Genomic DNA, 55,572 nt, shown 5'->3' with positions numbered 1-55,572 from the left:
CAGCAATTCGAGTCGCCGCTCGTTGTGTTTGAAGACCTCAAGCATATGCGAGACTCGATTGATTACGGCACTCGGATGAATCGTCGGTTGCACTCGTTGCCGTTTCACAAACTTCGCTCGTTCGTCGCGTACAAAGCGGCGTTCGAGGGGATTCCGAGCGACGACATAGACCCGGCTTACACCAGTCAGATGTGTTCTTTCTCGAAGTGTGAGCATACGGCTCAGTCGAATCGTCGGAAGAAACGGTTCAAGTGTAACGCGTGTGGTCGGCAAGACCACGCTGACCGGAACGCGGCAGTGAATATTGCGAAGAAAGGATTGGAGTCGTTGGATCGAAATGTGCCTGCTCTCAACACGTTGCCGACTGTTAGGAAACTGCGACGGCAGGCATCGGGCTGTGTGAACCAGCCGACCGTGACCCCCGCGACCGTTCGAGGCCATCAGGCCGATGGGCGTGAGGGAGTGTCCGACTAACCCACGGGAAGCCTCGGGGCTTGACCCCGAGGCGGTTCACTGATTCAGTACGTTACTATTGTATAGTAACGAGAGAGTCCGGGCCTTACCGCTCGTTTACCCGGTTGTCCGTCTGAGAGAATGCCTCGGTCGCCATGTCGGCGCGCTCGGCCGCCTCAATATGCTGGTAGGCCTCGCGGACCTGTTCCTCACTGTTGTCGAGATACCGTGCGGCCGCGGCGTAGCCGAACTGTCGAACAAGTACCTCCCCGACGCCCCGGCGCCCGCCGTGCAGTTCGAGATAGTCCCCGTCGAGTGAGAGGTCCAGTTCGTCGCGACGCTCAGCGAGCGCTTCGTGGGTCCAGAGCCGTTCCATGATCGACCGGGCGCCGTCGGTAGTCAGCGGCTTCGGCGCGTCGAGGTCGTGCTCGGCGGCGACGATCAGGTCGGGGGCCCCAGCGCGAACGCGCTCGATTGCGTCGTCGTTGAGGCCGTCGGCCGCGAGCTCCTCAGTGACATGGGAAGCGAGTGACGGCCGGTGCAGCGTCGTGAACACCGGCCACGAGTCCGGCACGTCCAGCACCTCGGCGTACCGGCGCAGGGGACCGATGACGGGCTCGGGGAGCGACGCCTCCTTCCACTCGCGACTCTTCCGGAACACGGTGACGCTGCTGTCCGCGAACGACACGTCACGCCATCGGATCCCGTTGCGGCCCTCCCGGTCCTCCTTGGGTGCCGAAAGGAACTCCGACCCGCGCAGGCCCGTATACGCAACGACATAGACGAGCGCCTGTTCGCGACACCGCTGGTACACCTCGAACCGGGCGCGCTGTTTGGCCTGCCACGTCTCGCTCTCCGGGTCGTCCCGGTCGGTATGGGAGACCTCGATCGCGCCGAGCGCGTCGAACGCTTCGGAGACGCGCCGGTCGACGAACTGCGTGATCAGGTCGCGGTGGATCGGCTCCCACGCCTGCTGGTCTCCTGGACGTCGGCCGTCGTTCTCGGGGAGTGGATCCTCGGCGTCCGACTCCCGGGCATAGTGCCGCGGGATGTACCCCTGCGCGTGCGCCCACCCGCACCACGACGCGACGTGCGCGTAGTAGGTGAGCACCGTCCCGGCGGCGTACCCGGCGGTTGAGAGATACCGCGCGTAGTCCGAGAACACCGTCGTGTCGAGGTCCGCGAACCGGATGGTGTCGCCGTCGACGACGCCCAACCACGACTCTGGCGGGGAGGCGTTCGCCGAGTCGGCGGTCCGTCCGAGACACCAGCGGCGGAATCGTTGGAGCTCGCGTTCGGCGTCGGCGCGGTACGCGCCCTGCTCGCCGGCGTCGCCTTTGCCCTTGTCAGTGAGGTACTTCGTGAACGTGTCGTCGATCGCGGTCTCGACGGAGCGGCGGCCCGTCATTGGACCTCCGGGGTGTGGGGGTTGTGCCGCCGGAACGCCGCTCCAGCAGCGGCGATCGGGCTGGAGCGACTGTGTAGGGAAGCGTCGGCCATAGTTCTGGATCTGCCTCGTTTGGGGCCACGGGTGGGGGTCACTAGGAGTTTACTCCGTCTTACCGAGATAAGACAGAGTAAGTAATTTCGTCCGAAATGTGATTCTGTGAGTGCTTATCGAGTGATATCGGCGGTCAGAGCCTATCTGACCGGTGTGGGCATACTGTTATATTGTATATCGATATATAGATTTCGCGCCCTGTAGATCCCCACAGTTTCGGAAGATAGGCCAGTTTTGGATCGAATCGCCATCAATTCGTGGTGCTTCTCACCGATCAGGCATCGGTTTTGAATCCCTACTCTCGAACTGCCGGACGGCGTACGAAATTGCGTGGATTTTGGCGCTGCTGAATACGGTTGTCACTCTTGATCGGCGGACCCAGCGAGGGCTCAGCGAGTTAGTCGTGTGGAATCAATGCTGAGGCAACGAGCTCAACACACTCACCCGCAGTAATCACAGGTGCGTAGTCCATCTCGCCGTCGGTGTCCGCTTTCAGCAGGAAGTCGGTGAGCCGCCAGATATTGTACAAGAGTACGGCAAACACGAAGTAGAACAAGCGAACGCGGTAGTCTTTCGAGGAGGTCTTGGCGAGAAAGTCGCCCTTGATCGATTTGTACTCGCTCTCGATTTGCCACCGGCGACTATACCGTTTACAGAACGCCTCGGCCTTATCGGGTCCCACTCGGAGATTCGTCGCGAAGACGGCTGTCCCCTCCCCACTCGTCGACGGCACGTACAAGAGCCGCATTGGATGTGATCCAGATTCAACATGGACAGAAGCCGACTCAACAGCCACCTCTTGGTCGTCTTCCTCCATTTGTTCAAGTACATCCCGTTCGGAGCTGGAGACTCGCTTGGGTATGAGGTAGTTCACATCGAGGTTTGAGAGTGTCTGTAACACTTGTATCGAATCGAACTCTCGATCACACAGCACTGTCTCGATTGGAACATGCTCTTTCGCTCGTCGAACGAGCCGTCGCACAGTCCGATGGATCTGATTTGACGGGTTCTCATCCCACTCAGAGCTCTCTCGAACTGGTTCCACGGCGAGAACGAGCGGGATATTCTGTCCGATGATCGAGAGCGTTGCGAATTTGAAGGCTCGACTGTCTCTATCTTTGGTCCCGCTGACCATCGGCATCTCCTCGGTATCCCCGTAGTAGGGAATGGCGGTGATATCGATCGCGGCAGTGACTGGCCGGCGGAACGATGCTTCTGAGGCGATCACGGAGAGCAAGCGGTCCGTTGTCTCATTGAAGCCGTTTATGAACTCGTCAGGTTCGAACTGCTTGACGGTGCGGAGGTGGGTGTCGCCATGCGGTCCGTACTCTTCGCCACGACGATATTGGAAGCGAGTCGCCCCCTGTGCGGTTCCGCACCGAACCATCCCCATGAACGTCTGTAGCTCGAAAAATTGTGTGTCCTCGTACGAGGCGTTCGACGCCCGACCAGAGTCGAAGTGTCCATAGGCGTGATCACGCGCGAGGCGCGTTGTCTGGACAATCTCGTCCTGTGAGAAGGATTTGTCTTCTACTGGGTTTGCGTCTTCTTGCGTGTCGTCGACGATCTCTGCCTTAGGCCGCACCTCCGGCGCTGAGATGTCGCGATCGTGGACTTCTTTGACAACGAAGTGGGCGGCAGCGCGGGCGTATTCGTGGGCTGTGTCGTCGAATCGGTTTTTCCACGCTCGCGAGAACGCTGATTCGTCGGGCACTCGACTGAAGCCGAGGATAGTCGCTACTTCCGGTTGTCGGGTGAGTCGTCGGGTAAAGTTGGCGTATGAATCACCCGTTATTTCCATGAACACGAACGAGAGCACCATCGCGCGAAACGAGAGTGGCGCAGGATGCCATGCTGGATACCCGTCTTCGATCGCGTCTATCGTGTGATCGAAATCATCGAATACGGTGACAAGATCGGTTTCTTTGAGTCTGTCCCGGATGGTGATCCCGAGCTGGTACGCTTCGCACAGAGACTGCATACGGGGGTCATCTTTGGAAGGAGGACTGCCGGAACCACTCATTTAGAAAATGGTGAGGTCGATAGCAAAGTTACCATACCGACATGACTACAAACATACTCTCTCATCGTCGAATGAATTGTAAGCGTGTGGCGGATGGGTGGTTAAGTATCAGTCATCAGCCGTGGAGCTTGAGGATCCATCTTCGGTCGTAGTCGTCTCGTCTAGTCGCCCGGTCGTGTATCCCCGCCAGTCGTACCGGTCTTGGAGATACAACGCGACCTTCACCAAGGCGAGCAGCACCGGTACCTCGATAAGCGGGCCGATGACGGTCGCGAACGCGACGCCGGAACTGACGCCGAAGACCGCGACGGCGACGGCGATCGCGAGCTCGAAGTTGTTCGACGCCGCGGTAAAGCCGATCGCGGTCGTCGTCGAGTAGTCGGCACCGATCCCGCGACCCATCCCGAAGCTCACGAGGAACATCACGACGAAGTAGATCGTGAGGGGGACCGCGAGCCACACCACGTCGAACGGCTGCGCGAGGATGTTGTCACCCTGCGTGGCGAACATCACGATGACGGTGAACAGCAGTGCGATCAGCGTGAGCGGGCTGATTTTCGGGACGAACTGCTCTTCGTACCACTCCTCGCCCTTCGAGCGGACGCCACCCAATCGGGTCACGATTCCTCCGGCGAACGGAATGCCTAGGAAGATCGCGATCGCCCAGAACACCTGTTGGACGGTGATGTCGAACGCGCCGATCCCGGCGACCATCGCGTCGAGACCGAGAATCGGCGGCAGAAACAGCGCGAAAAACCAGATGTACACGCCGTAGGTGACGATCTGAAAGACGCTGTTGAACGCGACCAAGCCCGCGGCGTACTCGCTGGAGCCGTCCGCGAGGTCGTTCCAGACCAGCACCATCGCGATACAGCGGGCCATTCCGATGAAGATCAGCCCGAGGAAGTACTCGGGACGGGCGGGAAAGACGGGAACGATGCCACTAAAGAAGATCACCGCGAGTGCGAACATCAGCGTCGGCCCGATGAGCCAGTTCTGTATCAGGCTCAGGGAGAGGATACGCCACTGGGAGAACACCCGCGGCAACTGGCGGTAGTTCACCTTGGCGAGCGGCGGGTACATCATCGCGATGAGCCCGATCTCGACGAGGTAGTAGTCTTGGATCGGATCGACGACGCTCGGGGCGACGTACCCGAGTCCGACGCCGACGGCCATCGCCCCGAAGATCCAGACGGTCAGGTACTTGTCGAGGAAGTCCATCGAGCGCGGGTCGCCACAGGCGTCGCAACCGCAGTCGGGCCCGTGCTCGTGTGGCGTCTCGCTCACGACGCCGTCACCTCCGCGGCATCGAAGGGATTGGATGGCGATCGATACTGGAGCGTCGGAAGCGTGTTAGTGTACATTACGTGGATGGCGATGTCGCCGGAAGTGGCTACTCCTCGGCCGCGATCACGTCGAGTTGTACGTCCGCACCGCCGGGGAGCGAGCAGACGCCGACGACGGTTCGCGGAGGCAGTTCGACGTCGTCGAAGCGCGACTCGTAGACGTGATCGACCGCTTCCGCGGCGCTCGGGTCCGTGAGCTGGATCTCGAGTTTCATCACGTCGTTGAGCGTCAGGTTTCGGTTGTCGGCGAGAGCCGATTCGAGTCTGTCAAGTGCGGTCGTGAATTGCTCTTCGATTGAGTGACCGCTCAATAATTCTCCCTCGACTTCGGGGAGAATACCCTCAAAAAAGCGCAAATCTGACGAGCCGGTACGCTTCCCGAACGCTCCAATGTTCCCGGTTCCGTCGCGCTGACGCTTGCTTTCTGTGCTTAGAGACGCCTCGTAGGACATCTCGTCGGTACGATGCTGATCTGGCTCTGAGCCGGTCGTCTGTTGACTCATAATAGATGAACAGTTGCTCATATATTAAAACCTTTTGAAGCACTCCGCATCCATCCGGAGTCTGCGTACTGTGGGTTACACGACGAATCCGCTCCAGTTCGATCGAGTCGGCGAGAACAGCAGTTACACCGCCGAAAAGAGTGACCGCGTAGCCACAGGTTTGGTATCCACGGGTTCGAAGAGGTAGCGACTACGTCGAGTACGTTTCGGTGACAGACACCTCATCGACCGGGAGTAACCGCATCGCGTCGCCGACGAACGTCCGAAGTCTGCGGTCGCGGTCTCGGGACGGCTCGGCCGCAGTGACGGAGACGGTAAGGCGACCGTCAGTCAACGCCGTTTCGGCGTCGAGACCGTGGAGTGCGCATAATCCTTCGACGCGGTCGTCGCCGGTCGCTCGTTCGCCGACGGACACCTCGTACTCCAACGTGACACCGGCTAGCGGATGGTTGTAATCGAGCTGAGCGGTCTCGTCATCGACGGACTCGATCGTATACCGTCGGCCGGCGACAGAAACGGTTCGCCCGGCTTCCTGCTGGTTCGGCGGTAGGAGTGAAGCGGGAACCGCCTCACGCTTACGTGGGTCGCGATCGCCGAACGCGTCGTCTGGGTTTACCGTGACGGTCGTCGACTCACCAGCTCCGACCGCTCGTATCGCCTCCTCAACTGGCTCGAACACGTGCCCTTCTCCGAGCACGATGACGATCGGGCCGTCAGCTTCAATCCCGTCCATACTAGCGTCCGCCGAAACCGTGGGATCTGTCGTGTCCACGATGTGGCCACTCTCCGTAGCGCGGGTCGTGTACGCGATCCGCACGAAGTCGCCGTCCGCGAGCGTGGCAGGGTGATCAGCTGTCGTCATTCTGGAGCCACGTTTTCGGGGTGGAAGCTCATACGGTCTTTCTGGTCGCTCTCGCCGAGGCGACGCACCCGGCCGGTGGCGTACTTGTATCCGGGATTCGGGTTCGCTGGGTCGAGATACCCAGGAACGATGTCGTTCGCGACCTGTCCCGGATACAGCCAGTAAGTGAACGCGAGCCCCTCCGGGACCGTCTGGCCCTGTACTGCGTCCTCGTCGTCGACAACGTACGCGACCGCGGTGAAACTCCCCTGCTCGTTTTCGCTGTACTGGTTGTACACGTCGTCGTTGATAACTTCGACGAGGTCGCCCGCTTCGATGTCACGCTCCGCGGCGTCGTTCGGATGAAGCTGGAGTACGTTTTGTTCGTACCGTTTGGAGATGTACTCCAGCCGCTGGTGAGTGTACATGTTCTGCCAGAGACGGTTGAGCCGACCGTTCGTCACCCACAGCTCGCCGGCCTCGCAGTCGGGCGTCAGCTGCTCGTACACGTCCGCGACTCGGTCCCAGTCGACGCGCATGAAGATCGCCTTCCCGCTATCGGTGAAGAACCGCCCGTCGCCCGGCATCTCCTCGCCGTCGGGCGTGTGAAGTCGCGGCGTCCCCTCGATCTCGCCGTCTTCCAGCCGGGCGGGAAGCCGAACGCCGTCGGCGTCGAGATCGCGCATCACTTCTGTCGGCGTCGTCCCGTCCTGTTGTGCCTTCTCATCGAGCGCCTCGATGTGATACGGGTACGAGTCGCCGTGCTCGGCGGCGAGGTGATCGAACAGGTCGTCGCTGCTCTCCCAGTCCATGTCGTTGGCACCGAGCCGCCGACCGATGTCGGCAAAGATCTCCCAGTCCGGTCTCGCGTTCGGCGGTCCCTGCATGAACGACGCGTAGTGGCGGAACCGCCGCTCGCCATTCCATCGGTGGTGGTTGCTGTCCTCGCCGGCTTCGACCGCCTTCGCCGGCAGCACGATGTCGGCGTACTCCGTCGTCGAGTTCGGGTAGATCTCTTGGTGAGTCACCACCATGCCACCGTCGTCGATGCGCTCGCGGAACGCCGCCATGATATCGCCGACGTCAGCGGTCTGCGGCTGTGAACCACTCGTTCGCTCGCGGACCCGATTCCGAAGCGACTGCGTGTCGTGTTCGTGCCGGAGCGGGTCGTTGCCGATCACGTGCCAGTGGTCGATCTCGCCGTTGCGAACACGTTCGATCGTGTTCGGCGGGATCGGTACGTCTTCAACGTGTTCGCCCGTGAAGCTCTGCGTCGAGTGCTCCGCGATAACCTCACCGCCCGGTCCACCTTCCCACCAGCCCTCCTGATGACCGCCGAGCCGCGTGATCCCGGTTCCTTCGTGGCCGACGCTGCCGGTCAACAGCGCAAGATTCGCCATCGCCGCGGTGTTCTCGTGGGACCATCCCCAGATGAGGCCCTTCTCGTAAGTGAACAGCGTCTGTGTCTGGTCGCTATCGGGCTGGGCGATCCGCTCTGCGGCGTCGCGGATGTCCGTGGCGTCAATACCAGTGATCTCCGCAGCATTCTCAGGGGCATATCGATCGTCGGACTGGAGGAGGTCGATGTACTCGTCGGGCGTCATCCCGAACTCCTCCTGATACCATCCCTCCTCGTCGATCGCGTCGCGATCGTCCATCACCCACTCGTCGACGAAGGCCTGATCGTGCCAGCCCTGATCGACGATGTGGCGCGCAATGGCGTTCAACAGGACCGGATCGGTCGCCTCGTTGATCTGGAGGAACAGCCCGTCGTTGTTTTCGGCGTAGTTCGCAGTGAACGTCCGACGGGGGTTGATCTGGATTATGTCCGCGCTTCCGGCGTCGACGTACTCGTGGAAGTAGACGTCTTGATTTTCGTACGGGTCTCCCCCCGCGATCACCATCGTCTCTGCCTTAGCGGCGTCTTCATACGATGTGGACCAGTCGTACAGCCCGGAGTGTTCCACACCGGGGCTCTCGGGGGTGTACGCCGGTCGGTTGTGGAATCCGAAGTTCGGCGAGCCGATCACGTCGAAGATCAGCTTTGACCCCGCGAAGGTGTTCTCGACGAACTGGTAGGCGTACATCTTCATCCCGTAACCGTTCGGCTCGTCGCGGGTCGCGTACTCCGTAACCCGCGCAACGACCTCCAAGGCCGTGTCCCAGTCGACGGGGGTCAGCGAACCACCGATCCGGATCTGCGGCTGTTTCAGCCGGTCGTCGTAGTCCTCATTGTGCTTGCTGTACAACGACTGCGCCTGCGTCCCGCCCCGGACCGAGTGCGATCCGTTGTTGACCTCGGCGTCCGGATTCGGCCGGAATATCACGTGGTACTCTTGTCCGTTCTCCTCGATGATCTGGTGCATGTTCGGCGAGGGCCAGTCGCCGTACCCGGCGGGATAGTCGACGTCGAGCGCGTTGTCCGCGGCGTCGGGGCCACCCTCCTCGCCGACGGGCCACTTGAACACCTCGTAGCTGCAGCCGACGATACAGTACCGACATGAGCGAGAGGATCGTTCGGCGTCGGCCGGCGGAATGGGAACCTCATTCGTGTTCGGGTTGTCCGCCATCCTCACTCACCCTCCTCCTCGACTGGCTCCCCGTCTGCCAAGTTGTTTCGGCGGCCGTGTACCAAGCCAGCCATTCCCGTCGCGAACACGTCACCGTCTTCTACATCAAGTCGTACCTGCGGAAGATCAGTCGTTGCCGGTCCCATGATCACGAGTCCTCCCTTCGCGAGGTCAAACGTCGTGTAATGGCACGGACACGGACCCGCGACGCCCCGGTCGGATTCGACGTTCCCCGACACGGCACACCCCATGTGCGTACACAGGTTGCTGAACGCAACGATGCCGTCGCCCGGACCGACGCCCCCGTTCGCCGCCTCCGATAAACGGGTCAAGAACGTGCCTGAACCGTCGAGCGGGTATTCAAACTCGACAGTGTCGCCGACGGACAGTTCGTCCACTGACGCAACGCGAATCCGCGGATAGCGCTCGATTCGACCGACGCGTTCGCTTGGTGATTCCGCTGGCCCGCTATTCTCTGCGGTTGGCGCTTGAAATCCGCACCCCGCGACTGACGTCGCTCCTGCCGTCCCGACGGCTCCGAGCAACCGTCGACGAGTGATAGAATCATCATCATTCTTCATGCTGTACCACCGATTTAGAACATGAACACTTGTATTTTTCTCTTATTGAGCCCGATATCTCTCCCAGCATATAATATATAACATAATAAAGCACAGACACTACACCATGTCCAAGCAATCGCTATGGATCCGCTGTCACCGTCTGATTATGATTTGAGCAGTTATTCAATGGTTGCAGTACTCAACCACTGTTGTGTGAGTTCACCGTGTTGTGCGCGAAAACTAGAGTATGTTTTGAGTAGGCGCTCAACACTCAATTCCGGTGTTAACCGGACGCTCAGCACACAGCTTGACTGAACAACACCTGACCGTGTGCTGAACGACACCTCACAGCAGGTGATAGAGGCCGGCCGCGAGAAGCGCCCCGAGGATCGGACCCACGATAGGCACCCAAGAATACGCCCAGTCGGACGATCCCTTGTGTGGAAACGGGAGCACCGCGTGTGCGATGCGCGGTCCAAGATCACGTGCGGGATTGATAGCGTAGCCGGTGGGGCCACCCAACGACAACCCGATACCGAGTACGACCAGCGCGATCGGGAGCGCCGACAGCGCCCCGAGACCGAATCCGACTTCTTGCCCGTCGATTGTGATCGACTGGAGTATCTCACCTGACGCGGCGTCGAAGAATCCCGCAGAGTTCAGATATAGCACCCCGAAAACCAGTACAAACGTCCCGATGATTTCGGTCAACAGGTTGGACGAATAGTTTCGGATCTCCGGAGCGGTCGAAAAGATTGCAAGCTTCGCGTCTTCGTCTTCCGTCGCGGCGAAGTGGTCTTTGTACGCCAGCCATACCACTACGCCTCCCAAGAATCCACCGACAGTCTGTGCGACAATGTAGGGTGGGACCTGCGCCCAATCGAACAATCCGGCAGCAGCGAGACCGATCGTCACGGCAGGATTGATGTGACCACCGCTGACTTGACTGATGGTGAATACGCCCATGAACACCCCAATCGCCCATCCCCACGTGATGACGATCCAGCCACCACCGTTTCCTTTCGTCTCGTCGAGAACGACGTTGGCAACCACGCCTCCCCCGAATATAATGAGGATCGCTGTTCCGATGACCTCTGCGATGTACGGATGCATTTCTATCCAATAGATTTATAAATGTTCATCTATTAAAATGGATTGGATCCCTCTGTCTCGACATACATATTTAACCGGAAACAAAGTGGAGCGGCTGCTTAAGCCGGAGCCGATCAAAGTCGTATTGGCATACCAGAGTCGGTATGTGTAGCTGATCGTGTATATGTCGACTTCAGCTACTCAGATACGGGAAACACCGCGAGGTCGCTCATTACGGAAGTCGACGTTATACGGTGGCCTCGCTCGCTTCGTCACTATTCTGCTCGACATTTATCGTTTCATTGCAGTCGAGCCCGACGTAGACTTCGTAGCTGTCCCACATCATGCACGTGCGCCACCGGCTCCTGCATTTCAATTGTTTTCAAGCGATCACCACGATCGGTCTCATGTCTGCCGACGCGTCCGGCCGGCAGACAGGGTTTCGGCGTGGCTCGACGTACCGACCGGACATGTTATCGGTCCGATTGTCTTCCCTATCGCGTGCGGTCAAGAGCGTTGACGAGGGCCTCCGCACGCTCTGTCGGCGAGTAGCTCCGCGACCTCCCGTCCTTTTCTTTTTCGACGAGTCCCGCGTCACAAAGGAGTGTCAGCGCGTGGCTGACGGCACTATCACTTATCGACACGTACGGCGTGATCGCGTCGAATCGGACCGGCCCGTCAGCCTCGACGAGGAGCCGGACGAGTCGGTAGCGCGTCTCGTATCCGAACGCCGACAGCGCCTTCACGTCGGCGGCGGTCGTCGCGTCGTCGATCAGGGCATCCAAGTCTGTTCCGCCGAGCGGGTCAGAGGAAGCGTCGGCCATAAACGACCAGTTCCGCCGCGACCGGATTAACTGTTCTGTCGGCTTGCCGCATAGCCGGAGGAGAAACGAAACAGGATCTGTTACGGAACCGAACTGACGACCGCGGTCACTCCTCGGCCGCGATCACGTCGAGTTGGACGTTCGCACCGCCGGGCAACGAACAAACGCCGACGACGGTCCGCGGCGGGAACGCGACGTCGTCGAACCGCGACTCGTACGCCCGGTCGACGGCCCCCGCCCTGTCCGTATCCGCGAGCTGAATCTCGACTTTCATCACGCTGTCGAGAGACGTGTTGCGGTTTTCGAGCATCAGTTCGAGCCGGTCGAGGCACATTTCAATTTGTTTGTCGATCGGCTCCGATCCCTTCACGTCTCCGTTGATCTCCGGGAGGATACCCTGAAAAAAGACGAGATCCGACTCGCCGGTCCGCGTTCCGAACGCGCCGATTGCGTCAGGGCCGTCGCGCTGGCGCTTGCTCTCCTCGCTTAGCGACTCATTGATGGATATCTGATTGCTACGGTCTACCTGATCGTCGGATACGGCCATCTGCTTTGACATACACTTTAGTAATTCTTCAAGCGTTAAAGAGAATTACGATCTCCAAAATGCGCAAAAACGATGATGTACTCGCCATCTATTACTAGCGGAATAAGGTACATACGCTACTATCACTATATTACCCGATGAGACGCTTAAACACGTTACACAGAACCTATCGACACGGGTATCGATTCGGATCCGTAAACAACACCGTCTGGGTGTCGTTTGAGCGCATTACCGCTCCGACTCGAATTGTATTTACGATTGTGCATCTAACCAAATATGTTAAGTCACATCGAAAAATATCGATTTGTATGTCGATACTCAGCCGACTGCTCGGTGGCGAGTCGAGTGACAACGATACCTGCTGTGACCTGCAGATCAAGGAGGTAGACGCCGACGAGACCACGGAGGATGCGTCGAATGAGGGCGGCAATCGCGCGGAAGACTAATTCGCGATGTCGGACAAACCGAACGCAGTGAGTCAAACTGGTACTGAGTCTGCCAGCGGAACGCTTCGACGGATGGAGGGAGAAGCCTGCTGTGACGGACCGTTCCCGGCGACGCGACGCGCCGACGACCCGGTCATGGAGGCGAAGCTGTCATCGTTCAAGGCATTGGCCAACGAGAAGCGGCTCGCAATCGTTCACGCGCTCAGAAAGGGCGAGCTCTGCGCCTGCGAGTTGGAGACCGTCCTCGACGCCCCGCAGTCGACGGTCGCGTCACATCTCCGGACGCTCCGTGACGCGGGAATCGTCCGCACGCGCAAGGAGGGGAAGTGGACGTACTACCGGATCGCGGACACGGCGAGCCTCCAACTGCTCGATCTGGCCGCGGCGTTGGGCGAGAACCGATGATCCCGCCGGGAACCGAGGCGGCGCTGCTCGACTCGTGGGGCTACTTCCTCCATCTCGCGACAATCCTCACGCCGTTGTTCATCGGTGCGTCGTTCCTCGTCGGCCTCGCACAGGAGTACCTCCCGCCCGAGCGCGTCGAGGAGATGCTCCGCTCGCGCGACCACGGGAGCGGGAACGTCCTCGCGGCGGGGCTCGGGGCAGTAACGCCCTTTTGCTCGTGTTCGACCGTGCCCATCTTGGCTGGCCTGCTCAGCGCCGGCGCGCCGACGGGCATGGCCTTCTCGTTCCTGCTCGCCTCGCCGATCGTCAACTGGATCGCCGTGTTCCTTCTCTTCGGCCTGTTCGGGACCGGCGTAACCGTCGCGTACGTGACGACCGCGCTGCTCGCGGCGATCGTCGCGGGCCTGATCATCGGCACGTTCGACCTCGACGGGTACGTGAAGGACGTCCGGATCACGACGGGCGGCCGCGAGATCGCGACCGACGGCGGGGCGTCCGCGACGGACGCCGCCGGCGCGGACGACGCCGCGTCCGGCTGTAGCGAGTGCGGGACGACGGCGACACGTCGGAGTCACAAAGAGCGCGTGACCGCCGCGGGAGAGGGCGCGCTCTCTTTCTTCCGCGACACGCTCCCGTACATCGCCGTCGGGATCGCGATCGGCGCGCTGATCCACGGGGCGGTGCCCGCGGAGTTCCTCCAGCGGATCGCGGGACCGGAGAATCCGCTCGCGACGCCGCTCGCGGCCCTCGCCGGCGCACCGGTGTACGTGAGCATCAGCGGTATGTTACCGATCGCGCACTCGCTCACCGAGGCGGGGATCCCGATCGGCACGGTGATCGCGTTCGTCATCGGCGGTGCCGGAATCAGCATTCCGAACCTCATCCTGTTGAACAAGCTGTTCGAGCGGCGGCTGCTCGCGATCTACGCGACGACGGTCGTGACGATCGGAATCACGGTCGGCGTACTGTTTAACACCGTTTTCGCCGGACTGATCTGAGCCGCCGCGCCGCTTTTTATAGCGAGCGAGAGCCGTCGAGCGCGACGAGGACGGCGTTCGCGCGCGGCGTGGCGCGGTACATTCGCCACTTCCCGTCTTTCCGGCGGGTGACGAGACCGGCGTCGGTGAGCTTCGAGAGGGCGTGGCTGATCGCGCTGTCGCTCACGTCTAACAGCGGCGAGAGCTCACACACACACAGTTCACCCTCGGCCGCGTGTAGCATACGGACGATTTTGTATCGCGTCTCGTTGCCAAGCGCCGACAGCAGTTCGACGTCGCTCTCTACGTCCGATCCGCCGGCGGCCTCGTTTAACGCTTCCAGCTCCGCCATCCGCTCGGACAGGTCTTCGTCGGTACAGGACCCGCACTCGTCGGTGACGTACCGTCGCAGTCGATCGGTCGATGACATACGGAACGGTTGAACTGATGTGAGATTAAGCGTTATGGACTGCCGTCTCGACGTGGGCGGCGACCAGCGAAAACGATATAGTAATCATTCATCTATACACTCGCATGCGAGACAAAGACATTTCGGCGAACACCCGTCGATCGCTGGCGACTCCAACGGTAACCGAGAGCGCCGTCGTACCCGAGTCTGCCTCCCGGCGGTCGGGGTGTTCGGCGTGACAGAGTCCTACAAGCGAGTCAACTACACCGATATCGAGCCCGTTTCGGGCGCGATGCGACCGCTCACCGACTCACTCGATAGCCAGCAGGTCGGCGTGTCGATCGCCCGCTGTGAGCCCGGGTGGCGGAGCAAACCGCACGACCACGCCGCGGACGACCACGAGGAGATATACGTGCTCTTGGAGGGGGAAGCCACGGTCGTTATCGACGACGAGTCCGTCGAACTCGAGACCGGTGACGCCGTCTGGATCTCGCCGACGGCGACGCGTCAGATACGAAACGGCGATGCGGAGAGTGCGTTCGTCCTCGTCAGCGCACCGGCGTCACAGTGTCGAACGGCGACGTGTGCCGACGAACCGGGATCGTGGGCGACGAACGGCTTTATTGGGTGACGCCGGCTGTCGAGTCCGCCGGGCTCCCGATCGCGCGGGCGACGCGGAGACAGCCGATCGACGTGGAGGGGCTTCACCCGATCGAAGGGCTTATAATCGTATGAGAATTTGTTCAATTGAATCGATCGCAAGGGGACACGTCGGCGTCACGTCCCGCTGCGAACGATAGTTCAGACGACCATAGCCGACCAACTCCACACGATGACCGAACTCACCCTGTACGAAGAAGCGATGTGTTGCTCCACCGGCGTCTGCGGTCCCGATCCCGACGACGAACTCGTCGAGGTCAGCGCGGCGCTCGACCAGCTCGAAGACGCGTTCGACGACCTCGAGGTCAGCCGGGCGAACATGCAGCACAACATCGACCAGTTCCTCGAAACGCAGCGGATCTACGACCGCGTTCAGGAGAACGGCCCCTCGATCCTCCCGATCACGGTCGTCGACGACGAGATCGTCGCCGAGGGGGAGTACCTCTCGTACGACGAACTGACCGCCGCTATCGACGGAAACCCCACCCCACAGGAGGCCTAATAGATGTCACAAATAGAGCAGTCAGCGGATCCGACAACAACGAGCGCGCGTGAGGTAGTCGAACCGAGCGGCGGCGACACCGAGTTCGTCTTCTTCAGCGGAAAGGGCGGCGTCGGCAAGAGCACCGTGAGCTGTGCGACCGCGACGTGGCTCGCCGACAACGACTACAACACGCTTCTCGTGACGACCGACCCCGCGCCGAACCTCTCCGACATCTTCGGACAGAAAATCGGCCACGAGGTCACCGCGATCGACGGTGTCGACAACCTCTCGGCGATCGAGATCGACCCCGATACGGCCGCCGAGGAGTACCGACAGGAGACGATCGAACCGATGCGGGAGCTGCTCGACGATGAGGCGATCGAGACCGTCGAAGAGCAGCTCAACAGCCCCTGCGTCGAGGAGATCGCCGCCTTCGACAACTTCGTCGACTTCATGGACAGCCCCGAGTACGACGTCGTCGTCTTCGACACGGCACCGACGGGCCACACCATCCGGCTGATGGAGCTCCCCTCCGACTGGAACGCCGAACTCGAGAAGGGCGGCTCGACGTGTATCGGCCCCGCAGCTTCCATGGAGGATAAGAAGGTCCAGTACGAGCGTGCCATCGAAACGCTTCAAGACGACGACCGCACCTCGTTCGCGTTCGTCGGCAAACCCGAGGACTCCTCGATCGACGAAATCGAACGCAGCGCGAGCGACCTCGCCGAGCTCGGGATCGAATCGCAGCTCTTGATTCTCAACGGCTACTTACCCGAGTCGGTGTGTGAAGACCCCTTCTTCGAGGGGAAACGTGCGGACGAGCAGGCAGTCATCGAGCGCGCCCGCGAGGAGTTCGACGCGGACGCGATGGCGACATACCCGCTCCAGCCCGGCGAGATCGCCGGCCTCGACCTGCTTGCCGGCGTGGGTGGCGTCCTCTACGACGGCAGGGAAGCAACCGTCGACGTCGGGACCGCGACTGATGTCGATGCTGACGGCGCAGCCGACTTCGATTCGATGGCGGACGCCGACGCGGTCGTCGACCAGCTCACGCCCGGTGAGGAGACGCGGTACCTCTTTTTCACCGGCAAGGGCGGCGTCGGCAAGAGTACGGTCGCCTCGACGGCGGCGACGAAGCTCGCTGAAGCCGGTCACGAGACGCTTGTCGTCACGACCGACCCGGCCGCGCACTTGGAGGACATCTTCGGCGAGCCCGTGGACCACGAGCCCACCTCGGTCGGTCAGGAGAACCTCGACGCGGCGCGGATCGACCAGGAAAAAGCGCTCGCGGAGTACCGCGAGCAGGTCCTCGACCACGTCACCGAGATGTACGAGGACAAAGACGACACGCAGATCGACGTCGACGCTGCGATCGCGAACGTCGAAGAGGAGTTGGAGTCGCCGTGTGCCGAAGAGATGGCCGCCTTAGAGAAGTTCGTGAGCTACTTCGACGAGGACGGCTACGACGTCGTCGTCTTTGACACGGCCCCCACGGGTCATACTCTCCGTCTGCTCGAACTCCCCTCCGACTGGAAGGGTTTCATGGATCTTGGTTCGCTGACGAAGGGCGCCGCGCCCGCCAAGGGTGACCAGTACGACGAAGTCATCGAGACGATGAAAGATCCCGGACTGAGCACATTCGCGTTCGTGATGTACCCCGAGTACACCCCGATGATGGAGGCGTACCGGGCTGCCGCCGACCTCAAAGATCAGGTCGGCATCGAGACCTCGCTGGTCGTCGCCAACTACCTCCTCCCCGAGGAGTACGGCGACAACGCCTTCTTCGCGAACCGGCGCGCCCAGCAGGCCCAGTATCTCGAAGAGATTCGAGACCGGTTCGACGCGCCGTTGATGTTGGCGCCGCTCCGGCAGGATGAACCAATCGGGCTCGAAGAACTCAGCGCCTTCGGTGAGGAGATTACTGGACTCGCAGACGTGGTCGAAGCGGACGCACCGGAGGTGACGCCCTCGTGAGCGACGCACAGGACGTGGAAGGTGCGGGCGAGGACAGCGTGGGCGTGTCCGATGAGGAAGACGTAGAAGCCGACGTCGAGGAGGTGCTCCACGAGTTCCTCGACACACTCGGCGAGTCTGAGACGTATCAGCAGTTCGTCGCGGCCGACGAGGCGTTACAGAACGATGACGACGCGATGGCGCTGCTTCGCGAGTACCAGCGAAAGCAACAACAGATGCAGCGTGGTGGCTTCGACGAGTCGGTGATGGCCGAGCTGAAGCAACTCCAGACCGAGATGTCGAACAACGAGACGATCCAGCGTCAGCAGGCCGCACAGGCCGATCTGATAGAACTGCTTCAGCGGACGAACGACACCATCAGCGACGAGATCGGCGAGGAGTTCGCGCGATCCACCGGAGGTGGATGCTGTTGAGCGCTTCCGGTCAGGACGCCAGCGAGTCCGAAGTGACGGACGAAGAGGTCGTCACGGCCGCCGAGGCGATCGGCGAGGAGCTCGCGGCGGCGAAAGAGTCCTCCTCGGAGTTCGCGTTCACCACCATGGTGATGCAGTGTAACGAGGCGATCGGCGACGAGATCGGTGTCGACTACGGGAGCGTCTGCGGTGTCGACGACGGCTGCTGTTAGCGGGGGTCGATAGGGGTCGCCTCGGCTGACGACTCTGCCAATCGCGTCACTCCGCGGACGGCGTCTCCGACAGGAGTTCGTCGAACAGCGCGATGACGCGTTCTTCGATCTCGTCACGGATCTCACGAACCTGCTCGATCGGACGCTCGTGGGGATCGTCGAGCCCCCAATCGCGATTCTCGCCGTTCCACGTCGCCGGGCACACGTCCGATGCCGAACACCCCATCGTGACGACGAGATCGACCGCCTGTAGCTCGTCTGGTGTTACCTCTCGCGGCGTTCGGTCGCTGAGATCGATGTCTCGTTCTCTCATTGCTTCGACGACAATCTCGTGAACGTGGTCCGCGGGCTGTGTGCCACCGGTAACGATCGTAATCTGATCGCCCACACCGCGACGGTCGCGCTCGCACTCAGCGAACGCCGCCGCCATTTGGCTCCGTCCTGCGTTTTGGACACACACGAACGCGATCTGGTGGTCCGCCCGCTCATCGGATTCAGTCACACCTCCACAAGCGAGTGGGACCGGTATAGCTGTTACTTCAGGTACAACGGCTCTTGATCGACTGTCTGAGAAGTACTCTCAGACCCGTGTCGACCTATTGAGACGTATATACATCACATATAGGGTCTCAAGTCGACAGCATCGATTCTGCTGTTTATGAGCGATAATTTGCCGGTTACTCTAGGATTCGTTTGTGTACAGAATGCTGGTCGCAGTCAGATGGCGACAGCGTTTGCCGAACGCGAGCGTGACCGTCGTGGACTCGAAGACAGTGTTGAGATCATTACCGGTGGTACTCACCCCGCCGACAGCGTCCACGACGAAGTCGTGACGGTCATGCAAGACCACGAGATCGATCTCTCGGATCGAGTCCCCCCGAGAAGTCTCAACGACTGAGCTCGAATCATGTGACGTCGTCGCCACAATGGGCTGTTCGACACTCGAACTCGATGCTGAAGAGATAGATGTTCGCGACTGGGCGCTAACAGATCCTGATGGCCAAGATCTCGATCAGGTCCGTGTGATTCGAAACAATATCGAACAACGGGTTACAGACTTGTTCGACGAAGTTCACGCCAACAGTTCACGGTGAAACAAGCCTGCTGGAGCGGTACTCGAATGACGGACCGTTGTTGATTTAGCGAGGTTTTAATCAAATTTTTTGTGGGAAAACAAAGGCACGCATGAGATCCATCCTCCGAAGTTATGTAGTTGCACAGTTTCGGAGGATAAGCCAGTCTTGGGTTGAATAACTATCTATTCGTGGTCATCATCACCACTTAAGCACCGATTTTGAATCCTACTGGTCGAACTACCGAGAAATCGTAAGAAATTGTATGGATTTTAGCGCTCCTGAATAGGGTTGCCACTCCCGAACGGCAGACTCAGCGAGGGCTCAGCCGGTTAGTCGTGTGGAATCAACGCCGAAGCAACGAGCTCAACACACTCGCCCGCAGTCAACACTGGTGTGTAGTCCATCTCATCGTCGACGCCAGCTTTCAGCAAGAAGTCAGTGAGTCGGCAGATGTTGTAGAGCAACAATTCTTCACAGTAAGCGCCAATACACAGACGATGACGGACAAAATTGACATCCCAACCGAGCCGCGGGCTGCGGTCGACGCACTGGCGGCCTATCTAACTGCGACCGCAGATCGCCCAGTTCCGCCAGCGACCAACCGATGGCTCGGAGAGGCTGAAGCCGTCGCCCGCGATGCTACTAGTGACAATCTTGACACGCAAACCAGACAAAAACGGGTTCAGCAAGTTGCTACACTGCTTGAGTCGGCTGACGAAACGGACGACGTGGTCGCCGACCGCCACATCGAAGCAGCGATCGAGTGCTGTCGAGTCGTTCTCGCTAACGAGTGACGGCGGTCCTGTTTGTACGGAATAGCCCTCTCGTCACATATTAAATTCTACTAACTAGAGAAACCAAATTAAACCACACAAAGTTATTCATTTTCGTTAAAGAAACCATTATGAGTTACTAAAGAGTGTTCTAGCACACCACACTTATATTTGTAGTCTCTGAAGAATACTTTGATGAGTTCAAAACAAGACGATCTCAAAGAGACGAACACCGAGGCTCGTTTCGAGTTCAAGAAGGAGGAGAAATCCGCCTTCAAAAGCGAAAAGGGCCTCACCGAGGAGACGGTCCGCGTCATCTCGGAGGACAAAGACGAACCGGAGTGGATGTTAGAGCGGCGCCTGCGCGCGCTCAAGCAGTTCCAAGAGATGCCGATGCCAACTGACTGGCCCGGCCAGCCGGATTTGAGCGAGGTCGATGTCGACGAGATCGTTCCCTACATCCGCCCAGACGTCGACGTTCGTGCCGGCGTCGACGACTGGACAGAGCTCCCGGACGACATCAAGGACACGTTCGACAAGCTGGGCATCCCGGAGGCCGAGAAGAACGCGCTCTCGGGCGTCGGCGCGCAGTACGAATCAGAGGTCGTCTACCAGAATATGCAGGAGCGGTGGGAGGAGAAGGGCGTCATCTTCTGTAACATGGACGAGGCCGTCCAAGAGCACGAGGAGCTCGTCCGCAAGCACTTCATGACGGAGTGCGTCCCCCCGAGCGACAACAAGTTCGCGGCGCTCCACGGCGCCATCTGGTCGGGCGGCTCGTTCGTCTACGTCCCCGAAAACACCACTGTCGACATGCCCATACAGGCGTACTTCCGGATGAACTCCGAGGGGATGGGCCAGTTCGAGCACACGCTTATCATCGCCGAGGAGGGCTCGGAGGTTCACTACATCGAGGGCTGCTCGGCGCCGAAGTACTCGAAGTTCAATCTTCACTGTGGCGGCGTCGAGGTGTTCGTCGACGAGGACGCCCACGTCCAGTACTCGACCGTCCAGAACTGGTCGAAGAACACCTACAACCTGAACACGAAGCGCGCCATCGCCGAGAAGGGTGGGCGCATGGAGTGGATCTCCGGCTCGATGGGCTCGAAGGCGACGATGCTGTACCCCTCGACGATCCTGAAGGGCCGCGGCGCCTCCGACAACCACATCACCATCGCATTCGCGGGCGAGGGGCAGAACATCGACACCGGCGCAAAGGTGTACCACAACGCGCCGGACACCAAGTCGACCGTCGAGTCGAAGTCGATCGCGAAGGACGGCGGTCGCACGAACTACCGCGGCCTCGTCCACATCGCGGACGGCGCCGAGAACTCCTCGACGGCCGTTGAGTGTGACGCGCTGATGTTCGACAACGAGTCGACCTCCGACACCATGCCGTACATGGAGATCAACGAGTCGAAGGTCGACGTCGCCCACGAGGCGACCGTTGGGAAGATCGGCGACGAGGACATCTTCTACCTGCAGTCGCGCGGCCTCGACGACGACGACGCCAAGCAGATGATCGTCTCGGGGTTCATCGAGCCGATCACCGAAGAGCTGCCCATCGAGTACGCCGTCGAGCTCAACCGGCTCGTCGAGCTCGAGATGGAGGGCTCGCTCGGATAGTAGTTCGTCTGGACTACGCCACCCTTATCAAGAAATTCTCATGGCTATCGATCCACACTTCGAAGCGAACCGCGATGTCGCTGAGCAACACGAGGGGCACCGAGTCTGGGGGCCGGTCGACGAACCGGAACAGCAGGGAATCCACGGCACACACGTGGCTGTCGACTTCGATATCTGTATGGCCGACGGTGCCTGCCTCGAGGACTGTCCCGTCGACGTGTTCGAGTGGACGGATACACCGGGCCACCCCGAGAGCGACATCAAAGCCGATCCGATTAACGAGACACAGTGTATCGACTGCATGCTTTGTGTCGACGTGTGTCCCGTCGACGCCATCGATGTCGATCCCGGACGAGCGGGGCGCCTGTGAGGGGTGATTGAGGAACCACTTATGACCCTCCCACTCCAGTGCTACCGGTGCGGGGCAGAGTATACCTATATCGGTAAAAGTCCACATTCCGCACAGTGCCCAGCATGCGGCTCCTCTTGCGTTCCGCCGGCTGGCAGTCTCACCGTCGTCAACAGCGTTCACTGGGAGAGTGCAAACGGGCTCGCGAAAGTCTGGGTCCACAGTATGGATGAACGTGACCGACCGTTCGAATTCGAAGTCGCTGCACACGGTCGCCGTGGCAAGCTGGTTGCGATCAAAGTTGACGGCGTACCGATTAACCCACAAGTTGACGAGACACTGGAAACGCTCCCACCGGCAGTGAAGGCCAAAATCGAAGCACAGGGAATAACAGACGTCGATATCGCGACAGTCACGAACTCAAAAGCATGATACCAAGCCAGATTACGCAACGACCGACACCCGCGAGCATCGGCTCGAAAGATGTCCTCTTACATACGGTCGAAGGGGGACGGTAAGGTGATGAGTACCGACATCAGATTCACTGACTTCAAATCCGACAAGCAGCCAACGTGGTGTCCCGGTTGTGGGGATTTCGGCACCATGAACGGGATGATGAAAGCGCTCGCGAACACCGGGAACGACCCGGACAACACGTTCGTCGTCGCAGGGATCGGCTGTTCCGGGAAGATCGGGACCTATATGCACAGCTACGCACTCCACGGCGTTCACGGTCGCGCCCTTCCCGTGGGAATCGGGGCGAAGCTAGCGAATCCGAACCTCGAAGTGATGGTCGCCGGCGGCGACGGAGATGGCTACTCGATTGGCGCTGGCCATTTCATCCACGCGGTCCGCCGCAACGTTGATATGACATATGTCGTCATGGACAACCGCATCTACGGCCTCACGAAGGGGCAAGCCTCGCCAACATCGCGTGAGGACTTCGAAACCTCGACGACGCCCGAGGGGCCGAAACAGCCGCCGGTCAACCCGCTTGCGCTCGCGCTGGCTGCCGGCGGGACGTTCATTGCCCAGTCGTTCAGTTCGGACAGCCAGCGCCACACCGAGATCGTTCAGAAAGCCGTCGAACACGACGGGTTCGGCTTCGTCAACGTCTACAGCCCTTGTGTGACGTTTAACGACGTCGATACCTACGACTACTTCCGAGACACGATTGTCGATCTCGCCGAGACAGACCACGATCCAACGGCTTACGATGACGCTACAGACATGATTATGGATGGAAATAAAGAGTACCAGGGTGTACTCTATCAGGACGAGCACTCGGTTGCCTACGAAGAGCGTGAAGGGCTCTCAGACAATATGGCGGTCATACCCGACGGAGCTCCGGACAATGCAACGAATCTCGTTCGGGAGTTCTACTGATACACATGCCTGATTGTGCTACCTGTGGCGAGCATATTTCTGCTCAGTTTGCACATGTGTTCGGCGACAAGGACGGCGTCGTTCTTGCATGCCCGTCCTGCTCGGCCAATGCTGGTATTGGAAAGGAAATACGACAGCGAACGGACGATATATGAAGATTCTCTCTCTATCGGGCCCTATTCGCTCGTATTGTCACGCCCATGGGCGGGATGAGCCGTACAAATTATCAAAGCAAGCGAAAGAACACTATATGACCTGAATGACCTTTTCATTTGACACGACTTACAAAGAGTTAGACTCGGTGCTGTATTCGAGAGTGACACCGAAGAGTATCGCTCATCCCGAAATTGTGGTTCGTAACGACGAGCTATGCGCTGACCTTGGGTTGGATACAGCGAAGCTTGATGCGAAGCTGCTGGCAGGTCAGGATCGCTTGGAAGAACCGATCGCCCAAGCATATGCGGGTCACCAGTATGGGAGTTTTACCGTCTTGGGCGACGGGAGGGCGATGATACTCGGCGAGCACGTGCACGATGGGAGTAGATACGATATTCAACTGAAAGGGTCTGGTCGAACGCCCTACTCCGGAAGAGGCGATGGAAACGCAACTGTCAGCTCGATGCTCAGAGAGTATCTGTACTCGTATGCGATGCGGAATCTACACGTCAAAACATCGAGGAGTCTTGCGGTTGTCGAGACTGACGACGTGGTCAACCGACGCCGGACAGAACCCGGAGCCGTCCTAGTCCGAGTAATGAACAGCCACATTCGGTACGGAACCTTCCAGTACGTCGCAGCCCGAGCATCTGACGAACTACAGCAGTTCACTGACTATGTAATTGACAGGCACTACCCGCAGCTACACAAAAAAGATCGTACATATGTGGAGTTCTTCGATGCAGTCATGCAGTCAGCGATCGAAATGGTTGTTGACTGGTTGCGTGTCGGATTCGTCCATGGTGTGATGAATACGGACAACATGAGTATCGATGGAGAAACGTTCGATTACGGGCCCTGTGCGTTCATGAATTACTACGATGAGGAGGCGGTCTTCAGCTCAATCGACAAGCACGGGCGATATGCGTTCGGCAACCAGCGACCCATTTTGCGGTGGAATCTCGAACGCCTCGTAGAGGCGCTCCAACCGCTGTGTGCACGGACGGCGCTCACGTATGATGAACTTGAACGTAAACTGGACGAATTTGACGATCGATTCGATGCTCAATACTACACGATGATGCGAAAGAAGCTGGGGATCACCTCGGATGACGAGGACGCACTCGTCGATGAATTTCTGGAGTGGCTCCGCAAGTCGAACGCGGACTATACCAATACGTTCCTCGAATTAGAAGTCCCCGGTACGTTTGATTATCCAGCGTTTGCGACTACAGAATTCGAACAGCTCAGGGATGATCTGGCTGCTGTCGGCCTAAATGAAGCGTTGATGCAGCAAGCCAATCCGCGGTACATTCCCCGCAACTATCTGGTTGAAGAGGCACTGGACGAGTATCTCGAAACTGGGGCTCTATCCAAATTCGAACGGTTGTTGACCGTGCTGGAAAACCCTTATACACCGAAGGATATCGACTCACAATTCCAGCAACCACCGCCACGAGAATTCGATACGGAGTATACAACGTACTGTAATACGTGAGCCAGTAGTACCAAAGTAGGTATACCCACCAACTCGGCATCATTGGGAAACGGTGGTTACTGTTGATGAACTGCTGGGAATCGCCGATCGAGAGAGCAGTATTCACAAATGCAAGATACGCGCCCTGTATGCAGCACGGCATCAATAACCAACTCGACAGCTGTCAGTAACGGGCCGACCGATACAGAGGATGAGTACAGCACAGAAGGTTCGTTGCTCCCGACCGATCTGTACAGAATCAGCCCTCGCTGAAGGGTGGATTCCGATTGATTTGGAGGTGCTCTCCCTAAGACAGTGGGAAACAAACATTGACGACGATGAATTAGCCGGTACACCTTTTCACTGGTCGTTCATATATTGGTCGCGTCGCAAAGTCGTTTAGAATTCAAAGAGGCGTAGACTAGCCTTCACTCTCTCGCACTTTCTAATTAGCGTGCACCGGGTGCACGGCCCTCTCACAGCAGAACAAGGACTCAGTGAGTCGAGTTTCCGACGGTGGTGAGCAAAGTCTAAACGGTTTTGCGACGCGACCAAAATCTTCGGAAACGGTGGAGGGGCAGACCCGATCTATACCAATTATTGAACTCACACACCACTGTTTCAAGTGAAACAACAGACTCCCATTGGCGATGGGACTTTTCGGCATTTCTACATAAGGGCGAGCGATCTTAACCAACATACTGGACGTTTCTGCCATCTATATTGGTTAAGGATCGAGAGTCTTACCTCACAGGAATTGTACTGGGGAAGTTCTCGCTCTACCCCACCTGATTTCCCGATATGCTACATCTCGCGCTTCACTGACTCCTTAACGACGGTTGGATCTTTCAGGAGTCGGTGTTGCTTGTACGTTCCGCCAGCCCGTCCGCCGCTTTCCAGTGTGGATTCAAGGGTGTCATTGAACGCGTGTTCACGAAGCAAGTCGCGAACACGGTCGATCTTGAGGTGGTCGGCAGCCTCCTGCTCGCACACCTCAACGTAGGCATCGTAGACACGGGTGGTTCGGAACTCCGTCTCGTCGGTATTCTGTGTCAGCTCCGCGAGTGCTAAGAGTACGTACCGAGCGTGGGGTGTGTCGGTCGCAAGGAGTTCACGAAGTCGGTCAACCTCAGCTTTCTGTTGCGCTTCGTTGACGTGGTGTTCCTGTACCTGTTCGGTTCCTTCCTGTTCGGCAAGCTTCCCGGCGTTCTTCAAGATGCGGACGGCTTTGCGGGCGTCACCGTGTTCACGCGCGGCGAGGGCTGCTGTCCGAGGGATGATCTCCGGAGAGAGGACACCGTCGTGAAACGCGTCTTTCCGGGCAGAGAGAATATTCTGAAGTTGGTTTGCGTCGTATGGTGGGAAAACCGTTTCCTCGTTGCCAAGCGACGAGAGGACGCGGGAATTTAATTCGTCACCCCACTCGACCTTGTTCGAGATGCCGATGACACCAATGTATGACTCCGTCTTTTCGCTTTCTCCAGCCCGAGATAACTGCATCAGGAGCGTGTTGGCGTCCTCGGTTGGTTGGAGTTGGTCGATCTCGTCAAGAATGACGATCCCGCCGTCGTAGTGGTCTTCCAATAACGACCAGATGTATGAGTAGTAGTGGGACGGCCCGAGCCCGGTGATCGGGATGGACTCGGGTTCGCCAGCAAGTTCGTTCAACTCGCGGGCGATCTTAGAACTCGCCTGTGCTTCCGTGTTGTGCTGTGCGCAGTCGACATACACCATTTCGACATCCGTACCACGAGATTCTGCCTCACGGACGACGCGGCGGGAGGTGTGTTTGCTCACGAGGGATTTTCCCGTGCCGGTCTTCCCGTAGATCATCACCGAAGTGGGCTCCGAGTTTGTTACCAGCGGCCCGATATTGCTGGCGACATACTGGATCTGCTCGGTACGACCAGCAATCCGATCACTCCCCGGAACGGTGGAGATTTCGAGAAGTTCGGGCCGGCGGATCAGCTCGGTCCGGTTCAGCACGCCCGCTTCGGCGAACAGCGGGTCGCCGCCACCCGACGAATCCCGCTCGCTGTCCGCGGGATCGTCACGCTCATCATCAACCATAGGCGTGCGTTCCAAGGCCATCCACATATATCTACCCCTGTTCCGACTGTAACCTATCGAAATACGCGTTTTCGATGGTCGTATAGCAGGGGAACATACAGTCGGAACGTGGTTGTATCCCCCCTCGTTCCGACTGTATCGAGTGAAGCAGTCGGTGCCCCCACACCCCTCAGTCCGAGTGTATCTCGGTGGATTCGACGCCGGTTGTTGCTCCACACCCACCCCTCGTTCCGACTGTATCTCGATCGTGGTGGTATCTTTTCGATCTCGAATCCCCGATCAATCCACAATGTTTATATTGATCCATGTTGTTTGCTATCGTACCGCACTTTCCATTTAGTGGTAAGCCGAATCGTCTTTCGGCGACTGATTCGCCAATAAACGCCGATTTCTCGACCGCTAACAGCAGAAAGCGACAGCAACCATTGTCTATGCCGGATCTGCGACAACCCTATGAGGCGAACAGTTTACAGTCGGAACGAGGGGTGGGTGAGGCCGAGAAGACCGGGACGCCCATCGATGAGTGATATCTCGGCTAGAAGTGAGAGATCGCTATCCCACACCAGTACTCGTCGGGACCCAATAAACCGACAACGACTGGTGGCCAAATACTGTATACAGTGGGTTCCCGAGACGGGTCTTTATCCGTGCGATAGACCAAACCCAGGTATGAGCGACTCGGCGTCTCCAAGCGCCTCTGTCTCGCTATCTGCGCCCACAGACATTCCAGCAGTCCTGGATCGGGCTGGTATCGATTATGTCGATGTTCATGACCAGCGACTACTTGCTATCTATCACACCGGTATCTTCAATGTAGTAACCGATCCGGAGCCGGTATCGAATGCGCACACACTCCAAATCGAATGCTGGGAAGTACCACTTCCATCTCGCGATGATGAGAGGTCACCACAGGAGCTTCTCGAGGACTTTGCCGCCGTATTTGACGCAGGCAACCAGAGCTAGAGTTGTCTGTCTGTATCTACGACCTAGCGATCTCGATGAGCACGTCAGACAGTACTCTTCATGGGGTCCATCCGGCTCGGGCTATCGTGATTAGTATAGAGCGAGCACCACACCGTTGACTGGGTTTCTGAATGTTTCCGGAAACAGTGTGTTTCCACAATCAGAATCGGAAGACAGCGACACTATACAAGAAGAGATTCACTGGCGATGAGGAGCTTTCCGGAATCTACCCAGTCACACTTTTACCACTTACCCAGAGAATAGCTACCTACTCACAGATGATCCGTGATGCTCGCGTCCTCCGTGCCGGGTTCGTCCCTCGAGAAGTCGAGCATCGCGACGCCGAAGTCAACCACCTCTCGAGCGTTCTCGAACCGATCACGAACGGCGAGCCAGCTGACACGGCCATCGTCACCGGCCCGAGCGGTGTCGGTAAAACCTGTGTCTCGAAATTCGTTACCGAACGGCTCCGCGAGGAAGTGCTCGATGTCGAGGCTACCTACGTCAACTGCTGGCGAAACTACAGCCGCTTCCGGACACTGTACCAAATTCTCGACGACATCGGCGCGACGATCGACATCCACCGGCAATCGACCCCTCACGACGAACTCATCGACCGTCTCCAGCAGCACGACGGCCCGCGAACCGTCATCATCCTCGACGAGGTCGACCAACTGGAAGATCCGAGGCTCATTTACGACCTCCACAGTATGGAGCAGTTCTCGGTGATCTGTATCGCAAACAAAGAAGAAGAGCTGTTCAGCCGCGTCGACGACCGGCTGGTGAGTCGGCTTCGCTCCAGCGAACACGTCCGGATGGACAAGTACCACAACAAGCAACTCTACGACATTCTGAGTGCTCGAACGAAGTGGGGGCTTGAGAGCAGCGTGATCACCGACGAGCAGCTCTATCAGATCGCTGATGCCGCCGCTGGCGATGCCTGTCTGGCCATCGGGATGCTTCGCAGCGCAGCCAGCACGGCTGACCGCGAGAATCGGGAGGCAATCACTAACGACATCCTCCTCGATGCAGCCGAAGACGCGCGGGCACAGATTAAGCAGAAAAGCCTCGATTCACTCACCCCACACCAGCGGGTCGTCTACGATATCGTTCGCGACCACGGCCCGCTCGGACCGAGCGAGATCCACGACCACTATACGCAGGCGGTCGACGATCCGCGGACGAAGCGCACCGTTCGGACCTACCTTTCAAAGATGGCCCAGTACAACCTCCTTGAAGCAAAAGGCACGAGTCGCGACCGCGAGTACTCACTCGTCGATTCGACAGCTGCGTCGCCGATCTCATAAATCAATAGTGAGGCTCGGAAGACGTCCATTCTGCGGTCAGGCGTTGTTCGACGGCGTTTTACACCATTGCCCGTGTTGGTACACGTGGATCTCCATTCCGTCCGAAACACGTGGACAGACCGGGCGGGCGAATACTCACCAGCGTACTACGCACATTACGGTCCCGACGACACGAGTGCCGTGATTCGCGATATTCTCAGCGGACATCTCCCTCGTAACGCAACTGTTCTCGAACTTGGGTGTGGGTCTGGCCGTCATCTCAAACACCTCGCCAACGGCGGCTTCGAAAATCTCTCGGGCGTCGACATCAACCCCGAGGCATTCGACACGATGCGGGAGACCTATCCCACACTCGCAGCCGACGGAACGTTTCACTGCGGGGCGATAGAGGATATCATCGGAGACTTCGACGATGAACAGTTTGATGCAGTGTATTCGGTCGAAACGCTCCAACACCTCCATCCTGATGTCGAGTGGGTCTTCGAGGAGGTAGCTCGAGTCACGAACAACATCTTGGTCACAGCGGAGATAGAGGGTCCAATACGCGATTCATCGTCGTCTGATCCAGACGTGAACTATGTCGACAAGGACACACCTCTGTACTACCGAGATTGGAGCCGTATCTTCACCGCGTTAGATCTCGTGGAGGTCGATGTCGTCCATGGCGACAGGGACACCACGCGAACCTTTCGCACGTTGAACTGACTACTGCTCTCCGTAAGACGGAGTACTGTACCGTGGTGGTGACCGATCTTAACCAACAAGTTATCAGAATACGCCGAATTGTTGGTTAATCAGACGACGAAAGGTGACGGCCACCTCGGAAAGAATCTTGGAAACAGCCACCCACTACTGAAGATCCGGTGACGGAGTTCGAATTAACGGTCGGTACACTTCTTTCTGGAAACACGGAAGCGCCGCGCCATCGCTTATTGAAAAGGTAATTCGTTATCGAGTATGGAAAAACACGCAACGTCGAACCGATTGGCGGTGGACCAGCCGACCCGGGGCGCTGACCGCAATCGGACCCTCGCTGACCAAGGCGATCCGGCTACGGACGAGATGTTGTTGCCGCAGCTCGACGACGGCATCACGCTACTCGACGTCGAGGGAGGCCGCGGCGTCCCGATCCTGCAGTCGCTCGTGCTCGACCATCTCCTCCTGCACGACGGGCCCGCCTTCTGGGTCGACGCAAACGGACACGCGACGACGACGACACTCGCTCAAATCGCGCCCAGTCAACGGTTGCTCAACCGAATCCACGTGGCACGCGGATTCACCGCCTACCAGCACTACGGCGCCGTCTGTGATCTCCCGACGGCAGTGAACAAGTCGATCCAGACGTCCACCGCCGACGCCCGGGCGGCCGGTGGAGAGGCGCCAGGTCGTGACGAGGACACGTCGCCCCACACGCCCGCCCTCATCGTCGCGCCGGCCGTCGACGCCCAGTACCGCGCCGACGATACCCTCGGCGAAACCCACGCGAAAACCCTCCAAGCCCGCACTCTCGCCCGGTTGTCCACCTACGCCGAGGGGTACGACATCCCGGTACTCGTTACGCGAAACGAACGAAACGAATTCACCGAGTCAGTCGCGACGGTCGCCGACCACCACCTGGAGTGCGAGCAGACCCGAATGGGGCCACGGGTCGTCGGCGAGGACTTCGAGACGCTCGTCTATCCCGTCGACGACGGCGCGTACTACCAGACGACGTTCGCGTACTGGCGGCAGCTGCTCGCGGCACGCGCCACGCAGGTCGGAATGGAACCGACGACGCCGGCGCCGTCGACACCGACCCCGGAGGGTGTCGGGACGGGGATCACAGTTGACGGTGAGACGGTGTCGGCCACTGCGGACCCCCTGCTCGATGCGTGGACGGCAACCGGCGGAGGGCGATAGCGATGGGGCGCACGAATCCGACGTACCGGGATGCGTTGCGGGCCATCGAGGAGCGCTGGGCGGAGTTCCGCCGAGCATTGCGGCGTCGCGACCAGCCGCGATTCGACCGGCTGTTCGAGTACGCCCGCGAGCACGCCGACGCGAGCGGGCTGTTGAACCACCAGAACCCGCTGCTGCCGGCGCTGTTCAGCATCGATCTCGAACAGGAGAACCGCCTTGATGACCACGAAGAACGCCTATCAGAGCTTGAGCGACGGCTTTCGGAAACTGGGGACGAACAGCAGCAATCGTCTGCCGAAGGTACCACTGGAGGGTCAGAATGACTCAGTTGACGACAATCGCCTTCGACATCGAAACAACGGGATTTCAGGCCGGTGATAAACTCACAGTAGTTGGATTCGATTCGGCGGTCTCGTCGCAAGTATTTCTCAATACAGACGGAACGACATCACAAGCAGGCCTCGCAGATCAGCTGAACAACACTCTCGAGACACCGGTTCAGCTCTCACTTCACGACAGCGAACAGGAACTCCTGAACGAACTGGCGACGTTTGTCACGTCGACACTCACCCAACGTGATGCAAAGCTCGTTGCGTACAACGGTGAGTGGTGGAACGGAGGATTCGACCTCCCGTTCCTTCGCACACGGCTCTGTACACACGGAATTGAGTGGCCCTTTGGAACGCTGCCATACGTCGACGTGATGGATGTCTTCGAGACACGCTTCAATACGAGTGAGGATACACTGAGCGGCGTCTACGAGGAACTGATCGACGCCGGAATGAACGAGCTTGACCCATTCATCGACAGTAGTGAGGCAGTCACCGCATGGAAGGAGGGTGCCTACGAGCCACTCATCATCCACAACATCGCTGATATCCGACGGACTCGAGCGTTGATGGAACTTGCAGAACAGTACTGCTCGAAGTCGGATTTCTCAATGAAATCGCTTGACCCAATCGCCTGAAGCGCTCGCTTCTCAGAGAGGGGTCGTGGAGGAAAGCATTCGGGTTGGTTCCTACGGCGGGTTGCGACCTGCATTAAGTGGCTCATACGAGTCCGTGTGGTAAGCGACCCGCCAGAGTTTGAGGACGGCGCGAGTGACTAACTCTTCGGGAGACTGTGTGATACAAGACTCTTCGACCTCGTCTGGGTCAGAACTCGCATTCGGCGATGGGTGATAGTGTTCTAATCCGGAGACGTGGATGTAGTCTCCTGCGTGTGGGTGCTTCCCCCAGCGTAGATTCACTCCCTCAGTGTCCGTGTAGTGGAATTTGTAATCATCTCGTGTCGTCCACTGGATGTCGATTCGGGCCTCGTCGGCCCCACACAGCCCGTCGTCAAGCATAACTTCGAGGACTGATGGGTGGAGGTAGTCGTCGAGTTTAGCTGTCGCAAGTGGTTCCATTTGCTCGACGACGTCACGAATCGTCAGCAGTGCTGGACGATCCGTAGCCCCCCGAAGAGTATGGGTTTCTGCTTGGTCAGGAGAATCCCGCATTACTCAGGCAGGGACGGTGTCGTCAGTCGAGCGACGGTCACTGTCGACGAATTGCTCGGCATTGCCGATCGAGAGGGCAGCGTTCGCGAACGCGAGATTCCGTCGGAGCGTCTTCCACTCACGAATCGCCTCTGGGTCGATCTCGTCCTGTGGGGACCCGGTCTCGCTGAGGGCCTGGTTCGTCTGGTTGACCGCCAATTCTTCGGGGGAATCAACACCGAATTCGGACCGATACTCGGTGAGCTGCTTGCGCATCTCCTGAATTCGCGCCACGAGTTCGTCGGTCGAGACATGCTCAAGGATATCGGCTGCCTGTTCGACGACGAGTGATTCAGGTGAGCGCCGATAGAGCGTGCCACCCTGTTCGCCGGGTGTCGTCTCGACAAACCCCTCGTCTGCGAGTGTGTTCAGGTGCTTTCGAGCGGTCTTTGGAGCAGTCCGTGCATCGTCAGCTACCGAATCAGCTGAGACGGGGCTGTACGTATGCGCAACGACGTGTCGAATGCGCTCATAGGGTGTTGTTTCTGCTTCCCACTCCTCGCCAACCGTTTCGTTGACGTCTGCAAACTCATCTGGTGGGTTTCGGTCGTTCATATAGAAACTCACGGTTCAGAGGAACATAGTTCTTTGGCAAATCCCTATATTACCCAGAGGGTAAGCACACCGGCTGAATCCACCCAGGTGAATTCCGGAAATTGTTCCAGAAGTAGCGGAACACAGACAAACGGTCAGAAAACACCAGTAGAGGCGTTCTCGGGGCCATACGTTGAAACCCGGAAACGACACGCCACACCTTATCGGCGACTCGAACATCAGAGAGACCTAGATGGCGTTTAGCATCGACTTTCTGGACGACGGCCGCGTCCTGGAGTGGGAGACAACCGTCGACGGCGCCGTCGCAACCGAGCACGAAGACTACTCGCCGCGCTTCTACGTCGCCGCTCGCGACCCAGCGTCCGACCTCGACCTCACGATGCTCCAGTCAGTGTACGACCAGCACCCGGATGTCGTCGCGACCGAGCTGGTTGCGCGACGCCCGGGCTTTCGACGAGACGAGGAGGCTGTTCTCGCGGTTGACGTCGCCCACATCGACCGCGTCACCCCACTCGCCCGGCAGGCACGCCAGTTGTCGGACTATCCAGTCGGGGATCTCGCCTGTTTCAATGTCGACTTCTCGCGAGAGTTCCGATACTGTCTGGAGACCGGCGCCGATCCGACGCCGGCGAGCGAGCTGTCGACGCTCCGGCTCAGCGTCCCGGTGACCGAAACGAGCAACGACGTCTATGGGGAACTGTCTGTCGCCGGCGACACCGTCACCGGCTCGCCGACGGATATCCTGACCGTCGTCCAGGGGGCGCTCGAAGCGCACGATCCGGACGTTCTAGTCTGCTCGACGAGCGAGATCGTCCCGACGCTGTACGAGATGGCGATGGATGCCGGCGTCGACGACTTCTCGCTGAGTCGGTGGCCGGACGTCGACTACCTGCAGCTCGCGACCCAGTCGACGTACTCGAGCTACGGTCGCGTCGGTCACTCCCCGGCGCGGTACAACGTGCCCGGCCGGGCGATCATCGACGAGTCGAACACGTTCTTCTACGGGGAGACGAACCTCAACGGCGTCCTCGATCTCGTCTCTCGCTCGAAAAAGCCTATCCAGGAGCTTGCGTGGGCGTCAATTGGGAATGTGCTTACCGCGATTCAGATCTGTGAGGCCCACGATCGTGGCGTCCTCGTCCCGTGGAACTCCTGGCGCCATGAGTTCTTCAAGCCGATGGGGACGCTTCATGACGCCGACCGTGGCGGGTTCATCTTCGCACCCGAGGTCGGCCTCCACGAGAACGTCCACGAACTCGACTTCTCCTCGTTGTACCCGAACATCATCTGTACTCGGAACGTCTCGCCGGACGTTATCCGGTGTAACTGCCACAGCGACCGCGACGACGTCCCCGGCCTCGGGTACTCGATCTGCGACGACCGGGGCTACCTCGTCGACGTGCTACAGCCGATCATCGACGCACGCGACGAGATCAAGGCGGCCATCCGTCGCGAAAACGATCGAGACGACCCCGACGAGGATCGACTGGCGGAACTCGAGGGACGGTCGGGAGCACTGAAGTGGATCCTCGTCGCCTGCTTCGGCTATCAGGGGTTCAGCAACGCGAAGTTCGGCCGCATCGAGTGTCACGAGGCAATCAACGCGTTCGCTCGCGAGATCCTACTGACGGCGAAGCAGCGACTGGAAGCCGGCGGCTGGCGGGTCGTCCACGGCATCGTCGACTCCATCTGGGTGACCCCGGACCCTGACGTCGACGACGAGGGCCGCGAGGACCTCAAAGCACTCGCGACGGCAATCACGGAAGAGGTCGAAATCCGGCTCGAACACGAAGCCCACTACGACTGGGTGGCGTTCGTGCCGCAGCGCGAGAGCGACGCCGGCGCGTTGACGAAATACTTCGGGAAGGTCGCTGGTGACGACGATTTCAAGATCAGGGGCATCGAAGCCCGGCAGCGCTCGACCCCGCCGTTCATCGAGGATGTCCAGCGAGACTGTCTCGACCGGCTCGATGCCACGCGGTCACCGGACGCCGTACTCGACTGTCTTCGGGACGCGATCAAGCGCCTCCACGCTGGAACGGTGCCGGTCGAGAAGCTCGTCGAACGGAATCGTGTCTCCAAGCCGCTGGAGGGATATACGCAGAACACACAGAACGTGGCGGCGCTGAAGCGGGCTCGAGAGCAGGACCTCGCTGTCCACCCAGGACAGGACATCGAGTACGTAGTCGTCGACGACGAGAATATCTCGCGAGAGCGGGTCGCGTTAGCCCACGAAGAGATAGAGTCGTACGATGCGTCGTACTACGAGACGCAACTCGTCAGAGCTGTCGAGAGTGTTCTGTCACCGCTTGGCTGGGATCGGACGGAGATTCGTCGAGAACTCACGGAGACGCGGGTACCGAAGTTGACGGCGTACGCGAACACAGAGAATAGTTAACCAACATAGGGGTTATCCGGAGTGGTTTGTTGGTTAATCACGGTCCCTACGAGGTCGAACCCCCACACCCCGTGTGCGATATGAAATCGAGAAGATGGCGAGAGGGGGTAGTCGAAGAAAGACTATGAAACATCGGAAATTCACGATTTTACGGAGAAGAGGTCTCAAAGACAGAGATACCAAGATAGGCTATATTTTGAAAACTTTTATATAGCTACTCTGTCAACCATAGCCGCAATGGGGCTAAGGTCGGTTGAAACGAAACATACTGTTTCGTGACATAACCGAACTTGTCCGTGGCTTTATTTCTTCGTGAGCTGGACGTCTCTGTTGGTTTAACGTCTTCTCGTGGGCTCTCTCACTGAATCCCGACATCTTCGGATGGTTCGTCCGTGCCCACCTTCTCGTCAAATTCATATCGCACACGGGGTGTGGGGGTGGCTCATCGACGAGATCAGCCTCCACTCGGGATATTCAAGAAGTATTTTCGGTACATCTGGTCGAGAATACGTCCAGTGTTTCATCTTCCACACGGGGAGTACCTCCGCAAGCCCTTCTGTCTCGCCTCGACATCGACAGTTGTTCGATGGCCTGATCGACATTTCATATCGCACACGGGGGGTCACTACGATTAATTAATTTCGCCCGTGGTTACGGCCTTACTTCATCTACCCCTCTCAAAACCGTCTGTATCGGTAGAATTCAGCAAATTTAATCTCGCACACGGTACCCATATTTATTTATGGTTTCGACCTAACTGCGCAAATATGGCTGACGGCGACGATCAACAGTCCCTCTCACAATCTATCAAAGGTCGTCTCCAGGAGGGCGTTCAGAACTCGGTTTTTCGAGATAAGGGTCTTCTTGACCCGGATGCCGTCATCGACGAGGACCGAATCGTCGGTCGTGATGACCAGCTGGACGACATCATCACCTATCTCCGACCGGCATTACAAGGGAACCGCCCGCCCAATATGCTTCTCTACGGGCCATCGGGGACGGGGAAGTCACTCATCATCAATGCGGTCTGTCAGCAGGTTCTTGAACTCGCGAACGCCCAAGACGACCGTTTTGGCGTGATTAAGATCAACTGTCAGACAATCAAATCACACGATAGGGCCGTCTATCGTCTTGTAGAAAACGCCGCTGATGAAGCCGACGTCGAAGTCGGTGTTCCGCAGAGTGGCGTCTCGACAGACCAGAAACTCAGCCGGTTCTATGAGATCCTGAGTAACAACTTCGACTCGGTCATTATCATCTTGGATGAGGTCGACCTTCTGGTGGGACGACAGCGGGACCCGAACGATGAACCAGCATACTCAAAGCTGCTTTATCAGCTCTCTCGGGCATCACAACTCGGTCAAATCGAGGGACACGTGTCTGTTGCTGCGCTCACAAACGATCCCCGGTTCATGGAGAACCTTGACGGCCGGGCTGAGAGCTCGTTCAATCCGCAAGACGTCGTCTTCTCGGATTACGATGCGGATCAACTACAGTCCATTCTAAGACGACGTCGTGATGCGTATCGGGACGATGTCCTTGAAGACGGTATCATTCCACTTAGCTCAGCGTTTGCGGCACAGGACCATGGTGACGCGCGGAAAGCGATCGATCTATTCCGGAAAGCAGGCGAGATTGCGGACCGGGAGGGCGAAGATACGGTTCATGAAGGACACGTTCGCGATGCCCAGAAAGAAGCGGAACGGGATCGGACGTTAACTCAGATGCAGGGACTGTCGACCCAAAAGAAGCTCTCGCTTTACGCTACTGCGATTGTCCCCGTCTACTCACAACGCAACCTGAACGCTGTTCCCAGCACAGTTGCATACCGTGTGTATCAGTATCTCACTGACTTACTTGACGCCGATACAAAATCGCGCGACTCCTATCTCCGGTACATGAGTGAAGCAGAGACATACAACTTTGTCACCTCAGAAAAGCGGGGACGCGGCTACGGGAGCGGCGTTCACAAGGAGTACACGTTCGTTGACGATCCGGGAGTGGTTGCTGAAACCCTTCGAGCTGATATACGGATCGAAGAGGCAGACAATGAAGGTGATCTTATCAAGTCTGTTGTCAACGCACAGATAGATGATTTCTTTGAAGGAAAGTAACACAGGGCGACACCGTTGCCGCTATTAGATTCATCTCGCACACGGGGTGTGATTCCGCCGGAAGAAATGTTATATGTACCAAGTATGTCTGACAACAGTATTCACGATTTCATTTCGCACACGGGGTGTCTCCGCTCGACTCATCAACTGATTCATCTCTCACACGGGGTCCGCCTTGATCGAGAGTGGAATCATTTCGCACACGGGGGGTTCTAACCAGATTTCTCTGAGGATTTCATTTCGCACACGGGGTGTGTTGACCTCAATATCGGGCTAGCTATCCGTTCTACTCGTCAGGATTGACTGGAGACTTATACTTGGATTTGACTTGGTCTCCATCCCGCCACTGCCAGTAGTAGTAGCGATTGTCGTTGATCTCCTTGATCGTGACTGTCGCTTTGGCAGGGACGTCGTCTGGGAGATCGTCTGGTCGCTCTTCGACCTCCTCTTGATTTGCCGACTTCTTGAGACGAGCCTCTCGTTCCTTGTGCTTGGCTAGCGCTTCAGCGTACGTGGCAACGTCTCGAAGATGCTCTGGGGTCGACTCATTAAGCGCGTTGACGACCTCCGTTGCGAGGTCTGCCGGTGGGGTCGGAGGTTCGTAGGACATTGGCTACTTTCGTATTAACCAACACAGACTGCCAATGTATAATCCTGTTGGTTAATTGTGTTCGGCTCTGTCAGCTCCTAAAGCGCGTGAATAGCAAACTATTCACAAATAGAGTGGGCAGTTACGCGTCGTCGGGCCGAGGTGCGTTCTCGTACTTGACCATCTTCTCGGACTTGTTGGAGATCGTCTTGTAGATCTCTTGCAGCGTCTCTTCGGCTGCGAGGAGGTTGCGATCGTCGAGGAATTCACGACCCTCATCGGTGAGGCCATAGAACTTCCACGGGTACCCCTGGCGGCGTTCGTCGTCATCGAGAGCGACCTCTTTGACAATCCCAGTGTCGATCAGCTTCTGAATGTGTTTGTAGACGGTGGCTTCGCTCACGCTGGGGTTGAGTTCCTCGAGTTCGTGCATCGACGGAAGCTGGTCGGGATGCTGGAGGATGTTGTTGATAAGGGCGAATCGCGTCTGCTGGGTGGCGAAGTGGACGACCTCGCGAGGTTCCATCTCTCCAGCGGTCCCTAGTTCGGTGCTCATACCGTACGGTACGGGGTGTGGCGACAAGTAATTTACCCTTGAGTAAATCACTCTCTGGTAAACATTCTTTACTTGACCGAGTAACTTACTCCATAAATCATATCTCTCCACCATGAGAGGCTTGCATAATGATAGACGAGAAGTCGCCTGTGCCTGCTGACGTTCTTAAGAGTGCCAAAGACCAACTTGACGAGGAGGAGATAACGCTGGCCGACAATGAGGAAATCCTTCACGCCTTAAGCGAGTTGACGCCGGTCTACGAGCACGACCGGTCGTACTTCGTGCTCGGAAACTACGATCGTGAGCCGATCCGACGGCTGAATTTGGTAGTTGACCAGCTTAACCGTCGCACCGACGCGTACGCGTTTCGGATGGTCGACATCCGCGGCGAGTGGGATAACAGCATCCAGAAATTCTGTCTGATCGCCGATATCGTGACGTACCTCGTCGGCGTCGCCGAGAAAGAGCCAAGTGACTTCCTCGTTGAACAAGGGCTGCTCGTTGGTACGACGGATTACTTCGCGAAAAGCCACGTCCTCAAGCGGAAGTATGCGGATGAGGATCATCCGTTTGGCTGGATGCAAGACGGCGTCTTCGAACTGTTCGAGCAGGAAGGCCGGCTGTATCGCTGGCGAACCGAGGAGGATCTCGTCGACGTGACTGGCGAGCTGCCGTGAGGCAGATCCCGCACGCGGCAGCACTGCCAGTTCAAACCCGCCAGGCGTCGAGCGCGGCCGTTACGTCGACGATCGCCCCTGGAACCGTCTGGTGGTTATCCGGGAAGAACGTCCGGAAACGGGTACTCGTCTCGCGTCGCTGCTCGCGAAACTGTTGCCGTTCGTAGCCCGACGGACTCGACTGATCCGGTGTGGATCTATCACCATAGGCATCACAGCTTTGCGAGTTCCCGTCGAGGATCCAGTAGGGTTTAGAGAAACGATGACAACGACGTACGACGAATGGAAATCGGAGCAGGACAGCGTAACAGTCACCGTCGACGGCCACGACGTCGAGATGGCGTACCGGGACGAGGGTGACGGCGACCCGGTCGTCTTCCTCCACGGAATCCCGACGAACTCGTATCTCTTCCGTGAGCAGTTCGAGGCCGTCGCGAAGAACCGGCGCGCGATCGCGGCGGACATGATCGGTTACGGCAACTCGTCGATGTACGACGGGTTCGATCGGTCGATCCGCGCCCAGGAGCTCGCTGTCCGAGAGCTCGTCGACGAGTTCGGGTTCGACACAATCGATTTCGTCGGGCACGACTTGGGTGGCGGTGTCGGGCTGCGCTACGCGGCCCGGACGCCCGATGCGGTCGACCGGCTGGTGCTGTCGAACTCCGTCGCCTACGACTCGTGGCCGATCCAGACGATCACCAACCTCGGACTCCCCGAGACGGCGCGCGAGACGAGTGTCGAGGAGCTTCAGGAGATGCTCGACGGGCTGTTCCGCGACACGCTCTACGGCGACGACCACGACGAGGCGTTCCTCGAGGGAATGAAAGCGCCGTGGGGCAGCGAGGAGGGGGTTACCTCCGTCGTCCGCAACGCGAGCGCGACGAACACGTGCCACACGACGGAAGTCGACCCGGCTACCGTGACGGCTGACACGCTCCTTCTATGGGGAACCGAAGACGAGTTCCAGCCGATCGAGTGGGCCGAACGGCTCGAATCCGACATCGACTCGTGTGAGCTCGTCGGCCTCGAAGCCAACCACTGGGTTCCGGAAGACCGGACGGCCGAGTTCACCGAATACCTGACCGAATTCCTGTCGTAGAGGACCGGTTCCGGGAGTCGACGGAGAAGGGAAGTCTTGTAATGACGTTGGACTTCTCGGCGTTTCACAGGTAAGCAAGGCGGAGTTCCACGACTTCGGTCGTGGGTCACCGACGGCCTGATGACTGCCCGGCGGGCGTGTTTGGATGCAGTGAGACGAATCGGGATGGATGAGAGGGTGTTAGTCGGCGTTGCTTGCTACTTCTGTGCTGTTCTCTAACCGTGAGACAACGTCGTCGGTTTCGGCGGTTTCGTGCGCGATGAAGCCGAAGTTGGTCAGTGCCGCCTTGAGCGCCTCCCGACCGTCGGGCCGTGGGCGTCCAACTGACCACGGAGCCACGTCACGAATTCCTTGAAAGAGGGGTTCGCGTGCAACGCTACCCAGTCGGTGAAGTAGAACGGAAGCCCGGCAGTCGAGTCGTGCGCTGAAGCTTCGCGCGTCGCCCACTCGGCGTAGATCCACTCCGCTGGAACGATGGCTGCGAGTGTTTCGGCGTAGCCACCCTCGCGGGCAGTGCGACCGAGCAAGTCGGCGAAGGCGGCCGTGGTCGTGGACAGTTCTGGCTCCTTCCAACGAGCGTCGTCGACGCCAAGCGCGCTGAAGGAACGCTCGAAGTAGTCGTTTTCCTCGTCAGTCAGGGTGCCGAGAAATTCGACGTGCGCGCGCTTCGTTGATACGTCGGGTGCCTTGGGCCACTGCGAAGCCGAACGTGCTCACGAGATCGTCCACGAACGCGTAGTCCTGGGCGAGGTATTCGGCGAAGACCGCCTCGGATAGCGCGCCACTACCGAGCTCGCGGGTGAACCGATGATCGACGGCGTTCGTCCAGTTGGGTTCGGCACGCTCCCGCAGCCAGTCGGTGAAACGAGGGTCGCTGACGGTGGCCCGGTAGTCGTCTACTTATCGGGGACACCCGTCACAGGTCCCACCCTTCCTGCGTGTAGGCCATCTCCCAGAACCGATACTCGAGCTTCGCGCTGGTTAGGAACGCCGCTCTCATCGCGTCGTGTTCGCCGGGGAACCGTTCGCCACACCGGTCGACGAAGTCGCGACACCAGTCCGTCGCCTCACGGAACTCGTCGCTGGTGTACATCTCGATGAAGGGCGTGTACCGGTGTTCGTCGGTGGCAAGCGACGCCATGTGCTCTCCGACGTCGAGGTAGCCCTGCATGCACGGGTACATCGCGGCCGCGATCTCCGCGATCGACCCCTCGTAAGCCGTCCGGATCAGAAAATTCGTGTAGGCCACGCATGTGGGCGCCTTCTCGACTGCTTCGAGCTCGGCGTCGGAAATCCCGTAGCCGGCCGCAAAGTCGCGGTGGAGACCCATTTCGTGGTCGAGCACCTGGTGGGCCACGCCGAGTAAGTGCGTCATCGTCTCCTCGTCAGTGGCCTTGGCACCCGCGAGTGCGAACAGCCGAGCGTAGTCCAAGAGGTACCGGTAGTCCTGTTTCACCCAGTACTCAAACGCCGTCTCGTCGAGAGTCCCGCTCGCGAGTTCGCGGACGAAGGGGTGATCCTTCTGGGCCGCCCATACATCCTGTCCCGCCTCAAGGAGGGTATCGCTGAATGGCACTACCGAGCCGTACCGTCCGAGTGAAAATATAACTTACTTATATCATTGGATTATATTTTGGGCGTCGTCGACGTCTTCGAACCTGTGGCTGACTGCGTTTTCACTGTCGGATCGATGCGACAATTCCTCGTTCTCTCCCGACAGTCAGTCCAGTTCGACCGTCCGATCCGCCCAGGAACGGAGTTCCGTCAGTGCTGCCCGTTCCCGACGTGACACCGGGTCGTCCGTTCCGAGCTCATCGGAATCGAACGCGTTGAGAACAGCGCGTGTCGCACGGTCGCAGTATCCTGTGAGCTTGTCCGCCTCGACGGCGGCGTGCTGGAGCGGGATGGTCGCATCGTTGACGAAGACAGCGTTTGGATCCGGGGCGGCGTCCAGAATCTCTATACCGCGTTCGGCGTTGTCCTTCGCAAGCGCAATCGCCTCCGACTCGTCGGCCCCTTCCGCCCGGGGGGCATGCGCGTCGAGGACGCCGTGCCAGACACCGTCGGGAATGGTAGTGAAACGGTCCAATCGACCGCCCAGGATCCGGCCGTCGCGTTCTAGTTCGGGCGCGAACTCCAGAACCACGAGATCATCAGTGCCGTGCCGGTCGACCCACGCCTCGAGGGCGCGGGCCGTGAGACGGGTTTTTCCGGCCTGGGACGGCCCGACGATCAGCGTCGAGCCGGTCAGCGGGAACAGAAACCCAGTCACGCCAGAGTCACCTCCTCGCGAACGTACTGTCCGAGGAGGACGAGCGTCGCGGCGGCGAGGACGAGCGCGAATGCAAACACGAGTCCGGAAAGCAGATCGAAGCCGGTCGCGATCTGCTCCCTGACGAAGTTGGCCGCGAGACCGCCCGAAACGGCGAGCAAGGCGAGCCCGCCCAAGTTCGCGAGCGTCGAGTTCGAGGCTCCGACGCTCTCGGCGTTCAATAGGTAGAGGACGATGGCGATGGCGAAGGGCGTTCCGACCGTACCAAGCGCGAGAACGAGGACGAGCTGTCCGATGACCTCGCCGCCGATGAACGCACCGGGCACCGACAGTACGGCAAAGGCTGCGAGGAGCATGCGATACCGCGTATCCTCGACGGTCGTGCCCCAGCCGAGTTTGTCGGCAACGAGGAACGGCGGGACGATGGTGTTGCCGCCGAGCGTCGAGACGGCTGCACCGCCAAGGCCGAGCAGGAACAGCCACTTGGCGGCCGGACCGACTAGGGGCCCGAGGGCCTGGGCCGCACCGACGGTCGTCAGATCCGGATCGGTCAGAGTACTCGCTGAGACGAGGAAGATGGCGACGCTGTAAATGCCGAACGCGATCAGCATTGACGCCAGAACGTCCGCCGTCGCGAGGTCGTAGTCACGTTCCGTCCAGCCCCGGGCTCGCATCGTGTAGGAGTGCATCGTGATCAGTGTGATGTGGACGGCGCCCCCCAGGATGCCCGCAGCGACCAGTGCGCCACCGCCGGGCAGCGTCGGCGTCAGCCCCTGGCCGGCCTGGCCAAGGTCGATCGAGACGACGAACAGCGAGGCGACGAAGGCCAAGACGACCGCGGTCACCAGCAGCTTCGCGAAGAGTTCGACGAATCGGTACCCCCGACCGGCCAGTCCCAAAACGAGGATGGCGCCCCAGGCGACGCCCCAGAGGCGTGCGTCGATCCCCGTGATCGTCGCCGAAACGGAAGCGACGGTGTTCATGATGACGAGCTGGGCGACACCGGCCGCGATGACGACGTCCGCGACCAGGATCCACGCCCAGGTCTCCCCGAGGTGTTCCTCGACGACGCCGACAATCCCCCGCTCGGTGAGCAGACCCAGCCGCATCGCGAGGTACTGTGCCAGGGCACCGGCGAACGCGGAAAGCACGACAACCCAGAGGAGTTGATAGTCGAAGATCGCCCCCGCAGTGATCAGACTCGCCATCGTCGCCGGACCGGCGGCGATCGCCCCCGCGATCCAGGAGGGCCCCATGGCGCCGAGGTACTTGCGGACTGTCCCGGCGGCGCGCGAATATTCTATAGTCATACAACCCGAGAATACTATGTCTAATAAAAAAGTATCCGTATGTAGCCACCGTGGAGTCGACCTGCCCCGGTGAGTCCTGTGCACGCTATGCGTACAGATCCGATGAGATACGGACTTCGTCAATGAGATACGGACTCTGTGCACCAGTGGCCCCACCGCTTTAGCAGATGGATTTCATTCAGTTCTCCAGTGTCGGTACGGTCCTCTTGGAGAGGTCTTTCTGGGCAGGACCATCGATGACCGTTCCTTCCGGGGTGTACCGGGATCCGTCACAAGGACAGTCCCAGCTTTCCCCGGCGCCGTTCCACCGGAGCACGCAGCCGCTGTACGTACAGGTTCCGGAAACGGCGTGCCACTCATCGTTGTTGTCTCGGTAGACGCCAAGCGGCTCGTCGTCTCCGGCCATGACCGTCCCCTCGCCACGGTCGAGAGCCGGCAGATCTTCCGCCTTACGAGGATTGCGGCGACCGTTGATGAACTGCTTCATCATTTTGCCACCCGCCTTGGGCAACCGTTTCAGGGATTTCAACGGCGGGATCCGGTTGGGATCGTACAGCTCCGCCCACTCGTTGTCCCGCCCGGCGATCAGGTCGCTCAGCAGCAGTCCAGCTACCGTTCCGTGCGTCATTCCCCATCCGTTGAAGCCGGCTGCGACGTAGACGTTGTCGGAGAACGGCGAGATGGGCCCGATGTAGGGCACCTGATCCATCGTCATGTAGTCCTGTGCGGACCATCGATAGGACTCGTAATGAGCGTACTAACCGATTGACCGACGTTGATGTAGTGGACCTCAACACTCCCGTTGTTGTGACGGTACATCGTTTCATTGCTTCGGCGTTACAACTAGAATGGGAAAATAGACGGGAAAGCTAATATCGGCATCATACCTTTCGAAAATCATTCGAGATATGCGTATAGCATCTACTACCCAGTGTCTGTTCAGTTAGTACTCTTCAGCGACCGGCTGTTTTAAACGATAATATGTCTGAAGAAGATGATTTCAACAGAGCCAACAAGGACAATTCGTCCCGGAGTAATCCCCTCATCGGTCAATTTCTTCCAGAGCTTCCGTAGCGACATCGCCCAATTCCCCGGCCTCGATATGTGAGTAGCGCTCTCGGACCATTTCTTCGGAGTTGTCGAGATAGCGAGCCGCGACCGTATACCCGAACGCGCGGACTAGCACCTCGCCCATCCCACGACGGCCACCGTGCGGAGCGAGATAGTCGTGTTTCGGATGGTCAATATCGATCTCCGCGGCCTCCGAGAGTCGCTGCAGAATCGACCGTGCGCCGTCTGTCGTGATCGATGGCGGTCGGATATCTTCATTGAGCGCCAGTAAAAAGTCGCGAACGTACTTGCCACGTTGCTCCTCGATCGCATCCGGATGTTCCCCTCGGTCGGCTAGCTCCTCTTGTACGAGTGTCGCGAGCGTCCGTTGGTCGAACGTCGGAAAGACGGGCCACCGCTCCGTCGGTGGATCCATCAGCTTGCGGTAGCTTCGCAGCGGTGAGATCACCGGACGGGAAGACTGGCGGCGTCCCACTGCTGTTTCTTCCGGTAGACATCCATACTCCCGTCCTCAAGCGAGATGTCCTCCCAGCGGACGCCACGCCGTCGCGGGTCGTTCGGATCCCGGAGCAGTTCCCCGACACGAACGGCCGTGTACGCGAGGACGAACACCAGGGCTCGGTCACGAGCCGCCTTCAGCGCTGCGTAGCGCGCTCGCTGCTTGTCGAGGGGATCAGTATCTTCCGGGAGTGTCGTGTACGCTTCGACGGCATCACGAACCCGTTCGTCGACGTACTGGGTAAGGGTGTGGCGCTGTTCGGATGTCCAGGCCTGCTGATCACCGGGCTTGCGGCCGTCGTCCTCCGGCAGCGGCGCCATCGCACTCGCCCGTTGCGCGTAATGCGCTTCGAGATAGCCCTCGTTGACGCACCAGCCACACCACGCAGAGATATAGCGGTAATAGGTTTGTACCGTGTTCTGCTTGAGTCCTCGATCCCCACCGAGATGTCGGGCGTACTCCCGAAACACGCGTTCATCGAGATCGTCGAAGGTCGGCTCGCGGTCGACGTCGTCGGGGACGATCCCGGTCCAGTCGTCGTCGCCGCGGTCGCCGGCAACCCATTCGGCGAACCGCTCGAGCTCGCGGGCAGCGTTGCGTCGGTAGTTCCCACCATCGCCACCGCGGCCTTTCCCCTTATCCTGGAGGTAGCGCTCGAAGGAATTCGTGAGTGACTGATCGGCGCGTTCTCGGGGTGTCATGGTTCCTCGTTCGCGTACTGGTAGGTCGGACGGACGTCCTCGAGGAGCTCTTCGACGATTTCCCAGAGAACCAGGGAAGGGGTCTCGTGTTCGAATGTAATCCCCCAGCGGTCCTCCGTATCGGCGACTGAGTACTGGAAATGCGCCCGTCCGAGATCGGGATGGTCCTCATCCTGGTGCCAACCGGCGTGAAAGCCCGTGTTCGGGTCGGTGTAGTTGATACGGAACCAATCGCGAGGGTCCTGCCGATACCACTTGACGGTCAATTCCGGCGAATCAGGGCCTGTCGGGGGATCCAGACGGGCCGGATCGAAAATCGCCCGCAGCTGCTTGGCCTCGATATCGTCAGGAACGTACTCGACGGCCGTGATCTGGGGAACACGGTCGAGGACGTCTCGCTTCAGCTGGGCGTAGAGGTTCGCGTTCGGATCACCACCTGGATGCGGGACCGACATTCGTTAGCTACTGGCCTCAGCGGGCTCTGTCGTCGGAGCGAGGAAGTCCCATTCGCGGATGGCGAAGCCAACGATCTGGATACGCCGCTGAAGGTGCTCCCACTCGCCGGCAATCTTACGGCGATGGTCTTCCTCCTCAGCGTCAAGAGACTCGTCAGCGAGCGTCCCGCGAAGCTGGTTCGGTGACTCGACCTCGAATTCATTCTCCCAGTCGCGAATCTGCGTCTTCATATCGGCGAGACGGTCCGTGAGCTCCTCGACAGTATGCCCGCTGTCTCGAAGCCGCATCGCCTCCTGCATCGCTTGGCGGCGGTAATCAGGGTAATACGTCGTGTGAGTACCGCTTTCGTCACGGTGGAGGATGCCGTCGTCGACGAGTCGATCGAGGACGCGCTTAGTAGGTTTGTGTGACCAGCCCGCTTCAGAAGCGATCCAGTTGGCCGTCTGTGGCTCCGACAGCTGTCGAGCAACCATCCGTACGCGGTCTTCACCCGTGGTCTGGCGTTCCATCAGGCTCTCGGAGTTCGATTCGTCTTCGGACATACAACACCGTTCGCGCTTTGTCTTAATATAGGTTGAGGTAGGTAATCACATATCGAACATAGAGAATAGTTCACTGAAATTCGCCGGCTGTGATCGTTTCGAGATATTCGACGCTGACGTAGCGAAACTCGATACGGTCGCTGAAGCCATGTTGCGGAAGAAGCGTCTCGGCGGCTCCTCCTGCGGGTTTGTCGGTCGTTAAGAGCACAACGTGATCGGCCCGTCCAGTGTCGAGTAGTTGGGCAGCAAGCCCGACGAGTGCCGTATCCGCTTTCTCGATGCTGTCCTCGTCGCGGTCGGTCTCGCTGGCGATGAACCGACGCGTTTTGTCCATTACCGTCGAGACGAGTGGATTGGCGTAGTTGAGCTCGTCGGCAACAACGATCCAACCTTCTTCGAATCCATCGGGATAGGGTATGTTTCCGGAGGGATATTCGTCCGCAACAGGATCGCCCCCAAGCTCCTCGTAAACGCGCTGTGGGATCCGCAGCGAGACATCGGCCTGTCGGAGAGCTCGACGAAGCCGTTGAAATTTGTTGTTGTCCGGTTCACCACACCGAACGAAGACACCAGTATCGGCGATATAGACCGTTGTCATGCAGCCGCGTCGGCGTACTCGGTGGCAACTGGCTCCAGCGCTTGGAGGATAATCTCGGCTTCAAGCGGAGAGAGGTCAAGTTCTCGGGCTGTAATTCGATGGTTGACCGTCCCGTCGACGTACTCGTAGGCATATTCGAGTGCGACAGCAAGGCCGTCGAGGCCATGGCGCTCAATGTAGACGTCGATGTCTGTGTCCTTCTCGCGGCGGGCAACAGCGGCGATAAGTGCTGGCGTGATCGTTTGGGTCTCGCCGTCGGCCGAAAGCATGAGAGCGATTGACTCAGCATCGTATCCGTACGGGCGCTGCTCGCGAGTTTTCTGTACTAATCCCGCTGTTTCGAGGTTCTGGACGTAGTCGTAGGTCGTTCCCTGCGGGATATCGAGCTCGTCGACAATCTCGGAAACTGTGGTGGGGCCCTGCTGCAAGATGTAGGCGTATATTCGGGCGAGTCCGGGATTTTCGAGAAGATTGGCCACCGTCTGGAGCTGCTGAATTGGTGGCTGGCCCGATTGGGGTGGTGATTGCGCCATCTCAATTATGAGTTATGGATAATTCATAATAAGGCTTCCGGCGACAGATTGGAGTTCGCAACAGATCCGAGACAGGCTGGGGAACAGCCGCTAGTAGCGTCTCTACCCCGAGGGAAGCGTCTTTCTGAGCCGATTGTACCATTCGTGCTTCACCGACGGCGGCTGGGTACTCCAAAGTGGTCGTGATTACGGGGATAATCAGGACCACTTACTGTATTCGGCCATCGGGAGAATTCGAGGATCTGGAGTCTCTTAGCGCCGGAATTCCGCACTAAAGGAGAATGTATATCGCATATCGCTATACAAACTTCCGAGCCTTTGGAAGTTGAGACTATGGCGGGTTTAGCGGGCCTGTGATGCGTGGTTTCGGCCGGTTCAATTAGTGGAGACTGACTCAGATTGCTCACCAAACGGCCTGTCTTGTTGAACTTACAACCATATACGCGAATTTCGGAGACGTCCGACAGCATTGCCACTCAGATGCTACGCTACCACGGGGAGAGCCCCATTACTATCCGATTCCGGTTTCCTTCTTCACCAGCGTCAGCGTGTTATCAGCCGTTACGATCGGCGAGTGTTCATACTCACCGTTCAACTCGACCTGCACGAGTAGATCGACCGCTCGCCAGATCGAGTACAGCAAACAGGCGAACGCGAAGTAGAAGAATCGCAGTCCAAAATTCTTCGAGGTCGTCGCCGCCATGAATCGTTTAATCGACTTGTAGCCGCTCTCGATCTCCCACCGATAGCCATACTCAGTGAGAAGGCCACTTCCTCGGTTCGTCATGAACACCGAATATTGCCGATGGTCGTCGTGTTCGGAGTTCTCTTTCCGACGGTAGATCAGCGTCGTCGAGTGCCACTCGTTGTCGCCCAAGTGCAGTTTTCGATCAGTCTCGTAGCGATCTTTCCCTCGCTTGAGAAGGCGCTTGGCTTGGGCTTTCTCGCTGGTCTGCATCCGCTTTGGGACGACGTAGGAGAGCCCGCGCTGGCTGATCATCTCCAGGACGTGCTGACTGTCGAACTCCCTGTCCATCAGGACGTTATCGACGTGAACGAGTTCCTCTGCAGAGTCAAGCAGATCTTCAACAATTTCCTTACGTGACTCGCCTCGTCGAACTGGTCGCGCATCGAGCACGAGTGGGACAGCGTTGCCGACCAGCTGGACTGTCGCCCACTGGTAGGCGTACTCGTCGTTCTTCTCCTTCGTTCCGATAATCTCGTCCTCGTGGTCCGTCCTATCGCCCGTGAAGGGATCGTCCTCGGTGATGTCGATGGCAACGATACCTGCGCGGAAGAACTCCTCCGTCTCCGCGAGTTCGTTAATGAGTTGCCGGATTGCCTGTCGGTACATCTCGCGAATCTGCTCGATAGGGAGATCGCGAATCTGGTCGCGATGACCATGCCCGAGTGGTGTTCGCTCACGCGTCGACTCGTGGATGAAGCTTCGAGCGCCCTCGTTGGCGGCCAAGTTCTCACGGAGTCCTAAGTAGGTCTGTAAGCCCCAGTAGGCGTTTTCGGGAATCTCACAGCCCTCGCCGCGGTTGAGCGAGAACGCAGGGAACACAACGCGACTGACGTGCTTGGTAATCGTCCCTGCCTTGTCGAGAATGGCCTGGTCGTCAGGGTTCGATTCAGCGGCATCGTGGCCTCGATGCGGGAGGTTTCGTTCTGGTTCGCGTGGTACGGCGACATCCGCGTTTTGCGCTTTGATGAGGATCGTTCGAGCCGCTTTCTGGACCGTCTCGCGGAGATCTCGCGTGAAGCGCTCGTTCCAGCTGCGCCACAGTGTCGATTGATCAGGCACCGTCCCCAACTCTAGGCGTCCGCAGAGTGCGGGGTGGCTATCGAGGTACTCGACGAGAGATGTTTCGTGCTTCCATCCGTGGAGTTCTTTCAGCACGAAGACGCGAAAGAGGGTATCCATCTCGTAGTGTGTCGAACTTCCGTAGCAGTCGTGGGCCTCGAAGCGGAAGTAGGCCAGAGGAATCGAGCAGACAAACTGTTCGAGTGAGTCATGGTCAGGGTGCGTAAACCAGACACTTGAGACGACTCGAACGTCCGATTCTACCCCGGCGAGCGAGGTTCGATCGTACAGCGGTGTCGAGTCATATGTGGGCCACTCGACGTGCTGCTGGTGTGCGATCCGACGAAAGACGCTGCGCCGAGACTCACAGGTTGGTGCCACTACGGGACGCTGGACATTTCACAGCCAAGAACTCGTTCTCTTCGACGGACAGTCAAGAGAGCAGACTACAGGTGGCCGTATCCCTTCCGTTCGAGTTCTGCTTCCAATTCGACGTGCATCGCTTCAACCGTCTCTTCACCGAAATGCTGTCCCGTCATGGCACCTGATATCTCTGCGATTTCAGCGTGCCACTCACGTACTGCGTCCGCAAGGGCCGCGAGGAGTTCTTCCTCCGTCTTGTCTACCCCATCGACTTCCTCAACGACCTGCCACCCCAGCTGGAAGTTTTCGAGGACGTACCCCGTATCCTCGAACTGAATCGCAAACCGCTCGCAAACCGCCCCGAACCCGGTTTCGAGACTGAGTAGTGGAATGACGTGGACGATATCATCGCGCTTCTCCAACTCACGAAGATCCGCAACGGGGACCGCAGTTTCAGGGAGCACTGAATAGAGTGGATCAGGGAGCGGCGGATCGCTTTCAGTGGTTCCCGGAGAGGCGTACTGGTCGTCGATAGGATCGCCTTTCTCTTTCACGATCTCCGGTTCTTTGTCGCTCGACTCATCACTGAGAACCTCCTTCAAGATGGCGTAGAACCGCCATTCATCACCGTAGTCGTAGAGATAGCAGATGCGATCGTACTGTTCGAGACCGAGCTGGCGGGTCATCTCGCCGATCGTCACCTCACCGGCATTCTCAATCCGTTCCGTACGCAATACCGGATCGCCACCAAGCGACTCCTCGTACTCTTGCGGGCACTGGTATTTGACGGCGCTGTCCCAGTAGTCTTCACCCTCTCCGACGAACCAGAGGTGGCCCTGGTCAAGCCCGACTGCAGGGTTGATCGCCGACTGAAACTCGGTGATAGTTCTATCCGCGCCGACAACGAGATCCCGCCACAGTGACGTCGGATCGGGGTCGAACTTGACGCGAAAGCGGTAGGCAGTCATCCTTGCATCTCCGTACCTGTGCGGAAACTGGTGAGATCGTCGATACGCTGTTCGAGCTCTTCGATCTCCGCTCGGAGCTGGTTCGCCTCATCGTCCTCGCTAGCAGCGAGTCGGTCCTTCAGCCCCTGGAGCCGGGATTCTTTCACATCTTCATCGACCTCCGCTTTGCGAACGTATTCGCTTTCTCCGACCTCGTACACATCGGAGTCGGAGAGCGTAGTGACTTCAAGTGCTTCATCGACTTTCGAGCGGTCGACGCTCAGTACACGCTCACGGTCGATGCCAGCGTTCTCGAGCCGTTCCAGCACCTGCTCGTCGTCTTTGAGCGAGCGGTTGCGGCGACTCGTCCGTTGGACAGAGCCGTACTGCCCGGACACTGGACGGTCGTGATGGAGTCGAGCGAGGAGGACATCCGCGACCTCTTGGCGGAAATCATTGGCATCTCGCTGCACATCCGAAAGCAGTGTGTAAAGATTCACCAACGCGTTCGTCTCTAGTTCAGGGAGATCTGTCACATCGTGACGTTCGAGTGCGTCGATGAGGAGGAGCGCGTCCGAGTAGACATCCAGTCCGTCGGGTTCTGTTCGTTCTTGGTCTGTGGGTTCCTGTTCCGCGCCCACCACCTGCGTCGCCGTCGCGACCTCTGATTGTGTGATGATGCCAGCGTCCTCATCAACCTCGAATCGTGGATGGACACTCAACACCGCAGGGTATGGATCGGCATCCGCCGGGAGACGGTCAAGATCAAACCCGTCCGGAGCGTCCTCGATTCGGCGATAGAGCGTTTCGAACTGGTCGCGCTGGAGCGGCCGCGTCTCGTCTCTGTCTTCGAACTGAATGATGACGCGAGCGTCCTGTACGTCAGTAATACGAAATCGCCGATGGGAGAGTGGCGTAATGAGCGTCGCACTCTCGGGGAGGTCGTCAACCTCCTCGAGAAGCGTGTGCCAGCTGGCGGTGAAAGACATATACAGTGGTTGCGAGCCATTCCGACTAAATCTTGTTCACGACGCGGCCACTGGCAGGCAGTCTCTGTAACAGACAGTCTGATACGTGGCTCTTCGGAATTACCGATATGGCTGAGACGTACGCACTCCGTGTTCAGATCGAGTCACACGAGTACGATGGCGAGTTCTATCTCGTCGGCGACGGATACGGAACCCCAGCAGACGTGTTGGATAACGTCGCTGCCGACCATCTCCTGCAAATCGCGAATGCGCCACGTATCGAAGAATACCTGCTCGATGTGCTGAAGCACGGAGAGAATACAGATGAAGCCGAGTATGAGGCGACAGACAGCAATGTCGAATGCTGGATTCACGTCGATGTCTCCTACCAGAGGTACGCCTTCGGTGTCGGGGACAGCGTGTTTGAGTTCTCAAGCGAACCGACCAAGAGTGAAATCGCGTCGACTGTCACGCAACTCCAGTCGTAGGCTGTGGACTCTCGTTTAGGGATCGAAGTGGTAGATGTAGGGGTGGTCAGCCTTCCCAGCGGGCATAATCTCTTCGAGTAGCTTGCGAACCTCGGATTCGGAGGGGGCACTAGTGATAATCCGATCATCGTAAATGGCTACATAGGCTTCATTGAGTCCCAACTCGCGCAGTTCGCGACCCAAGCTTCGGGCTCGTGCCTTCCCCATCTCCTGGTGGTAAATCCGCTCCAATTCGTCGGATTTCTCTCGTAAATGCTCGATCTCCGACGCGTATCGCTCTCGGTTACGCTTGTTCTTCATGTAGAAGCGCAACTCCTCGGCGTCCGTCTTTTCGTCTTCCTCGGGTGCTGGAAGCGAGTCGATTATGCCGAAGCGATGTTTGGCCTCTTCGTACTCGTCGTCAATGTCAGTACTGAGCGAGCCCCCGAAAATGATATTCTTAATTCCGATCCACCCGTCGTAGACGATCTGATCCTCGAATGGTAACAGAGCGACACTCGAAACCGGGACTGGAAGTGCGGATTCATCCCACAGGTCGGCGAACGGTAGCCGAGCTGGGCGGACTGCGTATGTTTTCGGCGGTTCTGTCCAATCCAGGAAGATCGCGTCGTCTTCACGATAGCGGACGACGACGAACTCCCCAGTGATGAAGTCCGTCCATGCTGCGACCTGCTCGAGATCAGCTTCCGACAGGTCAGCAGGGTTCTGTTCAACGAAGTCCCCTATCAGGTCCGTCGTTGACTCGTTGTACAGCGTGTTTCGGAGCGGCAGAAGCTCGTCAGTATAGTGCTGTTCGAGGTCAGCGACTGTTTCGATCTCTTCGATAACATCGAATCGATCGTTGACATACACCAATAGGTGGGCGTACAGGTCAAGAAACCGTTGTTCACTCTCTTCGGACAGCCGTCTGTCGGCTTCACTCATTGGTAATAGACGTGTTCACGGTCACACTAATCAGGCGTTTCGAACTTCGATCAAGCCCGTCATCGATACTCCGAGATCGTACGATACGGGATGTAGTACCCAATTTCATCGATCCAGGTCGACAGCCACACGTCAGCAGTCGCTTCATCAATCTTTCCAGCATCGATTGCAGCCAACAGAACTCCGACCGACCCGACAACGGTCACGCCCTGGTCTTTCGCAAACAACCGGGCATCTCCGTCGTCTGTGAGCAGTCGACCGTCGTGTGCGTCGGCGAGGGTGAACGCCTGTGCTTCCCCGGGATCAAGATGCCCACCAACAACGGCTTCTCTGTTTGCGACAGTATCCGAAATCGTCGCGACTGGGATTTCGTTATCAAGCGTATCGAGTGCTTCCTGGAGATATGGGTGGTTATCAACGCCGTGTTCGAGCTCCTCACGAACGACTGGTACCGTACAGATTCCAGAGAGGTCAGCAACTACCCACAGCTGATCGATGTACGCAAAATTCGAGAGGACAGTCGTGTTCAGGACGCTCGGGTTCGCTGGAATATCATCACCGGTCATTTCGCACGTGACTCCTCGTCGTCCGAATCCTCATCACCGAATTCGAGTTCGCTTGCTGCCTCTACCTCATAGGCTGCGTCGTCTTCGTCAACGAGTCCGAGACGGAGTTCGACGCCGTGCTCACGGAGGATATCACGCATTGTCCAGCGGTCGACATCAGCGAGTCTCGCAGCATCACCGAGCGTGATCCGCTCTCGTTCGTAGAGAGCCACCGCAGCTGCAATACGTTCGTTCTCGTGGTCCTCGAAGTATTCACGCACGAACTCTCGCAATGCATCGCTCTTGCCACCAAACACACCAGCCTCAACAGCACCCTCGATGAGGAGGTCGAGGTCGTCTGGATATGACCCGGTGATTCGTGCCATCGTTCTATCCCAGAGTACGTCTTCATACTATTTATGAACTACGCCAGAATACCATATGCATTGAGAAGGCCGGTCTCAACTACTGACCCCATTGGGAAGTTGAGACTACAGCGGGTATAGCGGGGCTGTAATGCGTAGATTTGACCGATTCGGTAAACGGGAACTACCTCAGATCGTTCTCCAAGCGGCCATTCTTGTTGAACTGATAACACCATAGCCGAATTTCGGCGACTTCCGACAGTGTTGCCACTCAGATGCTGCGCTAACCTAGGCTGAGGGCTTTATTACCCGATTCCTGTTTCCTTCTTC

The 55,572-nt window shown here is 58.5% G+C and carries 58 protein-coding genes and 4 pseudogenes (2 of these 62 cut by a window edge); 28 read left to right on the top strand and 34 right to left on the bottom strand.

Translation table 11 applies throughout. The features are described from left to right. A protein-coding gene (locus tag ACZ5TV_RS13585) for an RNA-guided endonuclease InsQ/TnpB family protein (protein WP_379778947.1) crosses the window boundary here: on the top strand, positions 1-474 show its 3' portion. The gene continues 792 nt to the left of window position 1, outside the view; 474 of the gene's 1,266 nt are visible here — the last part of the coding sequence; its start codon lies off the left edge, out of view; it ends in the stop codon at positions 472-474. A gap of 85 nt (positions 475-559) precedes the next feature. Here the strand turns inward: ACZ5TV_RS13585 and ACZ5TV_RS13580 are convergent, their stop codons facing one another. The 10 genes from ACZ5TV_RS13580 to ACZ5TV_RS13535 all read right to left on the bottom strand — a co-directional run bounded on the left by ACZ5TV_RS13580 (position 560) and on the right by ACZ5TV_RS13535 (position 12,275). Further along, a complete protein-coding gene (locus tag ACZ5TV_RS13580; RefSeq protein WP_379778950.1) occupies positions 560-1,861 on the bottom strand; it encodes a site-specific recombinase in 1,302 nt (433 codons plus the stop codon). Between the two features lie 490 nt (positions 1,862-2,351). After that, positions 2,352-3,935, bottom strand: coding sequence for a transposase (locus ACZ5TV_RS13575; RefSeq protein WP_379778977.1), 1,584 nt, complete (start codon positions 3,933-3,935; stop codon positions 2,352-2,354). 150 nt (positions 3,936-4,085) lie between these two features. Continuing rightward, a complete protein-coding gene (gene arsB / locus ACZ5TV_RS13570) occupies positions 4,086-5,264 on the bottom strand; it encodes an ACR3 family arsenite efflux transporter (protein WP_321168750.1) in 1,179 nt (392 codons plus the stop codon). A gap of 106 nt (positions 5,265-5,370) precedes the next feature. Further along, positions 5,371-5,826 carry a RidA family protein gene (locus tag ACZ5TV_RS13565; RefSeq protein ID WP_209486834.1) on the bottom strand — a complete coding sequence of 152 codons (456 nt, stop codon included), beginning with the start codon at positions 5,824-5,826 and terminating at the stop codon, positions 5,371-5,373. 190 nt (positions 5,827-6,016) lie between these two features. Then, a complete protein-coding gene (locus ACZ5TV_RS13560) occupies positions 6,017-6,688 on the bottom strand; it encodes an FKBP-type peptidyl-prolyl cis-trans isomerase (RefSeq protein WP_209486833.1) in 672 nt (223 codons plus the stop codon). Next, positions 6,685-9,237 carry an arsenate reductase (azurin) large subunit gene (locus tag ACZ5TV_RS13555; RefSeq protein WP_209486831.1) on the bottom strand — a complete coding sequence of 851 codons (2,553 nt, stop codon included), beginning with the start codon at positions 9,235-9,237 and terminating at the stop codon, positions 6,685-6,687. The genes ACZ5TV_RS13560 and ACZ5TV_RS13555 overlap by 4 nt, the downstream gene beginning before the upstream one ends. 2 nt (positions 9,238-9,239) lie before the next feature. Next, positions 9,240-9,635: an arsenate reductase (azurin) small subunit gene (locus tag ACZ5TV_RS13550; protein ID WP_464383911.1), complete on the bottom strand. Its 396-nt coding sequence runs from the start codon at positions 9,633-9,635 to the stop codon at positions 9,240-9,242. A gap of 510 nt (positions 9,636-10,145) precedes the next feature. Then, on the bottom strand, positions 10,146-10,913 hold the full coding sequence (locus ACZ5TV_RS13545; protein ID WP_379778959.1) for an MIP/aquaporin family protein: 768 nt from the start codon (positions 10,911-10,913) through the stop codon (positions 10,146-10,148). Positions 10,914-11,386: 473 nt separating this feature from the next. Continuing rightward, positions 11,387-11,716, bottom strand: coding sequence for an ArsR/SmtB family transcription factor (locus ACZ5TV_RS13540; RefSeq protein ID WP_379778962.1), 330 nt, complete (start codon positions 11,714-11,716; stop codon positions 11,387-11,389). Between the two features lie 106 nt (positions 11,717-11,822). Next, positions 11,823-12,275, bottom strand: coding sequence for a RidA family protein (locus ACZ5TV_RS13535; protein ID WP_379778965.1), 453 nt, complete (start codon positions 12,273-12,275; stop codon positions 11,823-11,825). Between the two features lie 296 nt (positions 12,276-12,571). On the opposite strand from ACZ5TV_RS13535, the gene ACZ5TV_RS13530 reads away from it, so the two are divergent. From ACZ5TV_RS13530 to ACZ5TV_RS13520, 3 genes are read left to right on the top strand one after another with little or no spacing between them, the layout of a single operon-like run. Next, positions 12,572-12,709 (top strand): hypothetical protein, encoded by a 138-nt coding sequence (locus ACZ5TV_RS13530; RefSeq protein WP_379778968.1) that lies wholly within the window; start codon positions 12,572-12,574, stop codon positions 12,707-12,709. A 6-nt stretch (positions 12,710-12,715) separates the two neighbouring features. Next, the gene (locus tag ACZ5TV_RS13525; protein WP_379778971.1) at positions 12,716-13,114 is read left to right on the top strand and encodes an ArsR/SmtB family transcription factor; all 399 of its coding nucleotides are present in this window, start codon (positions 12,716-12,718) and stop codon (positions 13,112-13,114) included. After that, on the top strand, positions 13,111-14,112 hold the full coding sequence (locus ACZ5TV_RS13520; protein ID WP_464383910.1) for a permease: 1,002 nt from the start codon (positions 13,111-13,113) through the stop codon (positions 14,110-14,112). The genes ACZ5TV_RS13525 and ACZ5TV_RS13520 overlap by 4 nt, the downstream gene beginning before the upstream one ends. Before the next feature lie 16 nt (positions 14,113-14,128). On the opposite strand, the gene ACZ5TV_RS13515 is transcribed toward ACZ5TV_RS13520, so the two are convergent. Then, positions 14,129-14,521: an ArsR/SmtB family transcription factor gene (locus ACZ5TV_RS13515; protein WP_379778043.1), complete on the bottom strand. Its 393-nt coding sequence runs from the start codon at positions 14,519-14,521 to the stop codon at positions 14,129-14,131. A 271-nt stretch (positions 14,522-14,792) separates the two neighbouring features. Between ACZ5TV_RS13515 and ACZ5TV_RS13510 the strand changes: the two genes are divergently transcribed. The 5 genes from ACZ5TV_RS13510 (at position 14,793) to hcsS (ending at position 18,243) form a co-directional block, all read left to right on the top strand. Further along, positions 14,793-15,131: a cupin domain-containing protein gene (locus ACZ5TV_RS13510; RefSeq protein ID WP_379778118.1), complete on the top strand. Its 339-nt coding sequence runs from the start codon at positions 14,793-14,795 to the stop codon at positions 15,129-15,131. A gap of 201 nt (positions 15,132-15,332) precedes the next feature. After that, positions 15,333-15,662, top strand: coding sequence for an arsenite efflux transporter metallochaperone ArsD (arsD, locus tag ACZ5TV_RS13505; RefSeq protein ID WP_209486799.1), 330 nt, complete (start codon positions 15,333-15,335; stop codon positions 15,660-15,662). A 3-nt stretch (positions 15,663-15,665) separates the two neighbouring features. After that, positions 15,666-17,618 carry an arsenical pump-driving ATPase gene (gene arsA / locus ACZ5TV_RS13500; protein ID WP_379778046.1) on the top strand — a complete coding sequence of 651 codons (1,953 nt, stop codon included), beginning with the start codon at positions 15,666-15,668 and terminating at the stop codon, positions 17,616-17,618. Beyond that, positions 17,615-18,031, top strand: a complete 417-nt coding sequence (gene hcsL / locus ACZ5TV_RS13495) for a halo-CC-star protein HcsL (RefSeq protein WP_209486795.1) — start codon at positions 17,615-17,617, stop codon at positions 18,029-18,031. Before arsA ends, hcsL begins: the two co-directional genes overlap by 4 nt. Further along, the gene (hcsS, locus tag ACZ5TV_RS13490) at positions 18,022-18,243 is read left to right on the top strand and encodes a halo-CC-star protein HcsS (RefSeq protein ID WP_209486793.1); all 222 of its coding nucleotides are present in this window, start codon (positions 18,022-18,024) and stop codon (positions 18,241-18,243) included. The genes hcsL and hcsS overlap by 10 nt, the downstream gene beginning before the upstream one ends. Before the next feature lie 46 nt (positions 18,244-18,289). Here hcsS and ACZ5TV_RS13485 read toward each other — a convergent pair whose 3' ends face one another. Then, a complete protein-coding gene (locus tag ACZ5TV_RS13485) occupies positions 18,290-18,673 on the bottom strand; it encodes an arsenate-mycothiol transferase ArsC (protein ID WP_245202818.1) in 384 nt (127 codons plus the stop codon). A gap of 228 nt (positions 18,674-18,901) precedes the next feature. On the opposite strand from ACZ5TV_RS13485, the pseudogene ACZ5TV_RS13480 reads away from it, so the two are divergent. The 8 genes and pseudogenes from ACZ5TV_RS13480 (at position 18,902) to ACZ5TV_RS13445 (ending at position 25,107) form a co-directional block, all read left to right on the top strand. Further along, positions 18,902-19,337: pseudogene (locus ACZ5TV_RS13480) on the top strand (low molecular weight phosphatase family protein). 479 nt (positions 19,338-19,816) lie between these two features. Next, positions 19,817-20,113 carry a hypothetical protein gene (locus ACZ5TV_RS13475; RefSeq protein ID WP_379778049.1) on the top strand — a complete coding sequence of 99 codons (297 nt, stop codon included), beginning with the start codon at positions 19,817-19,819 and terminating at the stop codon, positions 20,111-20,113. Between the two features lie 174 nt (positions 20,114-20,287). Continuing rightward, positions 20,288-21,718: a Fe-S cluster assembly protein SufB gene (sufB, locus tag ACZ5TV_RS13470; RefSeq protein WP_379778051.1), complete on the top strand. Its 1,431-nt coding sequence runs from the start codon at positions 20,288-20,290 to the stop codon at positions 21,716-21,718. Between the two features lie 40 nt (positions 21,719-21,758). After that, positions 21,759-22,088, top strand: coding sequence for a 4Fe-4S dicluster domain-containing protein (locus ACZ5TV_RS13465; protein ID WP_008847006.1), 330 nt, complete (start codon positions 21,759-21,761; stop codon positions 22,086-22,088). A gap of 204 nt (positions 22,089-22,292) precedes the next feature. Further along, positions 22,293-22,499 carry a hypothetical protein gene (locus ACZ5TV_RS13460; protein ID WP_239638879.1) on the top strand — a complete coding sequence of 69 codons (207 nt, stop codon included), beginning with the start codon at positions 22,293-22,295 and terminating at the stop codon, positions 22,497-22,499. Between the two features lie 90 nt (positions 22,500-22,589). Beyond that, positions 22,590-23,453: a 2-oxoacid:ferredoxin oxidoreductase subunit beta gene (locus tag ACZ5TV_RS13455; protein WP_008847004.1), complete on the top strand. Its 864-nt coding sequence runs from the start codon at positions 22,590-22,592 to the stop codon at positions 23,451-23,453. A 5-nt stretch (positions 23,454-23,458) separates the two neighbouring features. Next, positions 23,459-23,608: a DUF7563 family protein gene (locus tag ACZ5TV_RS13450; protein WP_464383909.1), complete on the top strand. Its 150-nt coding sequence runs from the start codon at positions 23,459-23,461 to the stop codon at positions 23,606-23,608. Positions 23,609-23,712: 104 nt separating this feature from the next. Then, positions 23,713-25,107, top strand: coding sequence for a protein adenylyltransferase SelO (locus tag ACZ5TV_RS13445; protein ID WP_379778054.1), 1,395 nt, complete (start codon positions 23,713-23,715; stop codon positions 25,105-25,107). 783 nt (positions 25,108-25,890) lie between these two features. Here the strand turns inward: ACZ5TV_RS13445 and ACZ5TV_RS13440 are convergent. Further along, the gene (locus tag ACZ5TV_RS13440) at positions 25,891-27,156 is read right to left on the bottom strand and encodes an orc1/cdc6 family replication initiation protein (RefSeq protein WP_379778056.1); all 1,266 of its coding nucleotides are present in this window, start codon (positions 27,154-27,156) and stop codon (positions 25,891-25,893) included. 669 nt (positions 27,157-27,825) lie between these two features. Between ACZ5TV_RS13440 and ACZ5TV_RS13435 the strand changes: the two genes are divergently transcribed. The 6 genes from ACZ5TV_RS13435 to ACZ5TV_RS13410 all read left to right on the top strand — a co-directional run bounded on the left by ACZ5TV_RS13435 (position 27,826) and on the right by ACZ5TV_RS13410 (position 32,292). After that, the gene (locus ACZ5TV_RS13435; RefSeq protein WP_379778058.1) at positions 27,826-28,119 is read left to right on the top strand and encodes a hypothetical protein; all 294 of its coding nucleotides are present in this window, start codon (positions 27,826-27,828) and stop codon (positions 28,117-28,119) included. Between the two features lie 278 nt (positions 28,120-28,397). Then, on the top strand, positions 28,398-29,426 hold the full coding sequence (locus ACZ5TV_RS13430; protein ID WP_379778060.1) for a Cdc6/Cdc18 family protein: 1,029 nt from the start codon (positions 28,398-28,400) through the stop codon (positions 29,424-29,426). 84 nt (positions 29,427-29,510) lie between these two features. After that, positions 29,511-30,131, top strand: coding sequence for a class I SAM-dependent methyltransferase (locus ACZ5TV_RS13425; RefSeq protein ID WP_379778062.1), 621 nt, complete (start codon positions 29,511-29,513; stop codon positions 30,129-30,131). Positions 30,132-30,383: 252 nt separating this feature from the next. Then, positions 30,384-31,325 (top strand): hypothetical protein, encoded by a 942-nt coding sequence (locus ACZ5TV_RS13420; RefSeq protein WP_379778064.1) that lies wholly within the window; start codon positions 30,384-30,386, stop codon positions 31,323-31,325. Positions 31,326-31,327: 2 nt separating this feature from the next. Next, a complete protein-coding gene (locus ACZ5TV_RS13415; protein ID WP_379778066.1) occupies positions 31,328-31,648 on the top strand; it encodes a DUF8156 family protein in 321 nt (106 codons plus the stop codon). Beyond that, positions 31,645-32,292 carry a ribonuclease H-like domain-containing protein gene (locus ACZ5TV_RS13410; protein WP_379778068.1) on the top strand — a complete coding sequence of 216 codons (648 nt, stop codon included), beginning with the start codon at positions 31,645-31,647 and terminating at the stop codon, positions 32,290-32,292. Before ACZ5TV_RS13415 ends, ACZ5TV_RS13410 begins: the two co-directional genes overlap by 4 nt. A 51-nt stretch (positions 32,293-32,343) precedes the next feature. Here ACZ5TV_RS13410 and ACZ5TV_RS13405 read toward each other — a convergent pair whose 3' ends face one another. Together ACZ5TV_RS13405 and ACZ5TV_RS13400 are read right to left on the bottom strand one after the other, a co-directional pair. After that, a complete protein-coding gene (locus ACZ5TV_RS13405; RefSeq protein WP_379778069.1) occupies positions 32,344-32,826 on the bottom strand; it encodes a toxin-antitoxin system TumE family protein in 483 nt (160 codons plus the stop codon). 3 nt (positions 32,827-32,829) lie between these two features. Beyond that, positions 32,830-33,420, bottom strand: coding sequence for a DUF7342 family protein (locus ACZ5TV_RS13400; RefSeq protein WP_379778071.1), 591 nt, complete (start codon positions 33,418-33,420; stop codon positions 32,830-32,832). Positions 33,421-33,652: 232 nt separating this feature from the next. Between ACZ5TV_RS13400 and ACZ5TV_RS13395 the strand changes: the two genes are divergently transcribed. Both ACZ5TV_RS13395 and ACZ5TV_RS13390 read left to right on the top strand, forming a co-directional pair. Continuing rightward, positions 33,653-35,818, top strand: a complete 2,166-nt coding sequence (locus ACZ5TV_RS13395) for a type B DNA-directed DNA polymerase (RefSeq protein WP_379778073.1) — start codon at positions 33,653-33,655, stop codon at positions 35,816-35,818. Between the two features lie 767 nt (positions 35,819-36,585). Further along, the gene (locus ACZ5TV_RS13390; RefSeq protein ID WP_379778075.1) at positions 36,586-37,932 is read left to right on the top strand and encodes an orc1/cdc6 family replication initiation protein; all 1,347 of its coding nucleotides are present in this window, start codon (positions 36,586-36,588) and stop codon (positions 37,930-37,932) included. A 286-nt stretch (positions 37,933-38,218) separates the two neighbouring features. On the opposite strand, the gene ACZ5TV_RS13385 is transcribed toward ACZ5TV_RS13390, so the two are convergent. Together ACZ5TV_RS13385 and ACZ5TV_RS13380 are read right to left on the bottom strand one after the other, a co-directional pair. Continuing rightward, on the bottom strand, positions 38,219-38,542 hold the full coding sequence (locus tag ACZ5TV_RS13385) for a DUF6788 family protein (protein ID WP_379778077.1): 324 nt from the start codon (positions 38,540-38,542) through the stop codon (positions 38,219-38,221). 121 nt (positions 38,543-38,663) lie between these two features. Beyond that, a complete protein-coding gene (locus ACZ5TV_RS13380; protein ID WP_379778079.1) occupies positions 38,664-39,077 on the bottom strand; it encodes a transcriptional repressor in 414 nt (137 codons plus the stop codon). 128 nt (positions 39,078-39,205) lie between these two features. Between ACZ5TV_RS13380 and ACZ5TV_RS13375 the strand changes: the two genes are divergently transcribed. Both ACZ5TV_RS13375 and ACZ5TV_RS13370 read left to right on the top strand, forming a co-directional pair. Next, complete coding sequence (locus ACZ5TV_RS13375; protein WP_209486842.1) at positions 39,206-39,754, top strand: DUF8170 family protein; 549 nt, start codon at positions 39,206-39,208, stop codon at positions 39,752-39,754. Positions 39,755-40,016: 262 nt separating this feature from the next. Further along, a complete protein-coding gene (locus ACZ5TV_RS13370) occupies positions 40,017-40,853 on the top strand; it encodes an alpha/beta fold hydrolase (protein WP_209486843.1) in 837 nt (278 codons plus the stop codon). Between the two features lie 290 nt (positions 40,854-41,143). Here ACZ5TV_RS13370 and ACZ5TV_RS13365 read toward each other — a convergent pair. The 13 genes and pseudogenes from ACZ5TV_RS13365 to ACZ5TV_RS13305 all read right to left on the bottom strand — a co-directional run. Further along, positions 41,144-41,744, bottom strand: a pseudogene (locus ACZ5TV_RS13365) (TenA family protein); the annotation flags it as partial. Between the two features lie 25 nt (positions 41,745-41,769). Further along, positions 41,770-42,429: a thiaminase II gene (tenA, locus tag ACZ5TV_RS13360; protein WP_209486844.1), complete on the bottom strand. Its 660-nt coding sequence runs from the start codon at positions 42,427-42,429 to the stop codon at positions 41,770-41,772. A gap of 144 nt (positions 42,430-42,573) precedes the next feature. Next, a complete protein-coding gene (locus tag ACZ5TV_RS13355) occupies positions 42,574-43,125 on the bottom strand; it encodes a hypothetical protein (RefSeq protein WP_379778082.1) in 552 nt (183 codons plus the stop codon). Next, complete coding sequence (locus ACZ5TV_RS13350) at positions 43,122-44,435, bottom strand: divalent metal cation transporter (RefSeq protein WP_379778084.1); 1,314 nt, start codon at positions 44,433-44,435, stop codon at positions 43,122-43,124. Before ACZ5TV_RS13350 ends, ACZ5TV_RS13355 begins: the two co-directional genes overlap by 4 nt. Positions 44,436-44,613: 178 nt before the next feature. After that, positions 44,614-45,144, bottom strand: a complete 531-nt coding sequence (locus ACZ5TV_RS13345; RefSeq protein ID WP_209486848.1) for a Rieske 2Fe-2S domain-containing protein — start codon at positions 45,142-45,144, stop codon at positions 44,614-44,616. Positions 45,145-45,477: 333 nt separating this feature from the next. Continuing rightward, positions 45,478-46,706 (bottom strand): annotated as a pseudogene (locus tag ACZ5TV_RS13340) (phage integrase SAM-like domain-containing protein). Continuing rightward, positions 46,703-47,161, bottom strand: coding sequence for a hypothetical protein (locus ACZ5TV_RS13335; protein ID WP_209486854.1), 459 nt, complete (start codon positions 47,159-47,161; stop codon positions 46,703-46,705). Before ACZ5TV_RS13335 ends, ACZ5TV_RS13340 begins: the two are co-directional and overlap by 4 nt. A 3-nt stretch (positions 47,162-47,164) precedes the next feature. Then, positions 47,165-47,704: a DUF7342 family protein gene (locus ACZ5TV_RS13330; protein WP_209486856.1), complete on the bottom strand. Its 540-nt coding sequence runs from the start codon at positions 47,702-47,704 to the stop codon at positions 47,165-47,167. 70 nt (positions 47,705-47,774) lie between these two features. After that, positions 47,775-48,302 (bottom strand): hypothetical protein, encoded by a 528-nt coding sequence (locus ACZ5TV_RS13325; protein WP_209486858.1) that lies wholly within the window; start codon positions 48,300-48,302, stop codon positions 47,775-47,777. After that, complete coding sequence (locus ACZ5TV_RS13320; RefSeq protein ID WP_379778087.1) at positions 48,299-48,835, bottom strand: DUF7437 domain-containing protein; 537 nt, start codon at positions 48,833-48,835, stop codon at positions 48,299-48,301. The genes ACZ5TV_RS13325 and ACZ5TV_RS13320 overlap by 4 nt, the downstream gene beginning before the upstream one ends. Before the next feature lie 511 nt (positions 48,836-49,346). After that, entirely contained in the window at positions 49,347-51,023 is a 1,677-nt protein-coding gene (locus ACZ5TV_RS13315) for a transposase (RefSeq protein WP_379778089.1), read from the bottom strand. Positions 51,024-51,088: 65 nt separating this feature from the next. Continuing rightward, positions 51,089-51,973: a DUF7964 domain-containing protein gene (locus tag ACZ5TV_RS13310; protein ID WP_209486864.1), complete on the bottom strand. Its 885-nt coding sequence runs from the start codon at positions 51,971-51,973 to the stop codon at positions 51,089-51,091. Beyond that, entirely contained in the window at positions 51,970-52,941 is a 972-nt protein-coding gene (locus ACZ5TV_RS13305; protein ID WP_379778091.1) for a DUF7983 family protein, read from the bottom strand. The genes ACZ5TV_RS13310 and ACZ5TV_RS13305 overlap by 4 nt, the downstream gene beginning before the upstream one ends. Positions 52,942-53,048: 107 nt before the next feature. On the opposite strand from ACZ5TV_RS13305, the gene ACZ5TV_RS13300 reads away from it, so the two are divergent. Then, the gene (locus tag ACZ5TV_RS13300) at positions 53,049-53,408 is read left to right on the top strand and encodes a hypothetical protein (RefSeq protein WP_209486868.1); all 360 of its coding nucleotides are present in this window, start codon (positions 53,049-53,051) and stop codon (positions 53,406-53,408) included. Between the two features lie 15 nt (positions 53,409-53,423). On the opposite strand, the gene ACZ5TV_RS13295 is transcribed toward ACZ5TV_RS13300, so the two are convergent. From ACZ5TV_RS13295 to ACZ5TV_RS13280, 4 genes and pseudogenes are all read right to left on the bottom strand, one after another. After that, positions 53,424-54,332, bottom strand: a complete 909-nt coding sequence (locus ACZ5TV_RS13295; RefSeq protein ID WP_209486870.1) for a hypothetical protein — start codon at positions 54,330-54,332, stop codon at positions 53,424-53,426. A gap of 59 nt (positions 54,333-54,391) precedes the next feature. Continuing rightward, positions 54,392-54,898 (bottom strand): PIN domain-containing protein, encoded by a 507-nt coding sequence (locus tag ACZ5TV_RS13290; protein WP_379778094.1) that lies wholly within the window; start codon positions 54,896-54,898, stop codon positions 54,392-54,394. Beyond that, on the bottom strand, positions 54,895-55,263 hold the full coding sequence (locus ACZ5TV_RS13285; protein ID WP_007992717.1) for a UPF0175 family protein: 369 nt from the start codon (positions 55,261-55,263) through the stop codon (positions 54,895-54,897). Before ACZ5TV_RS13285 ends, ACZ5TV_RS13290 begins: the two co-directional genes overlap by 4 nt. A gap of 284 nt (positions 55,264-55,547) precedes the next feature. Further along, positions 55,548-55,572: pseudogene (locus tag ACZ5TV_RS13280) on the bottom strand (transposase) (it continues 1,652 nt past the right edge of the window).

The organism is Halorubrum tibetense, from assembly GCF_055396225.1.
This window is presented reverse-complemented; position numbering and strand designations above follow the sequence as displayed.

What these genes read in the sequence shown, in the direction of transcription:
- ACZ5TV_RS13530 (WP_379778968.1), top strand. Translation starts at nt 12,572, where the DNA reads ATGTCGATACTCAGCCGACTGCTCGGTGGCGAGTCGAGTGACAACGAT.
- ACZ5TV_RS13430 (WP_379778060.1), top strand. Translation starts at nt 28,398, where the DNA reads ATGATCCGTGATGCTCGCGTCCTCCGTGCCGGGTTCGTCCCTCGAGAA.
- ACZ5TV_RS13450 (WP_464383909.1), top strand. Translation starts at nt 23,459, where the DNA reads ATGCCTGATTGTGCTACCTGTGGCGAGCATATTTCTGCTCAGTTTGCA.
- ACZ5TV_RS13560 (WP_209486833.1), bottom strand. Translation starts at nt 6,688, where the DNA reads ATGACGACAGCTGATCACCCTGCCACGCTCGCGGACGGCGACTTCGTG.
- ACZ5TV_RS13575 (WP_379778977.1), bottom strand. Translation starts at nt 3,935, where the DNA reads ATGCAGTCTCTGTGCGAAGCGTACCAGCTCGGGATCACCATCCGGGAC.
- ACZ5TV_RS13565 (WP_209486834.1), bottom strand. Translation starts at nt 5,826, where the DNA reads ATGAGTCAACAGACGACCGGCTCAGAGCCAGATCAGCATCGTACCGAC.
- ACZ5TV_RS13465 (WP_008847006.1), top strand. Translation starts at nt 21,759, where the DNA reads ATGGCTATCGATCCACACTTCGAAGCGAACCGCGATGTCGCTGAGCAA.
- ACZ5TV_RS13295 (WP_209486870.1), bottom strand. Translation starts at nt 54,332, where the DNA reads ATGAGTGAAGCCGACAGACGGCTGTCCGAAGAGAGTGAACAACGGTTT.
- ACZ5TV_RS13390 (WP_379778075.1), top strand. Translation starts at nt 36,586, where the DNA reads ATGGCTGACGGCGACGATCAACAGTCCCTCTCACAATCTATCAAAGGT.
- ACZ5TV_RS13540 (WP_379778962.1), bottom strand. Translation starts at nt 11,716, where the DNA reads ATGGCCGACGCTTCCTCTGACCCGCTCGGCGGAACAGACTTGGATGCC.
- ACZ5TV_RS13325 (WP_209486858.1), bottom strand. Translation starts at nt 48,302, where the DNA reads ATGACAACGGTCTATATCGCCGATACTGGTGTCTTCGTTCGGTGTGGT.
- ACZ5TV_RS13455 (WP_008847004.1), top strand. Translation starts at nt 22,590, where the DNA reads ATGAGTACCGACATCAGATTCACTGACTTCAAATCCGACAAGCAGCCA.
- ACZ5TV_RS13310 (WP_209486864.1), bottom strand. Translation starts at nt 51,973, where the DNA reads ATGACTGCCTACCGCTTTCGCGTCAAGTTCGACCCCGATCCGACGTCA.
- ACZ5TV_RS13440 (WP_379778056.1), bottom strand. Translation starts at nt 27,156, where the DNA reads ATGGTTGATGATGAGCGTGACGATCCCGCGGACAGCGAGCGGGATTCG.
- ACZ5TV_RS13520 (WP_464383910.1), top strand. Translation starts at nt 13,111, where the DNA reads ATGATCCCGCCGGGAACCGAGGCGGCGCTGCTCGACTCGTGGGGCTAC.
- ACZ5TV_RS13555 (WP_209486831.1), bottom strand. Translation starts at nt 9,237, where the DNA reads ATGGCGGACAACCCGAACACGAATGAGGTTCCCATTCCGCCGGCCGAC.
- ACZ5TV_RS13350 (WP_379778084.1), bottom strand. Translation starts at nt 44,435, where the DNA reads ATGACTATAGAATATTCGCGCGCCGCCGGGACAGTCCGCAAGTACCTC.
- hcsS (WP_209486793.1), top strand. Translation starts at nt 18,022, where the DNA reads ATGCTGTTGAGCGCTTCCGGTCAGGACGCCAGCGAGTCCGAAGTGACG.
- ACZ5TV_RS13545 (WP_379778959.1), bottom strand. Translation starts at nt 10,913, where the DNA reads ATGCATCCGTACATCGCAGAGGTCATCGGAACAGCGATCCTCATTATA.
- ACZ5TV_RS13435 (WP_379778058.1), top strand. Translation starts at nt 27,826, where the DNA reads ATGAGCGACTCGGCGTCTCCAAGCGCCTCTGTCTCGCTATCTGCGCCC.
- ACZ5TV_RS13335 (WP_209486854.1), bottom strand. Translation starts at nt 47,161, where the DNA reads ATGTCGGTCCCGCATCCAGGTGGTGATCCGAACGCGAACCTCTACGCC.
- ACZ5TV_RS13510 (WP_379778118.1), top strand. Translation starts at nt 14,793, where the DNA reads ATGCGACCGCTCACCGACTCACTCGATAGCCAGCAGGTCGGCGTGTCG.
- ACZ5TV_RS13330 (WP_209486856.1), bottom strand. Translation starts at nt 47,704, where the DNA reads ATGTCCGAAGACGAATCGAACTCCGAGAGCCTGATGGAACGCCAGACC.
- ACZ5TV_RS13460 (WP_239638879.1), top strand. Translation starts at nt 22,293, where the DNA reads ATGGATGAACGTGACCGACCGTTCGAATTCGAAGTCGCTGCACACGGT.
- ACZ5TV_RS13320 (WP_379778087.1), bottom strand. Translation starts at nt 48,835, where the DNA reads ATGGCGCAATCACCACCCCAATCGGGCCAGCCACCAATTCAGCAGCTC.
- ACZ5TV_RS13385 (WP_379778077.1), bottom strand. Translation starts at nt 38,542, where the DNA reads ATGTCCTACGAACCTCCGACCCCACCGGCAGACCTCGCAACGGAGGTC.
- ACZ5TV_RS13420 (WP_379778064.1), top strand. Translation starts at nt 30,384, where the DNA reads ATGGAAAAACACGCAACGTCGAACCGATTGGCGGTGGACCAGCCGACC.
- arsA (WP_379778046.1), top strand. Translation starts at nt 15,666, where the DNA reads ATGTCACAAATAGAGCAGTCAGCGGATCCGACAACAACGAGCGCGCGT.
- ACZ5TV_RS13370 (WP_209486843.1), top strand. Translation starts at nt 40,017, where the DNA reads ATGACAACGACGTACGACGAATGGAAATCGGAGCAGGACAGCGTAACA.
- ACZ5TV_RS13410 (WP_379778068.1), top strand. Translation starts at nt 31,645, where the DNA reads ATGACTCAGTTGACGACAATCGCCTTCGACATCGAAACAACGGGATTT.
- ACZ5TV_RS13485 (WP_245202818.1), bottom strand. Translation starts at nt 18,673, where the DNA reads ATGGCGGCGGCGTTCGCTGAGTGCGAGCGCGACCGTCGCGGTGTGGGC.
- ACZ5TV_RS13395 (WP_379778073.1), top strand. Translation starts at nt 33,653, where the DNA reads ATGGCGTTTAGCATCGACTTTCTGGACGACGGCCGCGTCCTGGAGTGG.
- ACZ5TV_RS13285 (WP_007992717.1), bottom strand. Translation starts at nt 55,263, where the DNA reads ATGGCACGAATCACCGGGTCATATCCAGACGACCTCGACCTCCTCATC.
- ACZ5TV_RS13300 (WP_209486868.1), top strand. Translation starts at nt 53,049, where the DNA reads ATGGCTGAGACGTACGCACTCCGTGTTCAGATCGAGTCACACGAGTAC.
- ACZ5TV_RS13475 (WP_379778049.1), top strand. Translation starts at nt 19,817, where the DNA reads ATGACGGACAAAATTGACATCCCAACCGAGCCGCGGGCTGCGGTCGAC.
- ACZ5TV_RS13405 (WP_379778069.1), bottom strand. Translation starts at nt 32,826, where the DNA reads ATGCGGGATTCTCCTGACCAAGCAGAAACCCATACTCTTCGGGGGGCT.
- ACZ5TV_RS13445 (WP_379778054.1), top strand. Translation starts at nt 23,713, where the DNA reads ATGACCTTTTCATTTGACACGACTTACAAAGAGTTAGACTCGGTGCTG.
- sufB (WP_379778051.1), top strand. Translation starts at nt 20,288, where the DNA reads ATGAGTTCAAAACAAGACGATCTCAAAGAGACGAACACCGAGGCTCGT.
- ACZ5TV_RS13290 (WP_379778094.1), bottom strand. Translation starts at nt 54,898, where the DNA reads ATGACCGGTGATGATATTCCAGCGAACCCGAGCGTCCTGAACACGACT.
- ACZ5TV_RS13415 (WP_379778066.1), top strand. Translation starts at nt 31,328, where the DNA reads ATGGGGCGCACGAATCCGACGTACCGGGATGCGTTGCGGGCCATCGAG.
- ACZ5TV_RS13580 (WP_379778950.1), bottom strand. Translation starts at nt 1,861, where the DNA reads ATGACGGGCCGCCGCTCCGTCGAGACCGCGATCGACGACACGTTCACG.
- ACZ5TV_RS13535 (WP_379778965.1), bottom strand. Translation starts at nt 12,275, where the DNA reads ATGTCAAAGCAGATGGCCGTATCCGACGATCAGGTAGACCGTAGCAAT.
- ACZ5TV_RS13525 (WP_379778971.1), top strand. Translation starts at nt 12,716, where the DNA reads ATGTCGGACAAACCGAACGCAGTGAGTCAAACTGGTACTGAGTCTGCC.
- ACZ5TV_RS13305 (WP_379778091.1), bottom strand. Translation starts at nt 52,941, where the DNA reads ATGTCTTTCACCGCCAGCTGGCACACGCTTCTCGAGGAGGTTGACGAC.
- ACZ5TV_RS13345 (WP_209486848.1), bottom strand. Translation starts at nt 45,144, where the DNA reads ATGGATCAGGTGCCCTACATCGGGCCCATCTCGCCGTTCTCCGACAAC.
- ACZ5TV_RS13400 (WP_379778071.1), bottom strand. Translation starts at nt 33,420, where the DNA reads ATGAACGACCGAAACCCACCAGATGAGTTTGCAGACGTCAACGAAACG.
- arsD (WP_209486799.1), top strand. Translation starts at nt 15,333, where the DNA reads ATGACCGAACTCACCCTGTACGAAGAAGCGATGTGTTGCTCCACCGGC.
- ACZ5TV_RS13515 (WP_379778043.1), bottom strand. Translation starts at nt 14,521, where the DNA reads ATGTCATCGACCGATCGACTGCGACGGTACGTCACCGACGAGTGCGGG.
- ACZ5TV_RS13375 (WP_209486842.1), top strand. Translation starts at nt 39,206, where the DNA reads ATGATAGACGAGAAGTCGCCTGTGCCTGCTGACGTTCTTAAGAGTGCC.
- ACZ5TV_RS13380 (WP_379778079.1), bottom strand. Translation starts at nt 39,077, where the DNA reads ATGAGCACCGAACTAGGGACCGCTGGAGAGATGGAACCTCGCGAGGTC.